The 56,990-nt window shown below is 63.7% G+C and carries 53 protein-coding genes (1 of these 53 running past the window's edge); 21 read left to right on the top strand and 32 right to left on the bottom strand.

What is annotated here, in order from left to right:
• The 5 genes from ACE3UG_RS16990 to tssB all read right to left on the bottom strand — a co-directional run.
• A protein-coding gene (locus ACE3UG_RS16990) for a type VI secretion system Vgr family protein (protein ID WP_374625998.1) crosses the window boundary here: on the bottom strand, window positions 1–1,333 show its 5' portion. Its footprint begins 1,022 nt before the window's first position; 1,333 of the gene's 2,355 nt are visible here — the first part of the coding sequence; its start codon is at window positions 1,331–1,333; its stop codon lies off the left edge, out of view.
• A gap of 156 nt (window positions 1,334–1,489) precedes the next feature.
• A complete protein-coding gene (locus ACE3UG_RS16985) occupies window positions 1,490–2,254 on the bottom strand; it encodes a hypothetical protein (RefSeq protein WP_374625996.1) in 765 nt (254 codons plus the stop codon).
• A gap of 240 nt (window positions 2,255–2,494) precedes the next feature.
• Window positions 2,495–2,932, bottom strand: a complete 438-nt coding sequence (gene yiaA / locus ACE3UG_RS16980; RefSeq protein WP_374626066.1) for an inner membrane protein YiaA — start codon at window positions 2,930–2,932, stop codon at window positions 2,495–2,497.
• Between the two features lie 183 nt (window positions 2,933–3,115).
• Window positions 3,116–4,672, bottom strand: coding sequence for a type VI secretion system contractile sheath large subunit (gene tssC / locus ACE3UG_RS16975; protein WP_374625994.1), 1,557 nt, complete (start codon window positions 4,670–4,672; stop codon window positions 3,116–3,118).
• 75 nt (window positions 4,673–4,747) lie between these two features.
• Entirely contained in the window at window positions 4,748–5,260 is a 513-nt protein-coding gene (gene tssB, locus ACE3UG_RS16970) for a type VI secretion system contractile sheath small subunit (RefSeq protein ID WP_374625992.1), read from the bottom strand.
• Between the two features lie 427 nt (window positions 5,261–5,687).
• On the opposite strand from tssB, the gene tssK reads away from it, so the two are divergent.
• The 6 genes from tssK (at window position 5,688) to tssE (ending at window position 13,412) form a co-directional block, all read left to right on the top strand.
• Window positions 5,688–7,040, top strand: coding sequence for a type VI secretion system baseplate subunit TssK (tssK, locus tag ACE3UG_RS16965; RefSeq protein WP_374625990.1), 1,353 nt, complete (start codon window positions 5,688–5,690; stop codon window positions 7,038–7,040).
• On the top strand, window positions 7,037–7,801 hold the full coding sequence (locus ACE3UG_RS16960) for a DotU family type IV/VI secretion system protein (RefSeq protein WP_374625988.1): 765 nt from the start codon (window positions 7,037–7,039) through the stop codon (window positions 7,799–7,801). The genes tssK and ACE3UG_RS16960 overlap by 4 nt, the downstream gene beginning before the upstream one ends.
• Complete coding sequence (locus ACE3UG_RS16955; RefSeq protein ID WP_374625986.1) at window positions 7,798–9,468, top strand: OmpA family protein; 1,671 nt, start codon at window positions 7,798–7,800, stop codon at window positions 9,466–9,468. The genes ACE3UG_RS16960 and ACE3UG_RS16955 overlap by 4 nt, the downstream gene beginning before the upstream one ends.
• A 151-nt stretch (window positions 9,469–9,619) precedes the next feature.
• The gene (gene tssD / locus ACE3UG_RS16950; protein WP_374625984.1) at window positions 9,620–10,117 is read left to right on the top strand and encodes a type VI secretion system tube protein TssD; all 498 of its coding nucleotides are present in this window, start codon (window positions 9,620–9,622) and stop codon (window positions 10,115–10,117) included.
• Between the two features lie 95 nt (window positions 10,118–10,212).
• A complete protein-coding gene (tssH, locus tag ACE3UG_RS16945) occupies window positions 10,213–12,990 on the top strand; it encodes a type VI secretion system ATPase TssH (protein ID WP_374625982.1) in 2,778 nt (925 codons plus the stop codon).
• Window positions 12,987–13,412 carry a type VI secretion system baseplate subunit TssE gene (gene tssE, locus ACE3UG_RS16940; protein WP_374626064.1) on the top strand — a complete coding sequence of 142 codons (426 nt, stop codon included), beginning with the start codon at window positions 12,987–12,989 and terminating at the stop codon, window positions 13,410–13,412. Before tssH ends, tssE begins: the two co-directional genes overlap by 4 nt.
• A gap of 207 nt (window positions 13,413–13,619) precedes the next feature.
• Here the strand turns inward: tssE and ACE3UG_RS16935 are convergent, their stop codons facing one another.
• The 3 genes from ACE3UG_RS16935 to ACE3UG_RS16925 form a co-directional block, all read right to left on the bottom strand.
• Window positions 13,620–14,144: a glycine zipper 2TM domain-containing protein gene (locus ACE3UG_RS16935; protein WP_374625980.1), complete on the bottom strand. Its 525-nt coding sequence runs from the start codon at window positions 14,142–14,144 to the stop codon at window positions 13,620–13,622.
• Between the two features lie 637 nt (window positions 14,145–14,781).
• Window positions 14,782–15,564, bottom strand: a complete 783-nt coding sequence (locus tag ACE3UG_RS16930; protein WP_374625978.1) for a hypothetical protein — start codon at window positions 15,562–15,564, stop codon at window positions 14,782–14,784.
• 240 nt (window positions 15,565–15,804) lie between these two features.
• Entirely contained in the window at window positions 15,805–16,281 is a 477-nt protein-coding gene (locus ACE3UG_RS16925; RefSeq protein WP_374625976.1) for a CBS domain-containing protein, read from the bottom strand.
• Between the two features lie 585 nt (window positions 16,282–16,866).
• Between ACE3UG_RS16925 and infA the strand changes: the two genes are divergently transcribed.
• Window positions 16,867–17,088: a translation initiation factor IF-1 gene (infA, locus tag ACE3UG_RS16920; RefSeq protein WP_199067015.1), complete on the top strand. Its 222-nt coding sequence runs from the start codon at window positions 16,867–16,869 to the stop codon at window positions 17,086–17,088.
• 263 nt (window positions 17,089–17,351) lie between these two features.
• Here infA and ACE3UG_RS16915 read toward each other — a convergent pair whose 3' ends face one another.
• From ACE3UG_RS16915 to ACE3UG_RS16905, 3 genes are all read right to left on the bottom strand, one after another.
• A complete protein-coding gene (locus ACE3UG_RS16915) occupies window positions 17,352–17,648 on the bottom strand; it encodes an acylphosphatase (protein WP_374625973.1) in 297 nt (98 codons plus the stop codon).
• A gap of 120 nt (window positions 17,649–17,768) precedes the next feature.
• On the bottom strand, window positions 17,769–18,881 hold the full coding sequence (locus ACE3UG_RS16910; RefSeq protein ID WP_374626062.1) for a metallophosphoesterase: 1,113 nt from the start codon (window positions 18,879–18,881) through the stop codon (window positions 17,769–17,771).
• 286 nt (window positions 18,882–19,167) lie between these two features.
• On the bottom strand, window positions 19,168–19,548 hold the full coding sequence (locus ACE3UG_RS16905; protein ID WP_374625971.1) for a nucleotide pyrophosphohydrolase: 381 nt from the start codon (window positions 19,546–19,548) through the stop codon (window positions 19,168–19,170).
• A gap of 170 nt (window positions 19,549–19,718) precedes the next feature.
• Between ACE3UG_RS16905 and ACE3UG_RS16900 the strand changes: the two genes are divergently transcribed.
• From ACE3UG_RS16900 to ACE3UG_RS16885, 4 genes are all read left to right on the top strand, one after another.
• A complete protein-coding gene (locus ACE3UG_RS16900) occupies window positions 19,719–20,066 on the top strand; it encodes a 2Fe-2S iron-sulfur cluster-binding protein (protein WP_374625969.1) in 348 nt (115 codons plus the stop codon).
• A gap of 63 nt (window positions 20,067–20,129) precedes the next feature.
• Window positions 20,130–21,797, top strand: coding sequence for an energy-dependent translational throttle protein EttA (gene ettA, locus ACE3UG_RS16895; RefSeq protein WP_374625966.1), 1,668 nt, complete (start codon window positions 20,130–20,132; stop codon window positions 21,795–21,797).
• A gap of 176 nt (window positions 21,798–21,973) precedes the next feature.
• On the top strand, window positions 21,974–22,759 hold the full coding sequence (locus ACE3UG_RS16890; RefSeq protein ID WP_374626060.1) for a 3-hydroxybutyrate dehydrogenase: 786 nt from the start codon (window positions 21,974–21,976) through the stop codon (window positions 22,757–22,759).
• An 83-nt stretch (window positions 22,760–22,842) separates the two neighbouring features.
• Window positions 22,843–24,024, top strand: coding sequence for a DUF3734 domain-containing protein (locus ACE3UG_RS16885; protein ID WP_374625964.1), 1,182 nt, complete (start codon window positions 22,843–22,845; stop codon window positions 24,022–24,024).
• Between the two features lie 157 nt (window positions 24,025–24,181).
• Here ACE3UG_RS16885 and ACE3UG_RS16880 read toward each other — a convergent pair whose 3' ends face one another.
• The 10 genes from ACE3UG_RS16880 to hemA all read right to left on the bottom strand — a co-directional run bounded on the left by ACE3UG_RS16880 (window position 24,182) and on the right by hemA (window position 34,916).
• Window positions 24,182–25,924 carry a chemotaxis protein CheW gene (locus tag ACE3UG_RS16880; protein ID WP_374625962.1) on the bottom strand — a complete coding sequence of 581 codons (1,743 nt, stop codon included), beginning with the start codon at window positions 25,922–25,924 and terminating at the stop codon, window positions 24,182–24,184.
• Window positions 25,921–26,448 (bottom strand): chemotaxis protein CheD, encoded by a 528-nt coding sequence (locus tag ACE3UG_RS16875; protein WP_374625960.1) that lies wholly within the window; start codon window positions 26,446–26,448, stop codon window positions 25,921–25,923. Before ACE3UG_RS16875 ends, ACE3UG_RS16880 begins: the two co-directional genes overlap by 4 nt.
• On the bottom strand, window positions 26,432–27,274 hold the full coding sequence (locus tag ACE3UG_RS16870; protein ID WP_374625958.1) for a protein-glutamate O-methyltransferase CheR: 843 nt from the start codon (window positions 27,272–27,274) through the stop codon (window positions 26,432–26,434). The genes ACE3UG_RS16875 and ACE3UG_RS16870 overlap by 17 nt, the downstream gene beginning before the upstream one ends.
• Window positions 27,275–27,413: 139 nt before the next feature.
• Window positions 27,414–29,111 (bottom strand): methyl-accepting chemotaxis protein, encoded by a 1,698-nt coding sequence (locus ACE3UG_RS16865; protein ID WP_374625956.1) that lies wholly within the window; start codon window positions 29,109–29,111, stop codon window positions 27,414–27,416.
• 1,025 nt (window positions 29,112–30,136) lie between these two features.
• Entirely contained in the window at window positions 30,137–30,430 is a 294-nt protein-coding gene (locus ACE3UG_RS16860) for a hypothetical protein (RefSeq protein WP_374625954.1), read from the bottom strand.
• Window positions 30,431–30,687: 257 nt separating this feature from the next.
• A complete protein-coding gene (locus ACE3UG_RS16855; RefSeq protein WP_374625952.1) occupies window positions 30,688–31,284 on the bottom strand; it encodes a UbiX family flavin prenyltransferase in 597 nt (198 codons plus the stop codon).
• 10 nt (window positions 31,285–31,294) lie between these two features.
• Entirely contained in the window at window positions 31,295–31,609 is a 315-nt protein-coding gene (gene grxD / locus ACE3UG_RS16850; RefSeq protein ID WP_026132086.1) for a Grx4 family monothiol glutaredoxin, read from the bottom strand.
• A gap of 80 nt (window positions 31,610–31,689) precedes the next feature.
• A complete protein-coding gene (prmC, locus tag ACE3UG_RS16845; RefSeq protein WP_374625949.1) occupies window positions 31,690–32,553 on the bottom strand; it encodes a peptide chain release factor N(5)-glutamine methyltransferase in 864 nt (287 codons plus the stop codon).
• A complete protein-coding gene (gene prfA, locus ACE3UG_RS16840; RefSeq protein ID WP_374625947.1) occupies window positions 32,553–33,635 on the bottom strand; it encodes a peptide chain release factor 1 in 1,083 nt (360 codons plus the stop codon). Before prfA ends, prmC begins: the two co-directional genes overlap by 1 nt.
• Window positions 33,636–34,916: a glutamyl-tRNA reductase gene (gene hemA, locus ACE3UG_RS16835; RefSeq protein ID WP_374625945.1), complete on the bottom strand. Its 1,281-nt coding sequence runs from the start codon at window positions 34,914–34,916 to the stop codon at window positions 33,636–33,638.
• 292 nt (window positions 34,917–35,208) lie between these two features.
• On the opposite strand from hemA, the gene ACE3UG_RS16830 reads away from it, so the two are divergent.
• The 4 genes from ACE3UG_RS16830 to ACE3UG_RS16815 all read left to right on the top strand — a co-directional run bounded on the left by ACE3UG_RS16830 (window position 35,209) and on the right by ACE3UG_RS16815 (window position 38,003).
• A complete protein-coding gene (locus tag ACE3UG_RS16830) occupies window positions 35,209–35,463 on the top strand; it encodes a GlsB/YeaQ/YmgE family stress response membrane protein (protein ID WP_374626058.1) in 255 nt (84 codons plus the stop codon).
• A 22-nt stretch (window positions 35,464–35,485) separates the two neighbouring features.
• Window positions 35,486–35,725 (top strand): GlsB/YeaQ/YmgE family stress response membrane protein, encoded by a 240-nt coding sequence (locus ACE3UG_RS16825; RefSeq protein ID WP_374625943.1) that lies wholly within the window; start codon window positions 35,486–35,488, stop codon window positions 35,723–35,725.
• A 383-nt stretch (window positions 35,726–36,108) separates the two neighbouring features.
• Window positions 36,109–37,608, top strand: a complete 1,500-nt coding sequence (locus tag ACE3UG_RS16820) for an MDR family MFS transporter (RefSeq protein WP_374625941.1) — start codon at window positions 36,109–36,111, stop codon at window positions 37,606–37,608.
• Window positions 37,608–38,003 (top strand): GtrA family protein, encoded by a 396-nt coding sequence (locus ACE3UG_RS16815; protein WP_374625939.1) that lies wholly within the window; start codon window positions 37,608–37,610, stop codon window positions 38,001–38,003. Before ACE3UG_RS16820 ends, ACE3UG_RS16815 begins: the two co-directional genes overlap by 1 nt.
• A gap of 41 nt (window positions 38,004–38,044) precedes the next feature.
• Here ACE3UG_RS16815 and ACE3UG_RS16810 read toward each other — a convergent pair whose 3' ends face one another.
• The 3 genes from ACE3UG_RS16810 to ACE3UG_RS16800 all read right to left on the bottom strand — a co-directional run bounded on the left by ACE3UG_RS16810 (window position 38,045) and on the right by ACE3UG_RS16800 (window position 42,327).
• A complete protein-coding gene (locus tag ACE3UG_RS16810; protein ID WP_374625937.1) occupies window positions 38,045–39,160 on the bottom strand; it encodes a glycosyltransferase family 2 protein in 1,116 nt (371 codons plus the stop codon).
• A 5-nt stretch (window positions 39,161–39,165) separates the two neighbouring features.
• Complete coding sequence (locus tag ACE3UG_RS16805) at window positions 39,166–40,470, bottom strand: glycosyltransferase family 87 protein (RefSeq protein WP_374625934.1); 1,305 nt, start codon at window positions 40,468–40,470, stop codon at window positions 39,166–39,168.
• 390 nt (window positions 40,471–40,860) lie between these two features.
• Window positions 40,861–42,327, bottom strand: coding sequence for an SLC13 family permease (locus ACE3UG_RS16800; protein ID WP_374625932.1), 1,467 nt, complete (start codon window positions 42,325–42,327; stop codon window positions 40,861–40,863).
• Between the two features lie 70 nt (window positions 42,328–42,397).
• Here ACE3UG_RS16800 and ACE3UG_RS16795 point away from each other — a divergent pair, with 70 nt between their 5' ends.
• Complete coding sequence (locus tag ACE3UG_RS16795) at window positions 42,398–43,066, top strand: GntR family transcriptional regulator (RefSeq protein ID WP_374625930.1); 669 nt, start codon at window positions 42,398–42,400, stop codon at window positions 43,064–43,066.
• A gap of 137 nt (window positions 43,067–43,203) precedes the next feature.
• On the opposite strand, the gene ychF is transcribed toward ACE3UG_RS16795, so the two are convergent.
• A complete protein-coding gene (gene ychF / locus ACE3UG_RS16790; protein WP_374625928.1) occupies window positions 43,204–44,298 on the bottom strand; it encodes a redox-regulated ATPase YchF in 1,095 nt (364 codons plus the stop codon).
• A 163-nt stretch (window positions 44,299–44,461) separates the two neighbouring features.
• Window positions 44,462–45,331 carry a neutral zinc metallopeptidase gene (locus ACE3UG_RS16785; protein WP_374625926.1) on the bottom strand — a complete coding sequence of 290 codons (870 nt, stop codon included), beginning with the start codon at window positions 45,329–45,331 and terminating at the stop codon, window positions 44,462–44,464.
• 202 nt (window positions 45,332–45,533) lie between these two features.
• On the opposite strand from ACE3UG_RS16785, the gene ACE3UG_RS16780 reads away from it, so the two are divergent.
• From ACE3UG_RS16780 to ACE3UG_RS16770, 3 genes are all read left to right on the top strand, one after another.
• Complete coding sequence (locus ACE3UG_RS16780) at window positions 45,534–46,733, top strand: UbiH/UbiF family hydroxylase (RefSeq protein ID WP_374625924.1); 1,200 nt, start codon at window positions 45,534–45,536, stop codon at window positions 46,731–46,733.
• 87 nt (window positions 46,734–46,820) lie between these two features.
• Window positions 46,821–47,585, top strand: coding sequence for a DsbC family protein (locus ACE3UG_RS16775; protein ID WP_374625922.1), 765 nt, complete (start codon window positions 46,821–46,823; stop codon window positions 47,583–47,585).
• Between the two features lie 69 nt (window positions 47,586–47,654).
• A complete protein-coding gene (locus ACE3UG_RS16770; protein WP_374626056.1) occupies window positions 47,655–49,451 on the top strand; it encodes a M61 family metallopeptidase in 1,797 nt (598 codons plus the stop codon).
• Window positions 49,452–49,490: 39 nt separating this feature from the next.
• Here ACE3UG_RS16770 and ACE3UG_RS16765 read toward each other — a convergent pair whose 3' ends face one another.
• Entirely contained in the window at window positions 49,491–50,429 is a 939-nt protein-coding gene (locus ACE3UG_RS16765; RefSeq protein WP_374625920.1) for a LysR family transcriptional regulator, read from the bottom strand.
• A gap of 211 nt (window positions 50,430–50,640) precedes the next feature.
• Between ACE3UG_RS16765 and ACE3UG_RS16760 the strand changes: the two genes are divergently transcribed.
• Together ACE3UG_RS16760 and ACE3UG_RS16755 are read left to right on the top strand one after the other, a co-directional pair.
• Window positions 50,641–51,240, top strand: a complete 600-nt coding sequence (locus ACE3UG_RS16760; RefSeq protein WP_374625918.1) for an FMN-dependent NADH-azoreductase — start codon at window positions 50,641–50,643, stop codon at window positions 51,238–51,240.
• A gap of 56 nt (window positions 51,241–51,296) precedes the next feature.
• The gene (locus ACE3UG_RS16755; RefSeq protein ID WP_374625916.1) at window positions 51,297–52,208 is read left to right on the top strand and encodes a pirin family protein; all 912 of its coding nucleotides are present in this window, start codon (window positions 51,297–51,299) and stop codon (window positions 52,206–52,208) included.
• A gap of 153 nt (window positions 52,209–52,361) precedes the next feature.
• On the opposite strand, the gene ACE3UG_RS16750 is transcribed toward ACE3UG_RS16755, so the two are convergent.
• From ACE3UG_RS16750 to ACE3UG_RS16730, 5 genes are all read right to left on the bottom strand, one after another.
• Window positions 52,362–53,330: a uracil-DNA glycosylase gene (locus ACE3UG_RS16750; RefSeq protein WP_374625914.1), complete on the bottom strand. Its 969-nt coding sequence runs from the start codon at window positions 53,328–53,330 to the stop codon at window positions 52,362–52,364.
• 81 nt (window positions 53,331–53,411) lie between these two features.
• On the bottom strand, window positions 53,412–54,107 hold the full coding sequence (locus ACE3UG_RS16745) for a CYTH domain-containing protein (RefSeq protein WP_374625911.1): 696 nt from the start codon (window positions 54,105–54,107) through the stop codon (window positions 53,412–53,414).
• Window positions 54,108–54,261: 154 nt separating this feature from the next.
• A complete protein-coding gene (trpC, locus tag ACE3UG_RS16740; protein ID WP_374625909.1) occupies window positions 54,262–55,074 on the bottom strand; it encodes an indole-3-glycerol phosphate synthase TrpC in 813 nt (270 codons plus the stop codon).
• A gap of 126 nt (window positions 55,075–55,200) precedes the next feature.
• Complete coding sequence (gene trpD, locus ACE3UG_RS16735; RefSeq protein ID WP_374626054.1) at window positions 55,201–56,232, bottom strand: anthranilate phosphoribosyltransferase; 1,032 nt, start codon at window positions 56,230–56,232, stop codon at window positions 55,201–55,203.
• Between the two features lie 55 nt (window positions 56,233–56,287).
• Complete coding sequence (locus tag ACE3UG_RS16730) at window positions 56,288–56,878, bottom strand: aminodeoxychorismate/anthranilate synthase component II (RefSeq protein ID WP_374625907.1); 591 nt, start codon at window positions 56,876–56,878, stop codon at window positions 56,288–56,290.
• Window positions 56,879–56,990 lie beyond the last annotated feature (112 nt).

Below are 56,990 nucleotides of genomic sequence, written 5' to 3'. Positions count from 1 at the left end.
CCCCCCCGACCAATCCGAAGTGAAATCCGGTCTGGCCCGGCCCGGCGAAGGGCTTGGCCAGCCGCATCGGGCAACTCTCAAGCCCCTGCATGCGCTTTTCACGATCCGGATGCAGGTGCACGATGTAGCGCCCTTGCTCATCGAGGTAGGGTTTGCCATAGCGGTCAGGCGCCGCGATGGTGCCCGTGATCGCTCCCTTGGTGTTGGGCCATGAATCCTCGCGCAGCGGCAGACGGTAGATGCGATCCGACGGGATGCCGACGAAGTCGATCTGGTAGCCGTCCCGGCGTGATGCACGACAGGTCACACGCGTAACCAGAATGCCATGCTTGGCATCGGCCAGGTCGCGGTTCGATAGCTTGAGCACCGCACCGGCGGTGAGCCCGTAGACATCGCCGGTACCGGAGTATTGGACCTGTGCTGCTTGAGCGGCTTCGTGCCGCAGTTGTGCCTCCGCCTGGGCCTGATCGTCGGTCAGGTAAGGCGTGCCCCACACGTACGATTCACCGTAAGTCGTGTCGTCGTTGTGACGGACTTTGGAACTGGTCGCAAGATCGGAAGTCAGCCGCTCCGGGCTGTAGGTGCGCACGGTGTGTGTCTGCGGGATGGAGGTTGCTCGCGTCTCCAGCGTCTGGATTGATTCGGCCCCCGAGGTGCTCAGGCTACTTTGCGCATGAAACGGCACGGTCAGGCTGTCGTCGCGCCGATAGTGCCGGAAGTCGTCGCCGAAGCGCACTCGCTCGCAGTGCTTGCCCGTCTCGCACGTGAACCAGATGCCGCTGCGCTCACACAGACGGGTGAGGAACGCCAGGTCGTCCTCCCCCCACTGCATAACGAATTCCCGCTTTCGGTATTCCGCAAACAAGTCCATCTCGACGTCGGCCAGAAGCTGGTCGAAGTCGTTCTCGCCCAGAATCGTGCGAATGATCTCCGGATCCGTCTTGTCCAGGAAGAACCGGCACTTGCGGCCATTTCGCAACAAAGCCAAGCGCGACTCGAGCACCACCTCGTAAGTGGTTTCGTCCTCGCTGCTACCCAACTGGGCGAAATCGGTGACCACCCCCTGGATTCGCTGCGCCGGTACCGGGGTGCTCCAAAGTCTTTGCGGCTTGGGCTCAAAGATGAGCGTTGCCGGCTTGTTCTGGTATTCGGTGCGAGACAGGTCGTCGCGCGGATGCGTGAAGCGAACGACGCACCTCGTCGGCTCCCCGATCGCCTTTGTCCCGGTGAAAGACAACACATCAGCTTGGGACGCGCTGCGTGCCTGCGGAATGTCGAGGCGGTATTGCTGCTGCGCCAGACCGAGTGCATTGGAAATATCGGGGAAAGCCACGTAGTTGTACGATTAATTCAAGTAGGCAAGATGGGGGGGTGTAGCAAAGCATCGGATGATCAACGCCTTACCGGCCACGCGTGTTGAGTTGGCATGAAAGCATGCGTTCTCAATGGACACTGGTGCCGCGGGTGTTGCGGCGCCGGTGCGCTGCCACTAGTGTGCGACAGCCTGCCGCGTATAGGTCCCCGCAAACACTCCGTTGGATTTCAGTTTCGGGGGCTCACTCGTATCCGAGACAACGAGCTGCTTGCGTTCAAATGACGAGAGTGCTGGGCTGTCTACCTTCACCAGAAATAATCGGCGTGGAGGTTCGGCGTTATCGAACCAAAATCTTGGGCTAGCATCGTTCGGCAGCCCGACTCCGATGCGCTTGACTGAAGACATATCCGGCACATGTGCACTGGCCGTGCCATCGATGGTCAGCGTTTGCCGCTGTGTCTGACCATCAGCATATTCAACCCAGACGGGAGCACCAGCAAACGCTCTAGGCATTGCCACCACGACAGTGTTAGCCACCGCACCGGCTTCTGCGTAGGTGAGTGGTACAGGCATCATGCTTTGCGGGGTGTAGCTTCCATCTCTGGAAACTTCTCGGCGCAGTTCCATGTGGGTGTCCTGAGAGGGCGGCGCGGCAATCAACCAGACTGACGGGCCACCCCGCAGCCAGCAGCCGTGCGCATGCTCGTCGTGCGCGCCGTATGACAGAACATACTGGAACTGTCCGTTTGTTCGAAGCACAAGCTCGGAGCCAACTTCCGATGCTCCCGAGAAATAGTATTTCCCCGCCAGCGATGAATCGGGAGGTGGGGAACATTCTGCTGCCCAGCCAAGAGTGTTCGCACTGAGGAAGGAGGCAACGGCAAAAACGACCTTTGGCGCAAGATGTGTAAATTTTCTTATCAAATTTGATTTGTTCATATTTCCACTCAAAGAGCCGTGTCTGGAAAAGGAAAATGATCTCGACAACGTGGGCGACCTTTTAAGGGCGCTTGGTGTCGTTCCTAGAGTCAAACAGTAGGACTGACGCACGCGTGTGCAGATGACGTTTGTCCTCGGACTTGGGCTGTTGCGACACGAGCAACAGCCCAATATCGAATTCGACGGAAGCGTATGAACCACCGTTCAGCGCCAGATTCAGGAAGGGCAACTGTCGCGCTCTCATGCATTGACGGAAACGTCAAGTGCAGCATCCGGTTCCGCGCCGTCGAGATCTCGCGTGTTTTTCTGTACTGCGATGGCAGCAAATGCGCTCAGAGCGAACGACATTCCGTAGAATCCCTTTTCGCTCAGCGTGAATGATGCGTTGAACAAGCCGATACAAAGAAGCACGATGCCCGTCAAAAGGGCCGCCCACGTAACGCCGTAGTAGAGGCCTGTCACTGGCGTTCCCTCAAGTCGGTCGCGAACACTTTTCTGAAGGGAAACTGCCGCGAAAAGAGTCAACACCAGTACGGCAAAGTAGTAGCCCTTTTCATTCAGTTGCATGTCAGCGTTCCAGAGTCCAATCAGGTACGCCATCACACCAACCAGCAGGGCGCACCAGGACGCGGCGATAAAAGCGAAAGAGGGACGGCGAAAGCCTTGTACTTGTGAAATTGATTCAGCTCCTGCGGTTGACGGGCCGCCGCTACCGGCAACCCCCTGTAACGTCAATTTTTTGTTGACGGGCGAGCACGCCGCATGAATGGCGTGTCTGCTGCGTGCGATCAAAAATCTCGTGCCAGAAGAGAGGGCTGTCGCGCTCGAAGCACTGCGGCCCCCTCACAACAGATCGCTTTATCAACCCTTAGCTTTGGGCAACTGCGACACCAGCGACAGTCCGATGTCCATGCCTTCGACCTGGAAGTGGGGCACGATGAAGAGCTTGGTGCGGAAGAAGCCCGGGTTGTCGTCGATGTCCTCGACGATCACCTTCGCTTCACGCAACGGGTGCGAGGCCTGAAGCGCGTCGCTCGGGTCGTTCATCTCGGTGACCAGGCCCTTGATCCAACTATTCATCTCCAACTCGAGCACGCGGCGATCCTTCGTCATGCCGATGTTCTCGCGCTGAATCAGCTTCAGGTAGTGCGCGATACGCGAGAGCAGGAAGATATACGGCAAACGTGCATTGATGCGGCTGTTGGCCGTGGCTTCCTTCGTCTCATAAAGCGCCGGCCGTTGCGTCGAGCTGGCCGAGAAGAAGCACGCAAAGTCGTGGTTCTTGTAGAACGACAACGGAATGAAGCCGAGATTCGCGAACTCGAACTCGCGCGTCTCCGGAATCAGTACCTCCGTCGGAATCTTCGGCTGCACGCCAGTGCCGAGGTCGTACAGATGCACCGGCAAGTCATCGACACGGCCACCCGCCTGCGGTCCGCGAATCTGCACGCACCAGCCGTTGCTCATGAAGCTGCGCACCATGTTTGCCGCGAACGCAAACGATGCGTTGACCCACAGGTACTTGTCGTGGTCCGGCCCCTTGACCGCTTCCTCATAATTGAACGCGCGTACCGGCGTGGTGTCGCGACCATACGGAAGGCGACCCAGCACGCGCGGCATCGTCAAGCCGACATAGCGTGAGTCGTCGGTCTCGCGGAAACTCTTCCACTTGATGTACTCGGCACGATCGAGATAGTTGCCGATATCCTGAATGGCCGCGACCTCTTCCATCGACTGCTTGCCGAAAAACGCCGCGCCAACCGACCCGATGAACGGCATATGCGCCGCCGCCGCAATCTTCGAGATGTTGCGCAAGAGCGCCGCATCCATCGGCGAGTTCTCGAACTCGAAGTCGCTGATGATGGCGCCGATCGGCTCGCCGCCCGGCGTGTCGTATTCCTCGACGTAGGTCTTGCGATACAGCCCGCTCTGGATAAGCTCGGGGGCGTCGTCGAAGTCCTGCTGCAACGCCGCCTTCGAAATATCCAACACCTCGATCTTCACGTTCTTGCGGAAGTCGGTGCGCGAGACCAGCATCTTCAGACCGCGCCAACGGCCCTCCAGTGCCTGGAATTCCTGCGCATGCATCACAGCGTCCAACTGACGGCTGATCTGACGATCGAGTTGGCCAATGTGGAAATCGAGCAGTGACTTGTCCAGACGGTCAACCGCCAGACTCGACTTCGACACCAATTCGAGGAATGCACTCATGCCCCGTGCGATACGCTCGTCAGCCGACGCTTCCGCCAACATGTCGTTGTCGCGAAATGCCTCGATCGGACGAGCCTCGGTCACGGGTTGGAGATTGATCTTGCCGCACAGCGATGCGTACACGCTATCGATTGCCGCCTGCGACGCGTCGTTCGCGTCCAGCACTACGGCCTTTGCCGCACCTTGTTGCGCTTCTTTCGACTTCATTTCGGTTTCCGCTTGTGTTCGTGAAGTGACTTTGAATTGGGGAAAGCAGTGAAGGCTCGACTGAGCCATCTACGCTCAGGCATGACCCTCAAGCTGGGTGGCGGCCGTGGCGATCTGCGCCAACTCGCCACGCAGCTTGTCCGAGAGACGCTTGTCCTTGAGCACCTTCTCGAACTCGCGGCGGAAGCCAGTGTTATCCAGCAGGTTCGATTTGAGATCGCACAGTAGATTGCGCATGGCGAGCAGCGCCTGGAGTTCCGGGATCTGTCGAGCCACCTGCGCCGGCTCGAAATCCTTCATCGAGCGAAACGACAGGCTCACGCTCATATCCGAGTTGTCGTCGGCAAGTGTGTTGGGCGCGGCAAACTTGAGATCCGGAGCGTAGTCGGCCAGCACTGCATCGAAGTTGTTCTTGTCGACGTTGACCTTCTCGCGATCGGCAAGCGGCGCCTGCTCCCGGCCGGCGCTGAAATCGCCCGCAATCAACAGTTTGAGCGGCAACTCAACCTTCTTCTGTGCCCCGCCGGTATGCAGATCAAGGGTGATGGAAACCCTGGATTTAGGAATCTCATGCTGGAAACTGTCCATTCGCTCTCTCTATCTCTTCAAAAAAATATCGATTTCTCGCAGCCCTTTGGAGACCGCAAAGAATGAAAAGGGAGCTTATGTATCACAGCAAACTTGAATTCGTCAAAAATTAGGTGTGCTAGAGGTATTGCTCTAACGAGATTATTTTTCGGAATGATCTCGTTGATTTTGTTTGAAATGCTTGAGGGCTGACATTTACGGAAATTGCATGTATGAAAGAAATCAAACAGATGGCTTCATGCGGAGTCAAATTCGACCGGCATCTTGTTTACACCTAAGGGGGATTTTCGGGGGTGGGAAATAACTAATTTGCTGAGCTTTCGGTTTTTGTGCGTCAACTATTTGATTTGGATATCTATGTAATCGGTGGAGGAGATTTCAAGGTAGTATTCCGCGCCTTGAATGTTCGGCTTTCTGGCAACTTCGTATGCGGATCGAAAAACCTCTGTGGCAGGAAGGACTCATACTCTCCCCGCAGCATTTTCAGCAACAGGAGCAATGGGCTGCCTTCTCCCTGCAACAGGTGGCCTCCGAGGTGCTGGCAGCACCCTGGGGTACCCTCGACGTCGAAGTCGACGAGCAGGCGTTGGAGGCCGGGCGGTTGAAGCTCAGCCAATTGAGGTTGCGCTTTCCCGACGGCACGCCGATCGACACGACGACGGCCGATGCCCTGCCTCCCGCGCGCGACATGACGCAGGGGCTTGCGCCGGATGTGCAATCGATCACGGTGCTCGCGGCCTTGGCACTCCCCGATGCCAACGGCTCGAACTGTCAACTGGGTACCTCGCCCGCCGCCCGCCCGCGGCGCTTCCATCGTGAATACGTCAAGGTCATCGACCAGTTCGGTACGGACTCGGTCGAGATCGCGGCCGAGCGTCACGCGGTGCGATTGCTATTCGATTTCGAACCTCATGCGGACGACACGGTATGTGTCATTGCTCGTCTGTCGCGAGCCGCCGATGGACGGTTCCGCGTCGACCGCGATTTCGTGCCGCCCTGCCTCGCGCTTGCGGGCCACGCCAGGCATATCGAGCGGGTTCAACGTATTGCGGACATCCTGCACGCTAAAAGTCTCGCCCTCGGCGTGCGTCGCAGCGAGCGCATCGATCAGGTGACCGAGTACGGGGTGGCCGACGTGCAGCTCTTCTGGTTGCTGCATTGCATTCACCATGCGTGGCCGACGTTGCGCCACTGTGCGCGCTATCCGCATCGGCCGACCGAATATCTGTACATCACGCTGGCGCAACTGGCGAGCACGCTGATGACCTTCTCGACACAGTCGCAACTCGCCGATATTCCCGAGTACGACCATCAGCGGGCCGATGAGGTGTTCGCCGTGCTCGAGTCCACGATCCGCGACCTGCTCGACGCGATCATTCCCTCTCGCGTCGTGCCGATCGGGCTGGCGCGCAAGTCGGCAACGACCTGGGCGGGCCAGATCGTCGACGAGCGAATTATCGAAGGGGCCGTGGACTGGTACGTGTCGGTCAGTGCGCCGGTACCTGCCACGGAGCTCGCGCAGCAGTTTCCCCGCCTTTGCAAGATCGGTGCACCCGACGACGTCGAGCGCATCGTCAACTCGGCGCTTCCCGGCATTGCCGTGACGGCAGTGCAGCGTGTGCCGTCGGCCATGCCCGTGCGTCTGGACAACCAGTACTTTGCACTGGACAGCGCCAGCGACGCGCTCGCTCGCATGCTGGCCACGCGCGCGTGCCAAATCTACTTGCCGATGTCGCTTGCTGAGGCGTCGGTCGAACTCTACGCGGTCCTTCGCTCATGAATGCAATCGCCACCGATGTTGCCGATTCGGTAACGCTCGACGACGCGGCGCCGTTCGCTCGCGACCCGGCCCCGGCCGCCGGCCCCATTCGCCCGCTCATTCGCGACGCGGCGCTGCTCGTGACGACCATGTCGGCCGGCGGGACCGTCCCGGATGCCGCGTCGTTGCGAGCCCGCTGCGAGGCATTGCTCGACGAGTTCGACGTTGCGCTCGACAAGCAGCGCGTCCAAGGAGAGACCCGGGAAGACGTGCGAATGGCGTTGTGCGCCTTGCTCGACGAGACGGCGCTGCGATATCTGTGCGAAAGGGAACGGGACGGCTGGGAACTCGCGCCACTGCAGATCCAACGATTCGACATTCATGACGCAGGTGAGCGCGTGTTCGTGCGGCTGGATGCGCATCTCAACACGCCGGCTGCGAACGTGGACGTCCTCGAGTTCTACGGTGCGTTGCTGGGGCTGGGTTTCGTGGGCCGGTATGCGTTGTTGGGCGAGGCCAAACGTCGCGAGCTGATGAATGCGCTGAACAGCCGAATCTCGGCGATCCGCCCGCAGGTGTCGCCGCCATTCGTACTCGAACAGACAAGCCGCCGTCTGTCCGACTGGCTCTATCGCCTCTCTCCGTGGATGATCGCCGGACTCGCCTGCGTGGCCGCGGGCGTGGTGTGGGGCGTCTGGAGCACGACGCTCGACGCACAGCTCGCCGACCTCTCGGCGGGCACCCCCGTTGCTGAACCTCTTCCGACGGCGGCGCGCCCGTGAGCACATTACGTCGCGACGAAGGCTTCGCGTATCCCCGCCGAACCATGATTGCGCTGGCCGCGCTCCTGATGCTCGCCGTGCTTTGGCTTGTGAGCCCGATCACCGGCGACGTTGCCGCGCTGCTGAGTATTGTGATTGTGGCGGTTGCAGTCCTCGTCCTATGGCTGGGCGGGCAGTCGAGGTCCGGGGAAGCGGATGACGGCTTTGCTGCCATCCGCGCAGCGGTCGGGGAGATCTCACCCGAGCAGCGCGTGCGCATGTCCTGGATTCTTGTGACCGGCGACGGACTGCACGCGATCTTCGAGCGTACCGTCGGTGGAGGCGTTGCCCGGGTGGAAGGGGGCGCGATCTGGTTGCGCGTTGACAATCCCGGCGATCTGCCGGCATTGGCATCGGCCGCGAAGCAGTGGCGCAACGGACTGCCGCCCGATGGTGTGATGATCGCCGTTTCGCCGAGCCTGCACGCGCACACCGACAGCGTGACGCAGATGTTGCGAGCCATCCGCCAGGCGGTGGCCGACGCCGCAAGACGCATCGATGCCACGTTGCCGGGCTACGTGGCGGTTTACCAGCGGCTCACATGCGGTACACCTGACACCGCACCGAATTGGTTCGGTGCGGCGCACGCGAGCACTCCCGTCGAATCGGCAGCGTTGGCGCGTGTCGTATTGTCTGCGGAGCAGGCCGCTCAGCGTGCGGGCGGTGATGCCGTGTGCGTTGCCCGCGCCGCGGCGTTGGCTTCCCTCGTGCCCTGGACTCACCTGAGCGTGATGGAGTGTCTGAGGGGGACAGATCTGCCGTCGGCGCCGGTGTGCATCAAGGGGCTGGGCTGGATCGATTGCGGCCCGGCGACCGACGTCGAACATGCTTGGGATCGTGCCGTCGCGGAACACACACGTGTGCGCCGGATCAGCGCTCCGGCGTCGGCGCAACCTTGGCCGCTGCCACACCCGTTCGTCGGCGCCATCCATCGACGCCCATGCTTATCGCCTTTGGCGCGCTTGTGCGTGAACGCAGTGACGCTGCTCGCCTGCGCGAGCGCCTTCGCCTTCTGGGGAGCGGGGAAGAACAACGAAATTCTGCTCGGTCGCATAAAGGATCACCTCGCGCGATATGCCGCTGTAGCGCCCGGTCAGGACGCAGCGAAGCGCGCGGCGCTCCAAACCCTCGTGGGTGATCGGGATCAACTGGATCGCGATGCGCGCCTGGGCGTGCCACTGCGGCTCTCGTTCGGCATGTATCGTGGCGCCCACCTGGTTCAGCCGCTGAGTGAGGCCATTGCTTCGTATGTCCCGCCGTCGGCGCCTCCGTCGGTCGTCACGCTCGACAGCATGTCGTTGTTCGATAGCGGTAAGGCAACACTCAAGCCGGGCTCCACCCGACTGATGGTCGATGCAGTGACGATGATCAAGACGCATGCGCGTAAGCGGGTGCTCGTCGCGGGCTACACCGATAACGTGGGTTCGCCGACATTCAATCTGAAACTCTCTACGGCGCGCGCCGAGGCGGTGCGCGACTGGCTGGTCGAGGCGTCTGGGCTACCCGCCACGCAATTCGCGATTCAGGGCTACGGCGATACCCGACCGATCGCCAGCAACGACACCGATGCCGGGCGGGCCAATAACCGCCGCGTCGAGATTACGCTCGTGCCCGACTTCGGGATCTGACTGCGCCACGGGTCCCTGTACTCGGCCTATCCCGTCTATCCCGTCCACCCCCTATATCCCCTATGTCCCCGAAACCACCGGTTTCGGGATTTAACCGCACGCAGGCGCAACCTGCGGGCAACTTGTTGCAGTAGCAATTTAGGAGCAAAGCATGGCAATTCCGGGCTATATGTTTCTGTCTGACGACGCCGGTAAGAAAATCGAAGGTTCGGTGACCGTCAAGGGTCGCGAGGGCAGCGTCGAACTCGTCGCCTACGCGCACAACGTCTATATCCCGACCGATGGCAACACCGGCAAGCTGACCGGCACGCGCGTGCACAAGCCGTACCTGTTGACCAAGGCCAAGGATCGCTCGTCGCCCGAACTCTACAAGGCGCTGACGTCGGGCAAGACCTTGCAGACCGTGACCATCCGAGAATATGAGATCGACGGTGCGGGCAAAGAGGAAGAGTACTTCACGACCGTGATGGAGAACGTCAAGGTGGTCAGCATCAACGCCAAGATGCTGGACATCAAGGTGCCGGACTACGAAAAGCACAATCACCTCGAAGAGGTGGAATTGCGCTACGAAACCATCCAGTGGAAGTACGCCGACGGCAACATCCAGCACAAGGACTCGTGGAACGAGCGCGGTGGCAACGCTGCCTGACGCTTTGCGACCCTAACTGCTTGCCGATACCCGCGTGCCAATGCACCCGGTATCGGCAGAGATCTCCGGCCTCTTGGAATTACCGCCTGCCTGACATGACCTCTCGCGACACCCCCTATCTGTTGCAACACCTCAATTCGCACTGCGCGATGGCCCTCGAGGCCGCCGCAAGTCTTTGCAGGATGCGGCTCGCAGACGAAATTACCGTCGAGCACTGGCTGCTGAAGCTCCTCGAGGCCGGTGATGGCGATATCCCGGCGATCTTGCGTCACTACCGTATCGATCCGGATGACGTGTGGGACGCTTTGATGGCCACCATTGACAAGCTGCCGCGCAACTTGCGAGGCAAGCCCTCGCTATCCCCGCAACTTGCCGCCGTGCTGTCGGATGCTTGGCCGCATGCCCATGCTGGCGACGCCCAGTGGCCAATTCGCTCTGCCAATTTGCTCCAGGCGATCGTCGACGCGCCACATGTGCTGCGAGCACGCGACGCGTGGCCGTTGTTGAGCTTCGGCAGCGCTCAGATCAATCGGCTTCTCACGCGGCTTGGCCCGCGCACCTGCGAGACGCAACCCACGCCCGACGCGTCTGCCACGGACACTGGTGGGCCGTCCGAGCCGATGCACGCGGGGCACACGGGGCACACGACCCGTGCCACGCCTGTCGCGTCGCCGAACGCGGCAACGACGGCTCGCGACACCCGCGACACCCGCGACACCCGCGACACCCGCGAAGCCGGGCCCTCAGCGCAGGCAGACGCACTGTCGCGCTACGCGATCGATCTCACGGACAAGGCGCGAAGCGGGAAGATCGATCCTGTCTTCGGACGGGACCGAGAGATTCAGCAGATGGTGGACGTGTTGGCAAGACGTCGAAAGAACAATCCGATCCTGGTGGGCGAGCCGGGCGTGGGAAAGACAGCGCTGGTCGAAGGCCTTGCACTGCGCGTCGCCCAGGGCGATGTGCCGACCGTCATTCGCAACGTGCGTGTCCTGACGCTCGACCTGGGCCTGCTGCAAGCGGGTGCCGGAGTGAAGGGAGAGTTCGAGCAGCGGCTCAAGACAGTGATCGACGAGGTGCAGGCATCGGCGGTGCCGGTGCTCCTGTTCATTGACGAAGCGCATACGCTGATCGGCGCGGGCAATGCTGCCGGCGGCGCCGACGCCGCCAATCTACTCAAGCCGGCCCTCGCGCGCGGCGAGCTGCGTACCATCGCGGCGACGACGTGGGCTGAGTACAAGGAATTCTTCGCGCGCGACGCGGCGCTCGAGCGCCGCTTCCAGACGATCAAGGTCGACGAGCCCGACGACGACACGGCCTGCCTGATGCTGCGAGGTCTTCAGTCGCGTTACGCCACGTTCCACCAGGTCCATATTCGGGACGAGGCGCTTGTCGCTGCGGTCAAACTGTCACGCCGCTACATTTCGGCGCGTCAGTTGCCGGACAAGGCCATCGATCTGATCGACACGGCCGCGGCGAGGGTACGGATGGCGCTGGAGAGTGCGCCTGCCGAAGTGCAGCGTGCCGCTGCCGCAGTGCGGGCGTTGGAGGTCGAGCAGGCGATGCTCGAAGCCGACGCAGCCAACGGCGTACAAGGGACTGCGCTTCGTGCTCGGGAGGTCGCAGCGGAACTCTCGGTGGCGAAGCAACAAGCGGAATCGCTTCAGGCGCGCTACTTGCGCGAGCAGGCGTTGGCCGCTGCCGTCGGGAAGCATCGCGAAGCGCCGCAGCACGCGCGCGACGATGCAGCGTTGGGGCTTGCCCTTGCAGCGCTTGCCGAGGCGCAGGGCCAATGTCCGTTGGTCTGTGCGGACGTCGACGCGCAGACGATCGCACGTGTCGTATCGGAATGGACGGGGGTGCCGATCGGCGATCTGGTATCCGACGAGTTGCGCAGCCTCTTGTCGCTTGAAACACAGCTTGCGGCGCGTGTCGTGGGTCAAGACGATGCGTTGCGCGCGCTCGCAGAGAGTTTGCGGACCGCCAAAGCGGGTCTGAAATCGGAGCATGCGCCGTTGGGCGTGTTTCTGCTCGCGGGGCCGTCCGGTGTTGGCAAGACCGAGACGGCGCTCGCGTTGGCGGATGTGCTCTTTGGTGGCACGGCAGCGCTCACTACCATCAACATGTCGGAATACCAGGAGGCCCATACGGTTTCCCAGTTGAAGGGGTCGCCGCCGGGGTATGTCGGCTACGGCCGTGGCGGCGTGCTGACCGAGGCCGTGCGGCAGCGGCCGTATTGCGTCGTGTTGCTCGATGAAGTCGAGAAGGCGCATCGCGACGTGCTGGACATGTTTTATCAGGTGTTCGACCGTGGGACGATGCGCGACGGGGAGGGGCGAGAGATCGACTTCCGCAATTGCGTGATTCTGATGACGTCGAATTTGGGGAGTGCGACGATCGATGCGGGGATGCAAGCGCAGCCGGACATCTCGCAGGGCGCGTTGCTCGATGCCATTCGTCCGGAGTTGGTGTCGCACTTCCAGCCCGCGTTGCTTGCGAGATTCCAACCGCTGGTGTATCGGCCGCTCGATACGCATGCGCTGCGCTCGATTGTTGGAATGAAGCTGAAGACGGTTGCCGGTCGCCTCAAGGCGCAGCATCGCGTGGCGTTGACGGTGGACGAGTCGATGATCGCGACGTTGGCGGAGGGATGTCTTAGCCGCGAATCGGGGGCGCGCAGCATCGACGCCTTCATCAATCAGCAGATTCTGCCTGCGGTCTCGCGCGGACTGCTTGCACGACTCGCTTCCGGTGGCGCGCCCATGGGCATTGATCTGTCGTTGTCGGCCGAAGGCCAGCTCGATATTGAATTCGTCGAACGCGAGAGCGAAACGCACGAGGCCGCATGCGGCAACTTGGGGGCAGTGCAATGACGGCGGGGCCATCGCTCTATGACATGTTGCTGGGTCACATCGATGGTGAGCCCATTGCGGCGTACGACGACAAGACGCTGGAGATCCTGAGTGTTCAGCGCAACGTCCATCGCATCTTGAACGCTCGCGCGGGCGCCATGAAACATCTTCCGGGCTACGGGCTCCCGGATCTCGGCACTATCTACCGTGCGCTTCCCGCGTCATCCAGCCGGCTTCAAGCGCAGTTGGAGAAGACGTTGCTCGCGTACGAACCACGCATCAGGGCGGTCGAGGTCGAGACGCTGCAGGATGACGATCCGGGTGTCTTCATGAGCTTCGAGATGACGTGTCATCTCAAGCAAGCGGGACTCGTGCGATTCGGGACTTACTTCGAGCCACGGGGCCGGGTCAGGTTGGTGCGAAGACACCCCGGCTCCCCGTGAGGCGTAACTCACTTCGCCGGAAGCTAGGCCCCTCTATGCCGCCATGCCTGCGCTTTCCCGCTGGGTCACGCGTATCGGAGTGACGACTATGCGGGACTTGCCGCGTTTGTGCGGACACAATACTTACATCAAAAAACACAACGCCCGCCGGTATGACCCCGGCGGGCGTTGTGTTCCAGGACTGCGCGTGACTTTGCCTTCGCGCAATCAGTACGGATAAACCGTATCGTTCGAAATTGCCGCGCGTTGGCCCTGCTGGACGCGCAGTGGCGGCGCTTGTGTCACCGTTGCGACTCGGCCGTCGTCCAGACGTACGGTGATGCGGTACAGCACGTTCGGCTGACCCATGTTGTTCTCGATGCGATTACCCGCGATGGCGCCGATCAAGGCGCCGCCGATGGTGGTGGCCGTGCGTCCGCGCCCGCCGCCCATCGTGTTGCCGAGCAGGCCGCCGGCCGCGCCGCCAAGCACCGTACCCAGAATGTTCGGGCTGTTATTGGCACCGTTCAATTGCTCGATCGACTCGACACGGCCATACAGCGCCCCCGGAATCTGCTGCGGCTGTTGCGGTTGCTGATAGCCCTGCTGGTACCCCGGTTGTTGGTAGCCCGGCTGATAACCCGGTTGTTGATAGCCTTGCTGATACCCATACTGCGGCCCTGGCGCAACGCAACCGGCCAGCATGACGGCGGCCAACGCCGCGCTAATTCCCGTAAGTGCTTTGATGTTCATTTTGGATCGTCCTCGTGAGCGTGAGGTAAATGCGTGATCACCGCAGTGTGCGGTGACGTTGCGCACCATGTGGCACATCTATTGCGACCACGACGCGGAATGTAGGGTTCCGCAGACCTTTATGCTGTAAGAAAAGGTAAGCGTTTGTAATGGCCAACCGCCCGCAATGATGCGGGTGCTATGCAACATGCCCCGTTTCGAAGCGTTTCTCGATGATATTCCCGTTGGGCGAGGCATAGGAACATGCTCTGTAATTCCACACCGGGAAGGCGCAACCCATAACAACGATCGATGCGTCTGCGATTTCATGCGGATGAACGCCCAAAGTGCGTCCTTTGGCGCGGGATTCGCCTCAGTATATCGCTTGAAGCCGATTGGATATGGCAGCATCAAGCGGTAACGTCGCGATCTTCGACGCGAGGTTGGCCATCGTGCGCAAGCCGTGCACGCGAGGCCCGCCGTCAGGGTGCCCGGCCCGATTTCGCGGCCCCCGCCGGACCAAGGCTGCAGGTCCGGGGGCGCACTCGATGGAGTTCGCCTCGCCGCGAAATTCGCCCTCAGGCCGCAGCACCCTTGCGTGACGGCTACCGCCGCACTCCCGCACTGCCGGCGTCGACCCCGACCAACGTCTGACAATTCAGCGCCGCACGGGCGAAAAAATGTGCTCGCGCTTCATAAACGGGTCGATGTCGGCCGCCCGGCTGCGTTGGCGCGAGCACACCCGCTTGCCATTCATCTCGATGCATTCTGTCGTGCCAAGCGGGTTGCCGCCCTCGCGGGAGGCGTTCGGACCGCTCACGGATGCCCGGCCCGACCCAAACTCGCGCTCGAAGGCGCGTCGCGCAACGTTGCCTTCGGCAGGGGGTGTGCCGTTTAGCCTGGCTCGCTGCGATTGATCGGTGATCGCGCGCTCGGCACCCGCGTTCGACGACGCGGCGCTCGACGCCGGTCGTTCGCCTGCCGCACGCGCAACGTCGGCACGCCAGTCAAGGGCCGGCGCTCGCATTGCAGCAGGCGGCAACGCTTGCGGCGGGGCGGACGATGGTGCGAAGGGCGCCGCCGTGCGGTCTGGCGGCACGGGCACCCGTGCGGCAGGCGTTGCCTTGCCTCGCTGGGGCGATTGGGCGGCAGGCGCCCGACGATTCACGGACGCGGGACGCACCGGTTCGGAGACGTGCGCCGGCGCGATCATCGTGACCCGCATGGCCGTGCGTTGCGGAGCGTTGCCGCTTAAGTCGGACGCCGGTCCGAGCATGACGATCCACACCAGCCAATGCGCTGCGAGCACCGCGATCGCGATCCACCCCGCGCCGCTTGGCATGCGTTCGGGAACGGGCCGAGACGACGAAAGTGCACCGATCGACGACGCGTGGCGCGAGAAGCAGGACAGATCGGACGGGCTGGACGACGAAGGCGACACGGGTAAGCGCGGATGCTGTCGAAAACCGGGGGGGAGTTTGCATTCTGGCATAGCCCCCATGGCGGGACCGATCGGCCACGGTGTTTTGGGCGATGTGCCCGAAAAAACGGCGCCTCAAGTGAGACGCCGTGCCCCCTGATTGCACTGCCGGGTGATTGGCGGGATATCGCGGGATGGGAGAGCAGGAGAGCGGGCGAGCCGGTCGGCGCAGCGCGGCAGCGGTGGCCGCTCGCGTCAGGCTTAGCTCGGCCGCGACGGCGCGCGGCCCGTAAGCGCGGCGCTTCCCCCCATGATGTAGTTCTCGAGCTGGTCGATCGTGAACTGCTGTTCCGTGATAATCGCCTTGACCAGATCGCCAATGGAAAGCAGACCGACCAACTCACCGTCTTTCATGACAGGCAGGTGACGAATCCGATGTTCCGTCATCAGCGACATGCATTCCTCGTTGGTTTGCTCGGGGCTCACGTAACGCACGGCCGACGTCATCACATCGCGCACTGGAGTGTTGACGGAGGTGCGCCCCATGAGCGCCACCTTGCGGGCGTAATCGCGCTCGGTAAAGATGCCGACGATCGTACGATCGTCCTCGCTCACCAGCACCGCGCCGATGCGTGCTTCGGCCATCAGGGTCAACGCGTCGAGAACCGAATCGGACGGGCGTACCCTGTACACCGTATCGACCGATTTGGACTTCAGGATCTGGGCGACTGTCTTCATGGTCTTCCTCCAGCGGGCTGCGGATGCTTACAGCATAGTTGAGTGCTCGTCGCGCGTCACGCTCGTGTTGTCCCCGAGTGAATCCGACGGCGGCAGACCGTTGCAGGCGCCGTCGACAGCCGGTATTGGTGCGTTGCGCCACAAATTCTCGGAAAAAGCGCCCGGTTTGGCTCGGAGGCGCCATTTTTTCCCCACGGGCGATGCAGAAAGGCGTATCCTTGCGGGATCGGCGAAAATTCGTCGATCATCGCCTGACGATCGCGAAATGCTTTATCGGCATCGCTGACAGCTATGTCCTGCGGGCCGGATCACTCGCTGTGCCGATGACGTAGACCCCACGGTCTTCGCCCTCCCGACACGCACTGCTCGTCATTGTGGCACTGCCGCAATGTGCCTTGCTCCTTCGAACCATCGCCGCGTTTCGATGCGCCGCCATGCTTTCATGGCCGGTCCATCGGGTAGGCTCCTTTTGGCGTTCGATGTGCACCCCGTCACACTCAGGGTGCGGCGACGGTATTGGCGAACGAACCTAAAGTAACATCGGTGCTGCGCCCTCGCGAGCGGCACCCTCAAGAGGACACGATATTGGCCAAGGAAGAACTGATCGAATTCAGCGGACACGTTTCGGATGTATTGCCGGACAATCGCTTTCGCGTCACGCTCGAAAACGGCGTGCAAGTGATGGCTTATGCTAGCGGCCGCATGCAGAAGAACCGCATCCGCATTCTTGCGGGTGACCGCGTGACGCTGGAAATGTCGCCCTACGACCTGAGTAAGGGCCGCATCAACTACCGTCACAAGAATTAAGTCAGCGACAACGTCTGGCTTTTGCGCGTCAACCGGTGCCCGTCGCGGGCATCGCCATGCATGTCGCGCAATGAGGCGAGGGGCGGCGATCCAACGGTCGCCGCCCCTCGCGTCGCATCTCCCGTCCCACTCTCTCCCGCCCCACTTTCTCCCGCCCAAATTTCTTCCGCGCCACTTTCTCCCGCCATCACGGGTTGACCGTCGCTTGTGAGCGGCCATCCTCCGTGCGCGCCCAACGCATGCTCGTCGCGGTCGTTGTGACGTCAGAGTTGTTCGAAGCGGTCGAAACGCCGACCGGTGTACGCCGCGTCGCTTTCGAATTCCGTCACGCGCGTGCCCGGTGGCCCGTGTCGCATCCATTCGAGCATCTTGTCGACCTGATCCGGCGTGCCTTGCACCATCGCAAGAATGTCTCCCTCGGGGAGTGCCTGCACCCAGCCGCGAACACCGAGCAGGTGTCCCTCGCGCACCGCCGCCTGCCGGTAGCCAACGCCCTGAAGCTTACCGCGCAAGCGCACGGCAACGGTTTCGAGCGAGGAACTGGGCGAGAGTGACTTCATGGCGGCGAGCAGCGGAAAACGAGTCCGGGAATACCAAAGGCGAACCTTCAGGGAAGGCCGATTGTAGCGCCATCGTCTGGCGCATGCCCGCGCCTTGTCACGTGGATGCGCCGCCGCCGCTCAGGTCTTGCCCGATACAAGCCGCAGACGCGTTATCTCCGAGGGCGCTCCAAAGCGCTTGGGCGGCCCCCAGTAGCCGGTGCCCCGACTGACATAGATCGCCAGACGCCCAAGGCGGTGCAGGCCGTGCACGTACGGCTGCTGCAGCGGCACGAAGTACATCCAGGGCCAGAATTGTCCACCGTGCGTGTGTCCCGAGAGCTGCAAGTCGAAGCCTGCTTCGTGCGCCGCTGGCGCGCTGCGCGGTTGATGGGCAAGTAACACACGCGGTACGCCTTCGGGAGCACCCGCCACGGCGGCCATCGGGTCGCTGCCCTTTTGGGGGTCGAAATGATGCGCGGAAAAGTCTGTCACCCCCGCGACGATGAGCGACGCCCCTTCATGTTCAAGCACCACATGTTCGTTCTCGAGCACCGTCAGGCCGATGCGCCGCAATTCGTCGACCCATGCAGGCGCACCCGAGTAGTACTCGTGGTTGCCGGTGCAGACGTATGTGCCGTGGCGCGACGTGAGCCGTGCGAGCGGCGCGATGTGCTCGCGCAAAGCGGGTACCCCGCCGTCGACCAGATCGCCGGTGATGGCGACAAGGTCGGGCGTGAGGTCGTTCGCGGCCTCGACGATGGCCTCGATGTAACGGCGGCGAATCGTCGAACTCACATGAATATCGCTCAACTGCACGATGGTGAACCCGTCGAGTTCGGGGGGCAGGTCGACGATGGGAACGTCGACGTCGACGATGCGTGCAAGCCGTCGCGCGTTGTAGAAGCCGAGCAAGGTGGCCATCGCGGTGAGCGCCAGCACAATGACCGCCGAGCGGATGACGAGTTGTGCGTCGAGCGCGGAGATGAGCATCGCCACGCCGAGCACGACGTCGCGCAGCACCGTGAGCACGAACAGCGTCGAGAAGATGCCGATGGCCGTCATGCCCGCCCACGTCAGGAGGGTCGCCAGCGGCTCGTGCTGGATGGCGCGGCTCATCAGGCCGAGCGGAATGAGGACGGTCGAGGCGGCCAGCCACAGTCCACCCAGGGCCTTCCAGCCGACGGCGACGGGTAGCGGCCCCAGCAGGCGCCAGCCGATATACGCGTGCAGCAGCGCAATGAGGGCGAGCATCAGCCATCGCGGACGCGCAGGCAGCGAGCGCCGCGACGACTTGCCGTGCGAGTGAGCCGCGCCGGGCGATGTCTTGGATGCCTTTGAAGCTTGTGAGGGTTGCGACATGGCGTTGTGTCTGGTCGGAGTTCGAGGGCGGGCCTGGGCGGCGGACACGTCAGCCATATGCCGACATGGCCGACATGGCCGACATGGCCGAAATGGCCGCTATGGGCGCTAAGGCCGCTATGGTCAATGTGGACGCTTCCGCCGCTGCGGACCGTGTCATGGCAAGCAAGGGAGACGGCTACCCTTGGGGTGCCGGGTACTTTTGCGCGTTCACGACGAGCTTCTCAGTCACGGCGCGGTTCAGATCGACGCCCAGGACCGAGGACAGCCGCACGAGATACATGGCGATGTCCGCCAGTTCCTGTTCGACGTGCCGTGCCTCGCTCGTCTGCATGACCGCCTTGGCTTCGGCATCCGTGTGCCACTGAAAAATCTCGACCAGCTCCGCGACCTCGACGCTCAGCGCCATCGCCAGATTCTTCGGCGTGTGGTACCGGTGCCAGTCGCGTGCGTCGGCGAATGCATGCAGGGCAGTCTCCAGCCCGGCAGTATCGAGGAGGCGAGCCTTCATGGCGTCGGCATCGCCTTGCGTAACGCAATCTTTGGGAGCAGCGGACATGGCATGCGGTATTCGAATGTGGCCCGGCATGACCCGAACGTGGCAGGGCGGCCGCAAGCGGGCTCGGGAGACTCGGGAGAGGCGACAAAAAGCCGCAGGAACGGGGTATGGTAGCGCGTTGGCGCAAGATGCGTCGTGCACCATCCCGATCACTTCCGAATCCGCACCCCTTGGACAGCTTCACCCCAGACCCCGCCCCCTCTGCCACCCGCCCGGCGCCGATGTCCTGGCGCGTCACGCTCGTGCCGTCGGGATGGCAGTTCGACGCACCCGTCGACACGCCGATCCTGCTCGCGGCACAGGCCGCCGGGGTCAAGCTGCCGAGCCTGTGCCGCAACGGCACATGCCGTGCCTGTCTCTGCCGGGCAAACACCGGCGGCGGGCCCGCCCCGGTGGCGTACCGGATCGAATGGCCCGGCCTGTCGCGTGAAGAGAAGGCAGACGGCTGGCTGCTGCCGTGCTGCGCCTATGCCCGTGCCGACCTCGTCATCGACGCGCCCGACGCCGTGCTTTGTTAAACTTGCCGCTATCCGACGCTCGTCCCCGAGTCGTCATCACCGTTTCAGGATCAGGAAAGCCGAATGGCACAGTACGTATTCAGCATGAACCGCGTGGGCAAGATCGTGCCGCCCAAGCGTCACATCCTCAAGGACATCTCGCTGTCGTTTTTTCCGGGCGCCAAGATCGGCGTGCTGGGCCTGAACGGTTCGGGCAAATCGACCCTGCTCAGGATCATGGCGGGCGTCGACAAGGAAATCGAGGGCGAAGCGATTCCGATGGCGAACCTGAACATCGGATACCTCCCGCAGGAGCCGCAGCTCGATCCGGAGCAGACGGTGCGTGAAGCTGTCGAAGGTGGCATGGGGGAAGTGTTCGAGGCGCGCACGAAGCTCGACGAAATCTACGCTGCGTACGCCGAGCCGGACGCCGATTTCGACGCGCTCGCCGCCGAGCAAGCCAAGTACGAAGCGATTCTCGCCGCGAGCGACGGCAACAACATCGAGCAGACGCTCGAAGTGGCGGCCGACGCGCTGCGCTTGCCGGCGTGGGACGCCAAGATCGGCGTGCTCTCGGGCGGGGAAAAGCGCCGCGTGGCGCTGGCGCGCCTGTTGCTCTCGAAGCCGGACATGTTGCTGCTCGACGAGCCCACCAACCACCTGGATGCCGAATCGGTCGACTGGCTCGAACAGTTCCTGACGCGCTTCCCTGGGACGGTCGTGGCCGTCACCCACGATCGCTACTTCCTCGATAACGCCGCCGAGTGGATTCTCGAACTCGACCGGGGGCACGGCATTCCATGGAAGGGCAATTACAGTTCCTGGCTCGACCAGAAGGAACAACGCCTGAAGCAGGAAGAGGCGACCGAGTCGGCCCGTCAGAAGGCGCTCCACAAGGAGCTGGAGTGGGTACGTCAGAATCCGAAGGGCCGTCAGGCGAAGTCGAAGGCGCGCCTCGCCCGGTTTGACGAACTGAACAGCCAGGAATACCAGCAGCGCAACGAAACCCAGGAAATCTTCATCCCGGTGGGCGAGCGTCTGGGTAACGAAGTCATCGAGTTCAAACATGTGTCGAAGGCGTTCGGCGACCGCCTGCTGATCGACGATCTGAGTTTCACGGTGCCGCCCGGCGCCATTGTCGGCATCATCGGCCCGAACGGCGCCGGTAAATCGACGTTCTTCAAGATGCTCACGGGCCGCGAGCAGCCGGACAGCGGCGAGATCAAGGTCGGTCCGACGGTCAAGATGGCATACGTCGACCAGAGCCGCGACGCGCTCGACGGCAAGAAAACCGTGTTCGAAGAGATTTCGGGCGGGGCGGACATGCTCACGGTGGGCAAATACCAAACGCCGTCGCGCGCCTACATCGGTCGCTTCAACTTCAAGGGCTCGGACCAGCAGAAGCAGGTGGGTTCGCTCTCGGGCGGTGAGCGCGGGCGTCTGCACATGGCCAAGACGCTGATTTCCGGCGGCAACGTGTTGCTGCTCGATGAACCCTCGAACGATCTGGACGTCGAAACCCTGCGTGCACTCGAGGACGCGCTGCTCGAGTTCGCCGGTTGTGTGATGGTGATCTCCCACGACCGTTGGTTCCTCGATCGTATCGCCACGCATATTCTGGCCTTCGAAGGCGACTCGCACGTCGAGTTCTTCCCGGGCAACTATCAGGAGTACGAGGCGGACAAGAAGAAACGCCTGGGCGAGGAGGCCGCAAAGCCGAAGCGAATCCGCTACAAGCCGATCGCGCGGTAATGCAGGAAAAGGCGCCGCAGGGCGCCTTTTCTGTTTGAACGACGGTCCGGCAAGTTCGTTGCGATGGTCGCGATGTGCCGGCCCCGAGCAACCCGTGTTCGACGTGCCATGCCGGCGCCACGCGCGCCGCATGACGCGCCATTTAACGAATCAGGAGTGTGCAAATGAGCCAGTCAGTGAATCAGTTGAACGGGAAAGTCGCCGTGGTGACCGGTGCCGCCAGCGGCATCGGCCGCGAAATCGCGTTCACACTCGCGCGCGCCGGTGCGGCGGTGGCGATTGCCGATCTGAACCAGCAGGGTGCCGACGCCGTGGCGCAAGAGATCGAGGCGGCCGGCGGTCGCGCGATCGGCGTGGCGATGGACGTGACGAGCGAGGACGCCGTGAACAGCGGCATCGATAAGGTGGCGGAGACCTTCGGGTCGATCGACATTCTGGTCTCGAACGCGGGGATCCAGATCGTCAATCCCATCGAGAACTATTCGTTTGCCGACTGGAAGAAGATGCAGGCCATTCACGTGGACGGTGCCTTCCTCACGACCAAGGCAGCACTCAAGCACATGTACAAGGATGACCGGGGCGGCATCGTCATCTACATGGGCTCGGTGCATTCGCATGAGGCGTCGCCGCTGAAGTCGGCCTATGTGGCGGCCAAGCATGCACTGTTGGGGCTCGCACGCGTGCTTGCCAAGGAAGGCGCGAAGCACAACGTGCGCTCGCACGTCATCTGTCCGGGCTTCGTGCGCACACCGCTCGTCGACAAGCAGATTCCGGAGCAGGCGAAGGAACTGGGCATTTCGGAAGACGAGGTCATCAAGAAGGTCATGCTCGGCGGCACGGTCGATGGCATATTCACCACGGTCGACGACGTCGCGCAAACCGCGCTCTTTCTCGCCACGTTCCCGACGGCTGCGTTCACCGGCCAGTCGTTCGTGGTCAGTCACGGCTGGTTCATGCAGTAACGCGTCATCCGTTCGTTTGCGCCGGCCGCGTCATGTGCCGGCGCCGTTCCCAGTCAGTATCAGAAAGCTTCAGGAGAACGGTCATGACGGCCAATCCGCCGAATGTCCCCAAACGCGCCATCGATCTCCCACCCTACGAGACCGTCGCACTCGTCTTGCAGGGCGGGGGGGCGCTCGGGGCGTATCAGGCGGGCGTCTATGCCGGTTTGTTCGAAGCCGGCATCGCGCCGAACTGGATCGCCGGTATTTCCATCGGCGCGCTCAACACGGCGATCATCGCGGGCAATCCGCCCGAGCGTCGCGTGGCGCAGCTCGAAGCGTTCTGGCGCACGATCTGCGAGCCTGCCGTGTTTCCGCCGCTGCCCGCACCGTTTGAAGCGGCCATCCTCAATGGCCCCGAATCTGGACGCATCGCCTACAGTGCGTGGCAGGCATGGCGGGCCATGGTCGAGGGTCAGAAGGGCTTCTTCACGCCGCGCTGGCCTCAGCCGCTGCCGACCGCAATGGGCGATCCGGCGCACGCAAGCTTCTATGACACGTCGGCGCTGCGCGGCACGTTGGAGCGTTTCGTCGATTTCGACCGCATCAATTCGCGCGAAATCCGGGTGTCGGTTGGCGCCGTCAACGTGCACACGGGCAACTTCGTCTACTTCGACAACACGCGCGAGGTGTTGCGCGCCGAGCACTTCATGGCGTCGGGGGCACTGCCGCCGGGGTTTCCTGCCGTAGAGATCGACGGTCAGTATTTCTGGGATGGCGGTCTCGTATCGAATACGCCGCTCTCGGAAGTGCTGGGCACGTCGCCGCGGCGCGATACGCTCGCGTTTCAGGTCGATCTGTGGAGTGCGCGCGGCCCGCTGCCCGACAATCTGAACGATGTTGCGGACCGGCAGAAGGACATTCAGTTTTCAAGTCGTACGCGTCTCGTGACGGACAACCTTCAGCGCGCACAGCATTATCGCCGTGTATTGCGCGAAGTCCTCGAGCATGTGCCGGCGGACGTGCGCGCGCACGATCCGTGGTGCCACGCGGCGCAGGAAATCGCGTGCTGCAAACGCTACAACGTCATCCAGCTCATCTACCGCGACAAGGAGTACGAGGGGCACTACAAGGACTATCAGTTCGGCCTCGCCAGCATGCTCGATCACTGGGCGAGCGGTCTCGACGACGTGCGCCGCACGCTCGAGTATCCCGACTGGCTGGCCATGCCGCAAGACGCCTCGGGCTTCGTCACGCACGATATTCATCGCCACGAAGTCGTCTGACATTTTTCCCTCGGTCCCCAAGCGTCTCAAGACCGTATCACGACCCTTCCGCCGCCTTTGCACTACCCCTGCGGCGTGCCCCCCGACACGCCGCAGGGCCCTGCAGCCGGCGCGCGCGACGCGCCAGCCCTCCGATGAACCGTTCTTTCCCGGGCGCTCACTGCGTCGACTGCGCGAGCGCGGTCTCGAGCCGCAGTTTGAGCGGTTGCAGATCGAGCAGCATGGCGGTGCGGGCGGTGCCGTCGGCGGCGGGCAGCTCGACGGCCTCGCGCATGTCGTTGCGCATCTCGTGCGTGGCGCGGCCAAGCAACATGGCGGGCACCGGAAGCTTGTCGGCTTCGTCGAGCGTGACAATGTTCTCGATGGCGTCGACGAGCAGCCCGAGCTTGTCTTTGCCGTGTTCGATGACGAGAATCTTGCGCGCCTGCGCGTCGTCCTGCGGCGGCATCCCGTACAGCGTGCGCAAGTCGACGATGGTGACCAGCTCGCGTCGCAGATTGAGCATGCCGCGTACGAACGTCGGCGCACCCGGCGCGGGCATGATGTCCGGCGAGTCGTGAATGATCTCGCGCAACTGGTCGAGACGCACCGCCAGCATGTGCTGCAGACGGAACGACACGTAAGCGTGGCGCGTGCCGCGCGACGATGATGCGCCTGCGCCGCGCCAAGCCGAATCGCCCGACGTCGTACGCTGTGCGCCGTCCGCTTCCCGATACAGCGCCCGGTGCCCTCGCGTGAGTTCGATCACCTGCGAATGCGTGAAGAGTTCGTCGGCGTTGAGCAACACGATATCGTCGTTTTGCTCGCGGCTGATGCAGCCTGAGAAGAGCTGCGCATGCGAGGCGCTGAAGGACGGCATGGCGAGCAACTCATCGGCGAAGTACGTCACGATGCTCTCCACGGTGTCCACCAACAGACCGAAATGCACGTCTTCCTGCTTGACGATCAGAATCCGTCGCGGGTCCGACGCCGTGCCCGCGACGTCGGCGTCGGGGCGGCTGGCATGCAAGCCGAGGAAGTGCGCGAAGTCGACCACCGGCACGACGGTGCCGCGAAGATTGAGCATGCCGACGCAAAACACGCTGGCGAGCGCCGAGTTCTGCATTTCGGGAATGCGGATGATTTCGCGGATCGCGCTCATCGGCAGCGCAAGGCGAGCGTGCTCGACCGTGAACGATACACACTGCAACCGTTGACGCTGCTGGCGGCGCTGTGGTGCGGTGAGCGCCTGGCGCGCGAGCAAATGCGGCATGTTCTCGATGCGAACGAGTGCGCTGGGCGCGAGGATCTGCAGAATGCGATCGCCATCGTCAAGTTTGATTGCACCGCAGACCACCTGCGGTGCTGTATGCGACGGGTCGTATTCGAACCCCGTGCGCTGCGACGCGCGCACGCGCAGGATTTCGCTGGTGGCATCGAACAGTAGTCCCACGCGCACGCCCTCGACGTCGACGATGGCAATCTTCTCGGTCACGGGCGCCGGTCCGGCCGACGCTTCCGGTGCAATCGCCAGCAGCGGTTTCAGATCGACGATGGGGATAAGCGTGCCGCGCAGATTGAACAGGCCGAGCAGATAAGGGGGCGAGAGCGGCACAGGGGTGACGCGCGCCGGATAGTTCACCACCTCCTGCAGTGCTGCGATGGGCAGCGCGAACTCCACCTCTCCCAGGTGAAATGAGCCGAAGACTTCGATATCGTCCGGGCGAGTGACACGCGGTGCCGGTGCGGGTGCCTGCGCCGGTGCCTGTGCCGGCACCGAAGCGACGCTCGTGGCACCGTTGCCTTCATCGTGCCGATAGTGTCGATAGCCTTGATAAGGCGATACCGTCGGCGGCAGCACGCCGGAGCCTGCGACGGCGTCGCGATTCGGAAGCGGAAATCCTGGTGTTCGCGCGTTCATGATTCTCGCCCCACGAGTCGAAGATCGGGGCGGCGCGGTACCGCGATGCCCCCGTTGGCACCGATCGCGCGCACATGGAAGGCGTGATGGGCGCAATCGATGGTCAGTTGCCGTCCGACTTCGCCGCCGACCTCGACGTGCACGATCGGGATACCGGTCTCGGCAATCAGTGCCTGCGCTATCTTGGCATTCGCTACGCCGATGAGTCCGTGCCGTGCTGGCGGTTGGTGCGGCATCATATTGCCGCCGCCCGCGATCACGGCCTCGATTTCACCGCGGCGCGCACCATCGGCCTTCATCAGCGCGAGCAGCGAGGGCACGGCTTGTGTCACGTACTTCGCCCCGATGGCGAAGGTCGGCGTCGGCGCCTCGGGCAACAGGCAGTGTGCGAGGCCGTAAAGCCCCCGCGCCCGCCACATCAAACCGATGCCGACACACGAACCGAGAGTGGCGCGCAGCACGTCTTCGCCACGCCCGATGCGCACCTCGCCCATCAACACCTGAATGTCATGCGACGGCCCCATTCGACGCCCCCTGATTCCGGTAAATGAGCGGTTGCTCGAACTGATAGCCCGTCGAGAGCCGAGTCAGCGATTCCGATTCGCCGACGATCAGCACGCCGTCGGGCGTCAGCGTCTGGCGCACGTTCTCGAGCACGCGTTCCTGATCGCCCGATTCGAAGTAGATCAGCACGTTGCGCAGCATGACGAGATCGAACGACTCACGGCGGGCCATGCGTTGATAGAGGTTGTGCTCCGCGAACGTGACGTGCGCACGCAATTCCGGCGCAACCGCAAAGCCGTCGGCGTTCGGCCGGAAATACTTCGCAAGCATGGCCGGTCGTTGCTGCTTGAGACCTTCGATACTGCGTCCGCTGTAGGTGCCGGCCATCGCCACGGCCAGCACCTGGCTGGAAATGTCGGTCGCGTGGATCTGGTACTGGAAGCCGGGATTTCGCGAACGGAATTCCTCGCAGATCATCGCCGCGGAGTAGGACTCTTCGCCGGAGGATGCCGCCGCCGACCACATCCGGAAGGTTCGGCCGGGGTTGGCGGCGTGCCAGCGCGGCAGGAAGTGCTGGGCGAGGTAATCCCAGACACGCGGCGTGCGAAAGAACGTGGTCTCGTTCGTCGTGACCAGATTCACGAAGTTGCGCACTTCGTCCGGGGTGCTCTCGAGCAGCGCAAGGTAGTCGCGATAGCTGTGCAGCGAGAGCGTGCGCAGGCGAGGGCGCAGTCGGCCCTGCAACATCGTCCACTTCTTCTCGTTCATCGAGATGCCGGTGTGCCGGTGCACAGCGCGCAGAAGCGCCTGCTGGGTGCCGTTGTCGGCGTCGGCTTCGATTTCCATATCGGGCCCTCGTGGTGGACGTGTGATCCGGCTTCGCGCGAGTGGCGCGAACCGGCCGATGCCTACGGATGCCTACGGATGCCTACGGATACCGGCCAACGCCGTGGGTCTGCGTCCGCAGTCTGCGCCGCAGGCGCGCTTACACCTTGAATCGCGATACCGTGCGGTCGAGGTCTTGCGCACCCTGGTTGAGCCCGGTGGTTGCCTGCGCGATGGTCTCGCAGGCGCCTGCGGACTTCTCCGTCTCTTCCGCGACGTGCTGGATCGCGAGGCTCACTTCGCGGGCGGCGACGAGTTGCTCTTCGGCGGCGCACGAAATTTCGGAGATCGCCTGCGTCGTCCGCGACACCCCGCCGACGATCTTCTCGAACGCTTCACCGGCCTGCCGAGACACCTCGCTGCCTTGCGCTACGCGCTTGGTCGATTCGTTGATCAGCTTGGAGATCTCCTTGGTCGCTTGCGACGAGCGTTCGGCCAACTTGCGCACTTCGTCGGCCACGACCGAGAAGCCCAGACCATGTTCTCCGGCGCGGGCCGCTTCGATGGCCGCGTTGAATGCAAGCAGGTTGGTTTGACCGGCGATCTCGCCGATCACCTTGACGATCTCGCTGATGTCTTCCGACGACTTGTCGATCAGCTCCATGGCCTCGACGGAGCGCGCAATCGCGCGTGCTCCGGTTTCGGCTTCCTGTTGGGTGGATTTGGCGAGCTGATCGGCGCCCTTGGTGTTGTCCGCAATCGAGTTGATCGACGCCGTCAGTTCCTCGATGGACGCGTTCATTTCTTCCACCGTCGCGCCGAGCGCCTGTGCGCCCGTGGCCACGGTATTGGCGCGCTCGGCGATATCGCGCGACGCGCCGGAGAACTCGCCTGCCGATTTGACGACCTTGCCGATCACCCCGCGCAGGTCGTCCATCATGTGCCGAATGCCGTCGGCCAACTGATCGATGGGGTCGCTGCCCGCGACAGCGATTTCCCCCGTGAGGTCGCCCGCTGCGGCGCGATTGACCGTGTCGAGCAGCAATGCCACCTTACGCTGGTCATCTTCGGCGCGGCGTTTCACGCTCGCTTCCAGCTCGACCTGCTGTGTGATGTCGGTGGCGAACTTCACGACCTTGTACGGGCGGCCGTTCGCGTCGAGGATCGGGTTGTATGTGGCCTGAATCCAGATTTCCCTTGAGCCGCGTCCGATGCGCTTGTAGCGGCCCGCATCGAACTCGCCGCGGTTGAGCTTTGCCCAGAAGTCGTGATACGACTGCGACGCCGCGTAGTCCGCTTCGCAGAACATACGATGGTGCTTGCCGCGAATTTCGTCGAGCGTGTAGCCGAGCGCCTTCAGGAAGTTGTCGTTGGCGTTGATGACCGTACCGTCGAGATTGAACTCGATGACCGCCTGGGCAAGGTCCATGGCGCGTACCTTGCCTTCGAATTCGGCCTGACGTCCGCGATCGGCAGTGATATCGGTGGCGAACTTGATGACCTTGTAAGGCGCGCCGTTGACGTCCAACACCGGGTTGTACGATGCGCGAATCCACACCTCGCGGCCGCCTTTGCCGATGCGCTTGTACTCGCCGGCGTCGAACTCGCCCCGGCCCAGCTTGGCCCAGAACTCGCGGTATGCGTCCGACGCCGAGTAATCGGGCTCGCAGAACATACGATGATGCTGCCCCTCGATTTCGTCGAGCCGGTATCCGATGGTCTGCAGAAAATTCTCGTTTGCGTGCAGGATGCGGCCCTGCAAATCGAATTCGATCACCGCCTGCACGCGATTGAGCGCCGCGTTGACGGCTTGTAGTTCCTGCTGTTCCATCTGGAATTCAGGCGTGGCGATTTCCATGACTCTCTCCCCTGATACGCTTGCCCCGGCGCGTGTCGTGCGGCCGTCACGAAAGGGATGCTGCACTCACCCGTCGTTGGCGCGCAGTCCTCTATAGACGCGATTACGACTGTGCAAAAGTCAACTTGAGATCAGTGCCAACCCGAATAGTTTTTTGCGCAACAGCGTAAAACATCTCGAAAGCCCCGACCAATAAGGCTTTAAAGATAACGGAATCGCAAATTTCGTTGGAACGGGTATAGCGTCAACACATTTCAAACGCACAAATGAAATAAAGGATCAGGGTGCGCCTGCGCGAACGCCGTGAAGGAGAGGACGCGATTCGGTACCGGAATTCCCGAGTCATGCGAATCGGTGGGGCGGGGAAAAAGACCCCCTCCCGCGTCTGAAACGGGAGGAGGGTTTGACTCAAAGTCGCACTCTTCGGGGCAATTGAAAGGGCGACGCGCATCTCCATGCAAGCCTTGTGCCAGCCGGATGGGCGTTGGAGACCCACGTCGCCATTGACGCGGAGCGCGCCCGAGCGGGGCGTGTTACGGAGAGATGCCCGGGGTGTTACGTAACAAAGTGCGACACATTCCTCGTTTGGCAACCTTCGCTTACACCGCTTACAGACGCGTGATGGGTTTCCGGCAAGCGCGGCGATATAAAGAAGGCGAGCGGATTCACGTTCCCCATTGTCAGGAGTTAGATCATGAAGTTAGTCGTCGCTGCGTTGCTCACCGTCACGCTTGCCGGGTGCGTTGTCGTCCCGGCGCGCCCATATTACGGTGGGTATTACGGACATCGATGCTGTTATCGCTATTGATGCGTGAAGCCTGTTCGCACATGAGGCAACACGGTTGCAACGTAGCGTCGGGGGCGGATATGAGCAGTCGCCCGCGAGCCACGGGTGATTGAATTGCGACACGTCAGTCCCGCCTGTTCCGCCCGTTCCGCCCGTTTGCATGCGTGAAGAAAAACAGAAGCCCCGCAGGTTCGACCTTGCGGGGCTTCGTCAATCGTCGTCACGCAGCGGACGGCGCTCAGCGCCGTTCATGATCGCGCGGTGCGAGAAAGCTCGCGGGGCGGCGGCCACGCCGGGCCGATGTCGCGAAGTACGATGGGCGCCGCAAATCCTGAGTGTCGTTCGGGGCGCGCCAGTAAGGGGTACGCGCAGTGCCGAGCAGGTCTCCCGGGCGATGCGGTGACAGCGGTGGCATCGACGCCGGCCAGACGATCTGGTGCCAGCGAGCGCCCACAGGCACGACCAGCACCAACATAACAAAAGCGAGCGTCACCACGGCATAGACGACAACAGGCGAGAGGGTGGTCTCCATCACAAACTCCGGTCGCGAACCTGTCCCCCCAACGGGGAGGGCGGCTGAACACGCAAAGTGCGGCGTCTTCACTATAGTCCATGCGGCGCTTGCTGGCACTTCGGTGCGGTTGCGCCCCGTGCGAGGCGGTGCGGCACAGACGCCGTTTCCTTGATACCGTCGACGGGGCGGGTGCACGGCAGCCGCACGCGCGGTCGCCGCATCGGCCAAGCGCCAAATCGCCACCTCGCCACCTCGACACCTGCCACCTCGCCGAGTTAAGCCTCGGTGCCCTTGCCGAGGCCGTCCCAACTGGTGGAGACGGGCGGTGCGAGCGCGAACAGGTCGATCACGCGTGCGACGGTGTCGTCGACCATTGCATCGAGCGATGCCGGATGGTTGTAAAACGCGGGGAGTGGCGGGTAGACGATGCCGCCCATTTCGGTGACGGCCGTCATATTGCGAAGATGCGCAAGGTTGAAGGGCGTTTCACGCACCATCAGCACGAGGCGGCGGCGCTCTTTGAGCGTGACGTCGGCAGCGCGCGCGATCAGGTTGTCCGCAAGTCCATGGGCGACGCTCGCGAGCGTCTTCATCGAGCAGGGGGCAACGACCATGCCCGCCGTGGCGAACGAGCCGCTGGCAATGTTGGCGCCGATCTCGCGCACGCTATGGTAACGATCGGCCAGCGCCTGCACGTCGGCGCGCTCCATCCCGAGTTCGTGACGTAAGGTCAGCCAGCCCGCACTCGACACCAGCAGATGGGTCTCGACGCCGCCCATGGCCCGCAGCCGTTCAAGCAGACGCACGCCATAGACGGCGCCGGTCGCACCCGTGATGGCGACGACCAGACGTGCAGGCAGCGGGGCTGTCATCAGTGAGGCATTACGCGAGGTCGGCGAGGACCTGCTTGAGTTCGCCGCTTTGGTACATCTCCATCATGATGTCCGAGCCGCCGACGAATTCGCCGTTGATATAGAGCTGGGGAATGGTCGGCCAGTTGGCGAATTCCTTCACGCCCTGGCGGATCTCTTCGTCTTGCAGCACGTCCACCGTGAACAGGTTGTCGACGCCACACGCTTTCAGGATCTGCACGGCGCGGCCCGAGAAGCCGCACATCGGAAATTGCGCGTTGCCCTTCATGAAGAGCACGACGGGGTGTTCGGTAACGATTTGCTGGATACGTTGCTGGGTAGTCATGGTGGAAAGCTCGTGGGGATGCCGGAAAGTCGGCGTATCCGGCATTTTAGCGGTTTTCCGCCGCGTCCGTGGGCACGCGCTCAGACGCGCCGCCCTCCCGTGACGCGCTCGATGCCTGCCAGATCCCGCTCGGAGAACACGTCGGCGAAGCCCGCGGCCAGACAGAGCGCACGAACGTCGGCGCTCTGGTGGTAGCCGTGCTCGCACAGCAGCCAGCCGTCGGGCGGCAGGCGCGACGTTGCACCGGCCACGATCGTGCGCAGGGCGGCAAGACCATCCGCGTGATCGGTCAAGGCATCGACAGGCTCGAAGCGCAAATCGCCCTGCGAGAGATGTTCGTCGCCCGACACAATGTAAGGCGGATTCGAGACGATGAGGTCGAACGGTGCAATGTTCGTTTGCAACGCCGCATACCAGTCGCTGGCGACGAACGTGACGGCGGCATCGAGCCCGAGCCCGCGCGCGTTCTTCTGGGCGACGCCGAGCGCCTTGGCCGATCGGTCGAGCGCCACGACGTGAGCATCGGGGCGGCAATGAGCGATGGCCAACGCAATCGCGCCGCTGCCTGTTCCCAGGTCGAGCACGCGTGGCGCGGGGCGGCCCGCCAGACGCGCAAGCGCCAGTTCCACGACCAGTTCGGTCTCCGGCCGGGGGATCAACACCGACGGGTCGACGGTCAGGGTCAAACCGAAAAACTCGCGCGTGCCGGTCAGATAGGCGATGGGTTCGCCCGCGACGCGACGCGCATGCAGCGCGCGGTAGATGGCCACCGTCTCGGGGGCCAGCGGCTCGCGATCGCGGGTGATCAGTTGCGTGCGGGTCCAGCCGAGCACATGCGAGAGCAGAATGCGCGACTCCATCGGCGGCAGCCCCGGCTCACGCAGAAGCGACGCCACGGTGGCAGCTGTGTCCAGGCGCAGACCGTCGCGCGCGCCCTGCGGCATCAGGCGGCCTCGCCCAGCGACGCGAGTTGTTCGGCCTGATGTTCGGTGACGAGGGCGTTGATCATGTCGTCGAGATCGCCGTCCATGATGTACTCGAGCTTGTAGAGCGTGAGGTTGATGCGGTGATCCGTCATCCGCCCCTGCGGGAAGTTGTACGTGCGAATGCGTTCCGAGCGGTCGCCCGAGCCGATCAGGCTCTTGCGCGTGGCGGCTTCCTTGGCTTGCTGGGCGCGCAGTTGAGCGTCCTTGATGCGGGCGGCCAGCACCTTGAGCGCTTTGTCCTTGTTGCGATGCTGGGAGCGGTCGTCCTGACATTCGACGACGATGCCCGTGGGCAAGTGCGTAATGCGCACGGCCGAATCCGTCTTGTTGACGTGCTGCCCCCCGGCGCCCGACGCGCGGAACGTGTCGATGCGGATGTCGGCCGGGTTGATGTCGACGTCGGCGACGTCGTCGGCTTCCGGCATCACGGCCACCGTGCAGGCAGACGTGTGAATACGGCCCTGCGTCTCCGTCGCGGGCACACGCTGCACGCGATGACCGCCCGATTCGAACTTCAGGCGCGAGTAGGCGCCCTGGCCGATCAGACGAACGATGACTTCCTTGTAGCCGCCGAGATCCGATTCGCTGGCGGACATGATCTCGACCTGCCAGCGCTGACGTTCTGCGTAACGCGTGTACATGCGCAACAGATCGCCGGCGAACAGAGCCGATTCGTCGCCGCCGGTGCCCGCGCGGATTTCCAGAAAGATGTTGCGCTCGTCGTTGGGATCGCGCGGCAGCAGCATGCGTTGCAGCGTGGTCTCCGTGTCTTCCATGCGCGTGCGCGCTTGCGCGGATTCGTCTTCCGCGAATGCACGCATCTCGGGATCGAGCGCCATCTCCTGCGCGGCTGCGACATCGTTGTGCGCCTGGCGGTAGTGCTGGTATTGCGCGACGACGGGCGCCAGCTCGGCGTGTTCGCGCGTGAGCTTGCGGTAGTTGTCCAGATCGCGCGTGACGTCGCCCTGACTCAATAGGTCATCAAGCTCGACCAGACGTTGCGTCAACTGGTCGAGCTTGGCTTGCATGCTCGCTTTCATCTATTTGTCGGCGGATCCCGAGGTGCGGAACAGTTCGGGAATGAGGTGAAGGATTTGCTCGCGCGAATCGCCACGCGCAGCATTCAGCGCGTGTGTCGGGCCGTGCAGGAATTTCTTGGTGAGGGATTGTGACAGCGCGTCGAGTACGGCGGCCGGATCGTCGCCGCGCGCGAGCATGCGCTGGGCACGCTCGAGTTCAGCCAGACGCATGGCCTCGGCCGTGCTGTGGATATCGCGGATGACCGGCACCACGCTTCGTGCGTCGAGCCATTGCATGAAGTTCTGCACGCGCGTCTCGATGATCGCCTCGGCCTGCGCGACCGCTGCCTGACGCAGGGCATTGCCTTCTCGCACGACCGCACCAAGATCGTCGACGGTGTACAGGAAGACGTCGGTCAGCCTGCCGACTTCGGGCTCGATGTCGCGCGGTACTGCCAGATCGACCATGAACATCGGCTTGTGCTTGCGGGCCTTGATGGCCCGCTCGACCGCCCCCAGGCCGATCAGCGGCAGCGTGCTGGCCGTGCACGACACGACGATGTCGAACTCATGCAGGCGCTGAGGCAACTCCGACAGACGGATGGCCGTGCCGCCGAGGCGCTCGGCAAGCCGCTCGCCGCGCTCGGCAGTCCGGTTGGCGATGTACAGGGCTTTCGGATTCTGCGCGGCGAAGTGCGTCGCACACAGGTCGATCATCTCGCCCGCGCCGATGAACAACACCTTTTGTGTACTGATGCTCTCGAAAATGCGCTGGGCGAGTCGCACTGCGGCCGCCGCCATCGAGACCGAATGCGCGCCGATCTCGGTCTGGCCGCGCACTTCCTTGGCGACGGCAAACGTGCGCTGGAAAAGCTGGTTCAGATAGGTGCCCAGCGCGCCAGCCTCGGCGGCGGTGCGCACGGCATCTTTCAACTGGCCGAGGATCTGTGTTTCGCCGAGCACCATCGAGTCCAACCCGCTCGCCACGCGAAAGGCGTGACGCACGGCGTCGGACTGGGGCAGTGCGTAAAGGTGGGGGGCGAGATCGCTGGCGGGAATGTTGTGAAACTCGGCCAGCCAGTGCACCGCGCGCTCGCGGGCGGTGGCGTCGTCGGTGGCGCAGTAGATTTCGGTGCGGTTGCACGTCGACAGGATGGCCGCCTCGGGGGCGCTCGACCTGCCGGTCCACAAGCTCTTGAGGCCCGCCAGCGCCGGCTCGATCCGCTCGAACGGAAACGCCACCCGTTCGCGCAACGAGACGGGCGCCGTGTGGTGATTCAGGCCGAGAGCGAGCAGTTGCATGATGTGGGGGATCTGATAGCCCGTAATTATAGCGCGTGGACGCGATGCCCGTTTCGCGGGCGTTGCGCGCCCCGAGCACCGGGATCGCGCACCCCATCATCGCGCAGCCGTGCGGTTTTGACAAATGGGCATCGCTTATACCCGGAATAGCGCCGGCCGCCACCGCGACGTTGCCCGGCTTGGCGCGGCAAATCGCTCGGTCGGCATGGCGGCCGGGCGCGATGACCTGGTCGCCGATTCGGGCGATTTAGCGGCTATACTGCCCTCGGGTTCCCGTCTTTGGAGACACGCAATGGGCATTATCGGCACTATCGTCGTCGGTCTGATCGTCGGCCTCATCGCACGGGCCTTGCATCCCGGCCGGGAAAGCATGGGCGTCATCATGACCATTCTGCTCGGCATTGCCGGCGCGCTGCTTGCCAAATATGTCGGACAGTTTCTCCACTTCTACACCGAAGGCCAGTCGGCTGGCTGGATCGCATCCATCCTCGGTGCCATTGTGCTGCTGGTGATCTACGGTGCGATCAAGCGCAGCCGCGCTGCCTGACGCAGCGGCAGGAGGACCGGACATGAACATTCTTGTGTTGCTGCTCGTGGGGCTGGTCGCGGGCTGGCTCGCCGGGCTTGTGGTCGGCGGCGGCTACGGCATCATTGGCGACATGGTCGTGGGCGTGATTGGCGCGTTCGTCGGCGGCTGGCTGTTTCGCCATATGGGCGTTGCCGTGGGGTACGGCACGCTCGGGCGCATCATTACGGCCACGGTCGGCGCTATCGTGTTGCTCGCCCTGTTGCGCCTGGTGCGACGATAGGCCGCAACGGCGGACCCGAAATCGGGACGTTCGATGTCGCGTCAAGGCAACACGGCGCGCAATGTCTGCCGCACGGCGGTCATTTGGCGTGCGGAACCTGCCAAAACCCGCATCCGCGCAGGGTTTTACCGGGCGTAGCGCCCCACCGCACAAGGGATGGCGGCGATTGACCCCGCAGGCGAGACGTGTGCCATACGCGTTTTCCCCCATTCGGCTATCCTTGTCGCCATTGCCTGGCCCAAGTCGCCTTGACGACGCGTGCGGCCGTTGCCGCCACGTTCGATCCCCGTCTTCCGCCGTCCGGCGTGGCCGTCGCGCCTGAGAGCGGTGCGGCGCCGCTTCCCGGAAGTTGCTGCGCCCGATTCCCCTCTTCAAAAGATCACATGTCTGCGACACGCAATTCGATGCGGCCATTCATCGTGGCATCCGTCATGGCAGCGACCTCCATGGTTGCCATCGAGGCCACCATCATCTCGACGGCCATGCCGCAGATCGTCGCCCAGCTTGGCGGCCTGAATCTGTATAGCTGGGTGTTCTCGGCCTTCTTGCTCGCGCAGACGGCCATGACCGTGGTGTTCGGCAAATTGGCCGATCTTTATGGCCGCAAGCCCGTCATTCTCGTCGGTATCGCAGTCTTCCTGGTTGCCTCGCTCGGCGGCGGGCTGGCATGGTCGATGCCGGCGATGATCGTCTTCCGCTTGTTGCAGGGCGTGGGGGCGGCGTGCATCCAGCCGGTCAGTCTGACCATCATTGCCGACTACTACCCGATCAGCGAGCGCGGCAAGGTGCAAGGGTATCTGGCGAGCGTGTGGGCCATCTCGGCCGTGCTCGGGCCGATGCTTGGCGGCATCATCATTCGCGATTTGTCGTGGGCATGGATCTTCTGGATCAACATTCCCATCGGTCTTTTGGCTGCTGCGGGCTTCGTTGCCTATCTACATGAGGAGTCGCCGCGTCAGCGCCCGAGCATCGACGTACTTGGCGCCGTGCTCTTCGCGATTGCCGTGGCGGCGCTGATGGTCGCCCTCACCGATGCGAATGCGTTCTCCGATACGCACGTCTGGGGTGGCGGGCTGGTGTGCGTTCTCGCGTCGCTGCTGTTTGTCTGGCAGGAACGCCGCGCCGAGGACCCGATGATCTCGTTCGCGCTTTGGAGCCGTCGCCCGATTGCGGCGGCGAATGCGGCGACGCTGCTCTCAGGCATGGTGCTCATGGGGCTGACGACCTTCCTGCCGATGTATGCCCAGGGCGTGCTGCGTCAGACGCCAGTGGTGGCGGGCATGGCGCTCACGATGATCATGGTCGGCTGGCCGATCGGTGCGACGCTCGCGGCCAAGACGTTCACGCGCTTCGGCCTGCGTCGCATTCTCGTGGGCGGCAGCCTGCTGATGCCGGTGGGCGGCGTCGTCTTTGCGCTGCTGGGGCCGAACAGTTCACCGTTGCTCGCCGGGTTTGGGTCGTTGCTGATGGGCTTCTCGATGGGCACGGGCAGTGTGAGCGCGCTCGTGCTGATTCAGGAACTGGTCGATCCGTCGCAACGCGGCACTGCCACGGCATCGAACATCTTTTCGCGGAATCTGGGCAGTACGCTCGGCGCGACGCTCTTCGGTGCAGTGCTCAACTTCGGGCTGACGCATTCGAGCGGGCTGGGTCTTGTCACCTCGGATCAGTTGCGACACGTGCTGGAAGACCGGGGCGTGTCGACGGTGGCCGAACAGGCGATTCGGGCGGTGTTGCAACATTCGCTGCACCTCACGTTTTTGTCGATCCTGGCGATTTCGATCGGTGTCATGCTGCTGTTCCTGCTGGTGCCGACCAGCGCTGTCGATCGGTCGCGCGACACGAAGCGTGACAAGCCGGAATTCGTACCGGGCGGACACTGATGCGCGCATCGCCGTCTGCCAGCGCCCTAGTGGCGTCGCTCATGCGCTTCGGTGTTGCCGGGGCGGTCTCGACGGCCGTGCACGTGATCGTGGCAGTCACGCTCATCGAAATGTTCGGCGCGGGGTCGGTCCTGGCGAATGCGGTTGCGTTCTGCACGGCCACGCCGTGTTCCTATTTGCTCAATACGCTGTGGAGTTTTTCCGCGCGGGTGCATCGCACGAGTTTCGCGCGCTTCGTACCGGTGTCGATCTTTGGGCTGCTGCTTACGACCTTCGTTGCGCGCACGGTAGAGCACCTTGGCGGGAGTCACTGGGTGGGTATCGCCGCCGTGGTGCTGATCGTGCCGCCGGTGACGTTCGTTTTGCATCGCTATTGGACGTATCGAGACGCGTAATGCCTGCCGCTTCCCGTCGTCTCCCGCGCGCTCCGGCAGCGTCATCGCACGAGGAAACGACGCGTGCGTGAGGTGAGCGGCCGGCCGCCGTCTGTGCGTGTGCGCAGGGTCTTGCGCGCGAACGGAAGCCGGTCGCCGGCCATCTGCACAGCGACACGCGAGGGTAGATGGCTCACCTTGACGCTCGACTGGTAGCGGCGCCGCACGAGATACAGCGGACGTCCTTTCGATTCGTAGTAGATCCGGCCGACGTATTCGCCGATCACGCCAATCCCGACAAGCTGGATGCCGCCGAGAAACAGAATGCCGACGAGCAGCGAGGCGTAGCCCGGCACGTCGACGCCATGAATGATGGTGCGTAGCGCGATATAGCTGCCGTAGGCGAGCGAGACGAGTGCGAGCGACACGCCGATATATGTCCAGCAACGCAGTGGCACGGTGCTGAAGCTGGTAATGCCTTCGAGCGCGAAATTCCATAGCCGCCAGCCGGAGAACTTCGATTCGCCTGCGCTGCGCGGATCGCGCACGTATTCCACGACTTCCGTAGGAAACCCGACCCACGCGAACAGCCCCTTCATGAAGCGGCGGCGTTCGGGCAGGCGCTTGAGGGCCGTGACGACGCGCCGGTCGATCAGACGGAAGTCGCCGACGTTCTCGGGCAGTCTCACTTCCGAGAGGCGATTGTGAACCCGATAGTAGAGACCTGCCGCGACGCGTTTGGCGACGCTGTCGCTCGCGCGGTTCGTGCGTTTGGCGAGCACGACATCGGCGCCGTTGCGCCAGCGCTCGATCATCACGGGGATGAGGGCGGGCGGGTCCTGGAGATCGGCGTCGATGGGGATGACGGCGTCGCCTTGCGCCTCGTCGATGCCCGCGCTCAGTGCCGCTTCTTTGCCGAAATTGCGGGTGAAGTCGATCACGCGGATGCGCGCGTCGACGCGGCGTAAAGCGAGCAGCGCGCTTAGCGTGTCGTCGGTGCTGCCGTCGTTCACACAGACGATCTCGAAGCGAATCCCGGAGACGGACTCGAGAACCGGCGTCACGGCGCGGTAGAACTTGTCGAGCGCCGGGGCCTCGTTGTGGCATGGCACGACCAGCGACACGAGCGGTGTGCGCGGCGGGGACGGCGAACGGCGTGTATCGGGGGCGCGGGGCATGGCGATTACCTCGTGAACGCGGGCGCCGTGACGCGCGCGTGGCGATGGGCGATGGACGCGTCGGTGGCGTGCGGAGGCTCGGCGTCATCGGGCACGTGCGCGAGACGGCGACGGCGGCGCCACAGCATGGCAAGCGTTGCCAGCGTGATGAACGGCATGAACTGAAAGCCGATGTTCGTCACGCCGAACAGGCCGAACGTTGGAGTAAGCCACAGCACGACGAGCCATTCGCGTTCTGCGCGAAGCCATCCGCGTGCGATGCCGTCGCGCACATACCAGGCGATCAAGAGCGAGAAGATCGCGAGGTCGTAGTCATAGAGATAGGGACTCACGAGCGCGGTCGCGCAGACGAGCGTTGCTGCCCGCAAGGCGAATGCGGCGGGACGCCGCCAGAAGTCGATCGTCACGGCCACGGCGCACAGCGCGACCACGGCGTGGACGATCGCCGCCACCGCGACGCTCGCGCCCAGCATGCGGGCCGTGATGAAGAACGTGGGTACGCGGGCGATCTGCGCCGTGCCGTTGACGAGGCTTTGCTGGGCGAACTGCGTCGCGTGCAGGAAGGTCGGATAGATGCCGGGACCGAAGACCGCAGCGGCCAGCGCCGTGGTGCCGACAACCGTGGCAACGCACGCGGCCAGCGCGCGCCACTCGCGGGCGCAGACAAACGCGAGCGGGAAGAGCACGGCGATGTGAGGCTTGACGAAGAGCAATCCGGTGAGCACACCGGCCCAAGTCGGACGCTTGCGCAGCATGAGCAGCGAGAAGCCCGCGAGGGCGGTGGTGTAGAGCGCGATTTGCCCGGCAATGATCACAAGCAGGACGCCGGGGAAGCTCACGGTCGGCAGTCGGGCGTCGCGCCATGGCGCGGTGCGTCGCAGGACTGCGTAGTACAGGCCGAAGCCGACGCAGGCATACGCCACGTAGGCGTATGAGAAAGGCAGTAGTGCGACGGGCGCGAGCAGGATCATCATCACGGGCGGGTACAGCCATGGCATGACGCCGCCCATCTTCTGCGCCCACGGCTGTTCGGCGATTTGAACGCGTGACATCAGATCGACGTTATAGGCGTCGAGCGGATGCCCGTGCAACACGAAGTGCGACGCCCCCCAGAACGGCAGGAAGTCCAGGCCGATGGGGCCGATCTTCGGATTGGCGACGACAAAGTGCTGATACCCCCAGGTGACCATCACGGCGAGCGCGAGGACCATCGCGGCGCCGCTATAGAGGCGGATGCGTGCGCGGTCGTCGGACCAGTGGCGGCGCTTGCCCGGTGCGGCGTCAACGACGGCCGACGGCTTCGATGTCATGCACGGACCTCCCCTTGGCTGCATGAAAACGGCGGTGCTCGACTAAGGCGACAGCATGGGATGACGCGCGGTCATTCTTTGGGTGTCTTGCCTGACGGTCGATTGTCGCGGCACGCGCGCGGCAATCTCAAGCCGGGCATTCCCGATAGGCGACGGCCCCGCGTGCGCGAATGTTGCGCTGCGCTGCACATCGCTTCGAACTTCGAGATATCGCTTGTCGTGACAGACATGCGTCCATATTAGTCGAGACGGTCTCCGTCAAGATCATAACGAGTCATATCGGAGCACGTCCGATCATCGACCTCCGACTGTGGCAAACCGGCGTTTGAAGGGGAAATTCGACGCATGATGCTGGCCGATGGGGGGGGCGGTGTCGCGGCGTGATCGCTGTCAGTGGAGACGCAGCAGGCCGATGAGGTGCCACCAGAGTGCGGTCATCGGAACGACAGTCACCAGCGCGACGAGGGCGGTGGCGAGACAGTAGCGGGTCGCGTCGCGGATGCCGATGCCGGCCAGTGCCATCGCCAGAACGAGGGGCGGCGCCTGATAGGGCAGCAAAAGGGTGGAGAGGCCGACCGTTTGCGTCAGCAAGACCGCTTTCACCGGGAGCGGTGCGCCGAGGGCGAGCGCGGGCACGAGCGGTGTGTAGAGCGCGGGGGCGGCGTTCGAGGTGACGAGGAAGGTGAGCGTCATCGACAGTGCGACGAGTACCAGATAGGCCGATGGCGCCGACATCTGTGCCAGATCGAGGTGGGAGAGCGCGGGGCGAAGCGCCACGGCGAGTCCGGCGTGGTCGACGGCGGCCGTCAATCCGACGATGGCGGCGACGAACCACAGCGGGGCGAGTTTGACGTGTTTGAGGAATGCATCCGGGTTCACCAATCGCAACGGTCCGAGACACAACAGGGCCACGCCGAGTCCGACCCAACCGGCGGCGATGTGATGCCACGGTTCCGTGAGCCAAAGGCCAAGCATCAAGGAGAGCGCCACGAGCAGGCGCCATTCTTGTGGATGCATCGGCGTGCGGGCGGCGGGGTTGGCCGTGTTCGCAACGGCGAGGGGCGTCAGCCGGTCGGGGAATAGCCGCATTGCGACGACGACCAGCACGATGCCGCGCACGACAGCGAGCGCGGGCACGAGCGCGATGGCGTATTCGCCGTAGCCGAGCCGCAGGCCGAGAACGGTCTCGGCAGTGCCGGCCATTACCAGATTGGGGAGGTTGGCGGGAAGAATGGCGGTCGACAACTCGCAACTGGCCAGGGCAGTGGCGAGCAAGAGTCCGGTGCGGCCGGGACGACCCTGTGCCAATCCGACCCGTTCGCAGAAGCTCAGGACGATGGGGGTGAGGATGGCAATCCGGCCGAGTGTCGAAGGCATGACAATACCGAGGGCGAAGGCGATTGCGACGAAGCCGGTGAGGGCGATACCGTAGGCGTGGCCGCAATGATCGGCCAGCCGCGATGCAACGCGCTCGCCGAGGCCCGTAACGCCGAGTGCCGTGCCGATGACGGCACCGCTGAAGACGAGCCAGAACGCGCTCGACGTGAAGCCCGAGAACACGACATTCGCCCCGAGCGACGTGCAGGTCGCGAGCAGGAACATCAGCAGGAGCGATACGAGGAAGTCCGGCAGCCAACCGGTTGCCCAATAGCTCAGGCAAAGCAGCACGATAATGGCGACGGCGAGTGTGTTGCCGCGCAGTCCCGTCGCATACAAGGCGAGTCCGGCGGCAGCGCCGAGGCCTGCGAGCAGCGCATGACGCCAAAGGTGGCGGGGGGCGAAGGCGTCGGCGGCCGGTGCGGTTGCGGTTGCAACCGTCGCGGAGGCGGACGATGAGGGGCTGGCCGTGGCGGACATGGACGTCACCTGTCATTAAATAATATATAATTGTTGTGAATTATATATAGTTAACCGAGAAGGAAGGTCAATGCGCCAGGATTCGGGTACGGGTACGGGGTCGGGTACGGCGACGGAGCGAACGTATGAGGTATTACGGGAGCAGATCGGACGTGGCGAGTTGAAGCCGGGCGAGGCGTTGCGGCAGGACCATTTGGCGGCGGCGCTGGGGGTGAGTCATGTGCCGGTGCGTGAGGCGTTGACGATGTTGGCGTCGGATGGGCTGGCGGTGAGTCGGGTCAATCGTGGCACGGTGGTGGCGGCGCTCACGGAAGACGACGCGCTTGAGCTGGCGGATTTTCGCGCGTTGCTGGAGGGGCGTCTGATGGCGCTGGCGATGCCGAATCTATCGCGTGCGGATCTGGCGCGGGCGTGGGCGGCACTGGAGGCGTTGGAGGCCGCGACCGACCTCGCGGACATCGTGATGCGCAACGCGGCGTTTCACACGATGCTGTACGCGAAGGCGGAGCGCCCGTACTTCGAGCGCGCCGTGGCGACGGCACGCTTGAACCTTGGGCGCTATCTGTTCCTGACATGGCGCAAGGCGGACAACGCGCAACGCTCGCATGAGGAGCACCGCGCGTTGCTGCGTTTGTGCGAGGCGGGCGACGACGCGGGCGCCGTCGCGCTGGTACAAGCCCACAATCGGGCGACGGGGGAGCAGATCGCAACGATCATTCGCGAGGCGCGGGCGGGGTGAGTGCCGGGCTTGCCCTATCTGACCGGCGGCTCCCCGTTCGAAACCACCCTTCGGCGTTGTGTTGCGGAACCGTGTGTTGACGTGGATCGCCCGCAACCTGCTACTTTGACCGATGAGTCACCGGCCGCGCAATCGCGTCAGACGTTGAACAGGAAGTTCATCACGTCGCCGTCGTGCACGACGTATTCCTTGCCTTCGGCGCGCATCTTGCCGGCTTCCTTCGCGCCTTGTTCGCCCTTGTACTGGATGAAGTCGTCGAAGGCGATGGTCTGTGCGCGGATGAAGCCGCGTTCGAAGTCGGTGTGGATCACGCCAGCCGCCTGCGGCGCCGTGTCGCCCACGTGGATCGTCCAGGCGCGCACTTCCTTCACCCCGGCGGTGAAGTACGTCTGCAGACCCAGCAGCTTGAAGCCCGCGCGGATCACGCGATCCAGCCCCGGCTCGTCCATCCCCATGTCGGCCAGGAATTCCGCCTTGTCGGCATCTTCCATATCGGCAATCTCCGCCTCGATGGCCGCACACACCGCCACCACCGGCGCTTGCTCGCCTTCCGCGTACTTGCGCACCGCTTCCAGATGCGGATTGTTCTCGAAGCCGTCGTCTTTCACGTTGGCGACATACATCGTCGGCTTGGCCGTGATCAGACAGAACGGTTTGATCAGCGCCAACTCGTCGTCCGACAGATTGATCGAGCGCACCGGACGCGCCTCGTTGAGTACCGGCACCACCTTCTCGAGCACCGCCACGAGCTTGGCCGCTTCCTTGTCGTTGCCCGACTTGGCCGCCTTCGTATAGCGTTGCAATGCCTTCTCGACCGTGCTCAGATCGGCCAGCGCCAATTCGGTGTTGATGACTTCGATATCCGAAATCGGATTCACCTTGCCCGCCACGTGGATGACGTTTTCATCCTCGAAGCAGCGCACAACATGCGTGATGGCGTCCGTTTCGCGGATGTTGGCGAGGAACTGGTTGCCCAACCCTTCACCCTTCGACGCGCCTGCCACCAGACCGGCGATGTCCACGAATTCGACCGTCGCCGGCAAGATGCGCTCGGGCTTGACGATCTCGGCCAGCTTGCCCAGACGCGGGTCCGGCACTTCCACCACGCCGACGTTCGGCTCGATGGTGCAGAACGGATAGTTCTCGGCGGCGATGCCCGCTTTGGTCAGTGCGTTGAAAAGGGTCGATTTGCCGACGTTGGGCAAGCCGACAATGCCGCATTTGAGGCTCATGCTAAATCCTGTCTAATCCGATAGATGCGCCGTTGCATTCGCCGGTCGTTGCGGTCGGTGATTGCGTCGCGAAAAGTCCGCTATTGTACCCGTTCCGCCGCCAACAACGCCCTCGATCCCCGCAACCCCCGCAACCCCCGCAGCCTCCGCTTCGGCGAGGAACTCAACTCAGTTGCTTCGCCGAGAACGTGTCGCACTTGCGCATATCGCCGTATTGCAGCCCCTGACGCAGCCAATACACGCGCTGGGCGCTCGTGCCGTGCGTGAACGACTCCGGCACCACGCGGCCCTGTGCCTGCTGCTGCAACCGGTCGTCGCCAATGGCGGCCGCCGCCTTGAGCCCCTGCTCGATGTCGCCCGGTTCCAGCAACTGCTCATTCGCCTTCGCGGCATTGTTGGCCCAGACCCCCGCGAAGCAGTCGGCCTGCAACTCCAGGCGCACCGACAGCGCATTGGCCTGCGCTTCGCTCGCGCGTCGCCGCACTTCGTCGAATTTCTCGGAAATACCCAGCAAATTCTGGATGTGATGGCCCACTTCATGAGCGATCACGTACGCCTGCGCAAAGTCGCCCCCGGCGCCGAAGCGCTGACGCAGTTCGTCGTAGAACGCCAGATCGATGTACACCTTGCTGTCGCCCGGACAGTAGAACGGCCCCATCGCCGTTTGCCCGGTGCCGCACGCCGTGGGCGTCGCCCCCGAGAACAGCACAAGTCTCGGCGGCACATACTGACGGTTCAGTTGCTGCGGGAACACGCTTGCCCAGGTGCGCTCGATGTTGCCGAGTACCTTGCGCGTGAAGACCGTCTTCGGGTCGTTGGCGGGCGTGGCGTTGGGCGCGGACTGCGGCTGCGACTGCGTCTGCCCCTGAAGCATCTGCGAGCCCTGAATAATGACGCGCGGGTCGATCCCGAAGAAATACGAGGCGGCCAGCGCCACCACAATCGTGCCGATACCGATCGTGGCGCGGCCTCCGAATCCGCCTCCCCGGCGATCTTCGACGTTCTGACTTTCGGATTCGTTGTCGAGGCGCATGGGCGGTCTCCTTGTCTGATAAGCGATATGCGCGGAAGATATGCGCGGAAGTATAGCGCCCGGTCGTGACACGCGACGCTGGGCCGCAGCCAATCCCCGGGCGGCTCGACCTCCGAAGCGCGGCAGGCGTGCGACAATACGCCATCTCGTTTTCTGAACCAGCCGGCTCGCGCGATTCAGGCGCTGGCGCTGCATTTGCCGCATGTCTCTAACGCAAACCTCCAGCCAAACGCACGATGTCATCGTCGTCGGTGGCGGTCTGGTCGGGAAGGCCGCCGCCTTGCTGCTCTCGCAGGCGCGTCTGTCCGTCGCACTGCTCGCCCAGCCGGCCCCCGCCGCGCCGCCGTCGTCCAACGGGCGCGGCGACCCTTGGGATGCCCGCATTTACTCGCTCTCGTCGAGCTCCCAGGCGCTCTTCGAGCGCATGCGCGTATGGCAAGCCGTCGACCCCGCGCGCGTGAATCCCGTCTACGACATGGAAGTCTTCGGCGACGAACGCGGCAGCCTCCATTTCTCGGCGTATCAGGCCGCTGTGCCGCAGCTCGCCTGGATCGCCGAATCGTCCAATCTCGAACGCGCGCTCGACGCCGCCCTGCGATTCTCCCCGCAAGTGCAATGGCTCGACGCCCGCGCCGATGCGCTCGAAGTCGATGCCGACGCCGCCCTGGTGCGCCTGTCCGATGGCAAGACCCTGCGCGCTTCGCTCGTGGTCGGCGCCGACGGCGCGCACTCCTGGGTGCGCCGTACCGCAGGGCTCGACGGCTCGGTGCGTCCCTACGAACAACTCGGCGTGGTATGCAATTTCCGCGCCGAACGCCCGCATCGCGATACCGCGTTCCAATGGTTTCGCGACGGCGAGATCGTCGCGCTGTTACCGTTGCCGGACCAGCACGTCTCGCTGGTCTGGTCGGCCGCCGACGAACATGCCAGGCGGTTGCTTGCGCTCGATCCCAAAGCGCTTGCCGAGCGCGTCGACAGCTTCGCGAACGGTGAACTTGGACGTCTCACGCCGGTCTCAGCGCACGCCCAGGGCTTCCCACTCGTGCTCGCGCGGGCCAAACGCCTGATCGCGCCGCGCGTGGCGCTGGTCGGCGACGCAGCGCACGTCGTGCATCCGCTCGCCGGCCAGGGCATGAACCTGGGCTTGCGCGACGTGGCGGCGCTCGGCGACGCGCTCGCCGGACGCGAGTCGTTCCGCGATTGTGGCGACATCGCCGTCCTGCGTCGCTACGAGCGCGCCCGCAAGGAAGATATCGGCAGTATGGCGTTCACGACCGATGGCCTGCACAAGCTGTTCTCAGCGAGCAGTCCACTCGCCAAGTTCGTCCGCAACGCTGGGCTCGACAGCGTGAACCTGCTGCCGTTCGTCAAGAAATTCCTGATCGGCCGCGCCCTGGGCTAACCCTTCGGGCGTTCGTTCCGGCAAATTCCGGCCGATGCTGGAATGCCCGGACGCGCCTCTCGCTCGACACACTTCTGGAGATACTCGATGTTGCAACGTTATCGCGCCGCGGCGCTCGCAGCGCTCGGTCTGGCGGCGGTTTGCGCCGCGACTTTCATCGTGCCCGCCGTCGCACAGAACAAGCCCAGCGCCGCGCTCGACCGCGTGAAGGCCGCCGTGCAGAAAACCCTCGGCGCCGAGGCCCCCGTCCAATCGGTGGCGCGCACCCCCATCCCTGGGCTCTATGAAGTGGCCGTCGGCGGCGACATCATCTACTCGGACGAGAAGGCGCAGTACGTGATTGTCGGAGGTAACCTCGTCGACACGAAGACGCGCCAGAGCCTGACCGAAGCGCGTCAGTCGGAGTTGAACAAGGTCGATTTCGCGAAGCTGCCGCTTGACCACGCCATCAAATACGTGAAGGGCAACGGCAGCCGCAAGGTCGCTGTGTTCTCCGATCCGAACTGCCCGTACTGCAAGCGCTTCGAGCAGATGCTCAAGACGTCGAGTATCGATAACCTCACCGTGTACACCTTCCTGTATCCGGTGCTCGGCCCCGACTCGGATGCGAAGTCGAAGGCGATCTGGTGCGCCCCCAATCCGGTCACCGCGTGGCATGACTGGATGCTCGACAAGAAGGCGCCGCCGACCCCCGCTGCCAAGTGCGACGACAACGCCGTGCTGCAAAACGTGGCGCTGGGCCGTCAGTACAACGTGACCGGCACGCCGACGATCATTCTGTCCGACGGCCGCCGTTTGCCGGGCGCCGTGCCGGCCGAAGCATTGGAGAAGGCGCTCGCCACGATCAAGTAACTGGCCGCCCGCCAGCGCCCGACCGCCCCGACAACAAGAAGCCGCCACGTCATGAAAGCCACGTCTGCTGTGCCCGCCATCCGGTATGCGATCGTTCCGAAGTCGCCTGCCGCCCATCTGTTCGAAGTGAGCGTCACGGTCTCGAATCCTGCCCCCGACGGCCAGCGTTTCACGCTGCCCGCGTGGATTCCGGGCAGCTACATGGTGCGCGAGTTCGCTCGCAACATCGTGACGATCGGCGCTACCTGCCGGGGCCGAAAGATCGCGCTCGACAAGCTCGACAAACATACGTGGCAGGCGGCACCGTGCAAGGGCACGCTGATCGTGACCTATGAGGTGTACGCGTGGGACCTGTCGGTGCGCGCCGCACATCTCGACGACACGCACGGCTTCTTCAATGGCACGAGCGTGTTCCTGCGCGTCGAAGGCCAGGACCATGCACCGTGCGAGGTCGAGGTATTGCGTCCGCGCGGTGCGGCGTTCAAGGCGTGGCGGGTTGCGACGGCGCTCGCACCGGCCGACGGCACGGCGGCGCTCGACTTCGGGCGCTACCTGGCCGTCGACTATGACGAACTGATCGACTCGCCGGTCGAGATGGGGACATTCGTTCATGCCACGTTCAAGGCGTGTGGCGTGACGCACGAAGTCGCCATTACGGGGCCGGTGCCGAATCTCGATCTGGACCGCCTGGTGCGCGACATGAAGAAGATCTGCGAAGCGCAGATCCGCTTGTTCGAGCCGGGCGCGAGTTCGCGATCGCGCGTGCCGATGGCGCGCTACGTGTTCCTGCTCATGACCGTCGGTGACGGGTATGGCGGGCTCGAACATCGCGCCTCCACGGCCCTGCTCGCCAGCCGCAACGATCTGCCGGTGCAGGGACAGGCGCGCATGAGCGACGCGTATCGCAGCTTCCTCGGTCTGGTGAGCCACGAGTACTTCCATACGTGGAACGTCAAGCGCATCAAGCCAGCGGTGTTCGCGCCGTATGCGCTCGATCGGGAAGCTTATACACGCCTGCTGTGGCTGTTCGAAGGCTTCACGTCGTACTACGACGATCTGATGCTGGTGCGCAGTGGCGTGATCGCGCCTGCGGCGTATTACGACCTCGTTGCCAAGACGGTGGCGAATGTGTTGCGCGGCAACGGCCGGTTCAAGCAGACCGTGGCCGAGAGTTCGTTCGATGCCTGGACGAAGTACTACCGTCAAGACGAAAACGCGCCGAACGCCATCGTCAGCTACTACACGAAGGGATCGCTCGTCGCGCTCGCGCTCGATCTGACGATTCGTTCGCACACGCGCGGCCAGAAGTCGCTCGACGACATCATGCGTGCGCTGTGGCAACGCTACGGTCGCGACTTCTATCGCGGCTCGCCCGTGGGCATCGACGAGAATGCCGTTCAGCCGCTCTTCGAAGCGGTCTCGGGACTCGACCTGTCGGCGTTTTTCGCCATGGCGATCAACGGCACGCGCGATCTGCCGATCGAAGCGTTGCTGGAGCGCGTTGGCCTCACTCTGGCGCCGGTGCCGGCGGAGGACGCTCGTCCGTCGCTTGGCGTGAAGACGGCAAAGCGCGGCGACGATCTCTCGCTCACACAGGTGCTCGACGGCGGGGCCGCGCAGGCGGCGGGCCTGTCGGCGGGCGATGTCCTGGTCGCCATCGACAGCCTGCGCGTGACGCCGGGCAATCTCGACAAGCTGCTCGAGCGCTACCGTCCTGGCGATAAGGTGAAGATTCACGCTTTTCGCCGAGACGAACTGCGCGAGGCTGCGCTCACGCTCGACGCGCCGGAGATCTCGAAGTACCGCATCGCCGAGACGCGCGATCGCGCCGCCGCACAGCGTCGCGAAAAGTGGCTGTCGGCCTGAGCGCGTTGGGGTCTCGCGCGCCGCTTGCGTGCGCGAGGCTCATTCTTGCGCCGGACCCGGTACGCTCGGGTCCCGGTTCTCCTCCGGACACGACCTGGCGACCGCGAGCATATGCTCGATGAAGACCTGCGTCTTGCGCGGCAGGAAGCGTCGCGATGGCGTGACCAGATGCACCGGGCTTTCCGGTAGCGACCACGCCGGCAGCACCTTGACGAGTCGACCGGTGCGCAACGCGTCCTCGGCCAGTACGTCGGTGAGCGCTGCGATGCCGCTGCCGGCAAGCGCCATCTCCTTGACCATTCCCATGCTGTTGACCTGAATCGCACCGTGCATGGTGATGTCTGCACGCTGGCGTCCCTTATGGAGCGTGTCCGAGTTGAACAGACGCCGCGCCCCTTGCAGAATCACGAAACGATGGCCCGCCAGCTCATCGGGCGTGGCAGGCAGCCCCGTCGCACTTAGATACAGCGGGCTCGCGTACAGGCTGCGTGTGAGCTTGAGCATCGGCCGCGCGACGAGCGTCGAATCGGAGAGTTGTCCTGCCCGAATGGCGACGTCGATACGCTCGCCGATCAGGTCGACCTGTCGCGAACTCAGATCGATATCCACCGTGATCTCGGGATAGGCGGCACAGAACGTGGCGAGCGGTACTGCCAGCCATTGCGCGGCAAAGTCGCCGGGTGCCGTGATGCGCAGACGTCCGCGCGGTTTGCTCGATAACTGCGAGGCGAAGTCGCGCGTCTCTTCCACTTCTTCGAGAATGGGCAGGCAACGTTCGTAATACGCCTCGCCCACCTCGGTCAGTTCAAGCCGCCGCGTGGTCTTGTGCAGCAGCTTTGTGCCCAGACGCATCTCCAGGCGCGACAGGCGTCGACTCACCGTGGCCTTGGGCAGACCGAGCCGCTCCCCCGCCCGGGTGATGCTGCCCGAGCGCACGACCTCCGCGAAAATGAGCATGTCATTCAAATCGTCAATCATCGCGAGCGCTCCTCGGTGACGCGGTCAGCCGGCAAGGGGAAGGAATCCTGTGCATTGTTCCAAAATAGGAACAAACAATTCGATTTTACCGGCTTGTTTCATTTTTGGGGATAACTAGAATTCACTTCAAGCCGACGCGCAATTCGCGGTACTCCCGAGAGGGGGCCAGCGCGCACGGATTCTCGAACCCCCAGGCTCAGGAGCCAGTGACATGACCACGATTCTGCAAATCAATTCCGCCGCCCGCTCGCAAGGCGCCAACTCGACCACGCTCGCTAACGAGTCCGTGGCGCAACTGGCCGCGAAGCACCCGGGTGCCAAGGTCGTTGTGCGTGACCTGCTGGCCGATGGTGTGCCGCATCTGGACGAAGCGGTGATCGGCGCGTTCTTCACGCCGGAAGAGCAACGCTCGGCCGAACAAAAGGCCATCATCGCTCGCAGCGACGCGTTGATTGCCGAGATCCAGGCGGCCGATTATGTCGTGTTCGGCGTGCCGTTGTATAACTTCCAGGTGCCGACGCAACTCAAGTCGTACTTCGACTGGATCGCCCGCGCCCGCGTGACGTTCCGTTATCGCGAAGACGGCAGCGTGGAAGGCTTGATCCAGGGCAAGAAGGTGATCGTGGCCTTCGCGCGCGGTGGTAACTACAAGGACACGCCGGCTGACAGCCAGACTCCGTACATCAAGACGATTCTCGGCTTCCTCGGCATGACGGACGTGACCTTCATCTTCGCGGAAGGCCTGGCCCGCGGTCCTGAATCGGCGGCAGCCGGCTTCAAGAACGCTCGCGAAGCCATCGCGGCGCTCTAAGCCTGACGGCCGACGCTGTCATCGTCTCGGTTCGCCTGCCCGCGCAGGGGTTCCCCATGGCCAATCCGACGCCGCTGCATCCGCGTCAGACGAAGCGCTCGGCTGGCGACGCCGCCGGGCGCGACGGCCCGTGCGCGCTCCCCCGCGTGCTTCCCGTCTCCCGGCCCGGCCGTTGTGCGGCCGCTGCGGGGGCGGGGGTTTTCGATCAGGTCGCCGAAACCGATCCGTTTCTGTCGATCGACATCTTCCGCCGTCACGGCGCGTGCATACCGCCGCATCCGCATGCGGGGTGCGTGGTGGCGACCTATCTGTTTCCCGAGTCGACGACCGCGTTGCGCTGCCGCCACGCGCATGGCGGCGACGCGGTGCTACGCCCCGGCGATCTGCTCTGGCTGGAGGCGAACTGCGGCACCGTACATGCCGACGTTCCCGAGAGCGCACGCGGCACGGTGCGTGGCGTGCGGATGATCGTGAATCGCGCGGGCCATCATGCGCGCGGCGCTCCTGCGCAAAGCGTGATCCGCGCCGATGCCATGGCGCATTGGCGCGACGGTGCGGTCGATCTGACGTTGATTTGTGGGCAGTGGGGCGAGCATCGCGCGGCGCGTGCCGACGCTGAGCGCACGACGCTGCTTCGGTTCGACTGGCGTGAGGACGATCTGCGCGCCTTGACCATTCCGTGCGACGGCCGTCGTTGGCTCGCGTTGATCGCGCAGGGCGAGGCGGCGCTCGCCGGTCATGCCCTGCGTGCGGAAGGCGGCGGGGCGCAAGCGGTGCTGTTGCCGCCCGGCGATTGGCAACTGGCCGGGCGCGCCGGTGCGCGCTTGGTGCTTGCAGGCGGCGAGCCACTCGACGCGCCCGTGGTCTATCGTGGCAACTTCGCGGCGCGTGACGAGAGCGAACTTGTCGCGCTCACGCGCCTCTATCAGCAGGGCTCGATGGGCACGCTGCCGCCCGTCACCGAATAGCGCCTGTATTCGCGAACCCCTTTGCGCAGGCTCGCGGCCCCAATCGTCCGACGGATGTCACCGTGCGACGGTGAGGCGGTGAGGCGGTGAGGCGGTGAGGCGTGGTCAGTGGTCAGTGGAGCAGGCGCAGGGCAGGCCATCGCTGTCACCGGCTTACGCCGGGACTTGCCAGTCGATGGGCGTCTGACCGTGCTGCGCGAGGAAGGCATTGGCCGCGCTGAAGTGCCCGCAGCCGAGGAAGCCGCGATGGGCCGAGAGCGGTGAGGGGTGCGGGGCTTCGAGCAACAGATGCCCGTGACCCTCAAGCAGCGGCGCTTTGGCCTGCGCATGGCTGCCCCACAGCAGGAACACCCGAGGCCGTTGCTGCGCAGCCAGGCCCGCGAGCAACGTGTCGGTACAGGCTTGCCATCCCCCCTTTTTGAACGGCTTCGCGTGACTTGCCGCGTGACCCGCTTCCACTGTCAGCGTCGTGTTGAGCAACAACACCCCCTGTTTCGCCCACGCGTCGAGGTTGCCATGCAGCGGCGCGGCAATCCCGAGATCCCGCTCGATTTCCTTGTAGATATTGCGCAGCGAAGGCGGTATGCGCACGCCACGCTGCACGGAAAACGCCAGGCCGTGCGCCTGCGCGATGCCGTGATCGTCGCCGTGATAGGGGTCTTGTCCGAGGATGACGACCTTCACGTCGTTGGGTGAGGTCATGCGAAGCGCGTGGAAGATGTCCGCCGGATAGACGGTCTTGCCTGCGGCGACCTCGGCATCGACGAAACGACATAGCGGTGCGTATGCCTCGCTCTGAACGAACGCAGCGAGCAGCGTTTGCCAGTCGCCGGGCAACGCGTCGAACTGATCTTCGACGCGCCCTTTGAGCGGGCCTGCGACATGGGCGTCGTCCACGAGGGGTTTGGGGGCGGCAGCGAGTGGTGTCGATGCGGGCGTCAACGATGCGTCCGACTTCGGCGGGCGTCCGCGTCGGCGTTGCGGCGTCTCTGGCACGGCGACGGGTGGCTGCGGCAGCACGGTCGTGTCGTGCGCGTTGCCGCTCGGCGCCGGTTCGTCGAACAGTGAACCTTGCCGTTCATCATTTATCGACGGGGATGCGCCGCGTGAGCGTGATGTCATGCGAAAAGTCTATCGAATGGGTTGGCGATGGAAAGGGCCGTGGCGTCCGGCATCGGGGCATCTGGCATCGAAGCAAAGCGATCAGTGACCCAGCACCTTTTGCCGCAGACGATAGCCGCGCTGCGCCTTGCTCACGTTGTCGCTGTGCAGCTCGGGCAGCACGTCGCGCAGGTTCCGCGCGAGGGCGTGGAGCATACGCTCGCCCTGGCTTTCGCGGTCGTCGTCCGGCGCGTCGAGCAGTTCCAGTTCGACTTCGACGAGTGGTTCCGTGTGACGTTTTCCGTCGGCCTCGACGGCCACTTCGCCACGGTCGAAAGCGATCTCCACTGCCGTGCCGTCACCCGCGATGTAGCGCCACAGGCGTCGCACGAAATTCGTTTCGAACTGTGCGACGACATTCGCGCCTTGTGCGCGCAACAAATCGGCGGTGGCAGGTACATCGCACGCGGCGATCAATTGGGGAAGCTCGAGCGCTTCGCCGTGTACGGGCAGTTCCCATTCGTGGCGCACATGCAGTCCGTCGCGTGCTTCGCCGACCGACTTGAGCGTTTGCAGCCATTGTCCGGCGTGGCCGTCGCGGGCCACGAAGCGGAGTCGCAGCGCAGCCTTGGCGTTTGCGAGGGCGAGGGCGGGCGTATCGAAATAGCGATTGACGAGGTGGCGCTCGCCGCGCGCTTCGGCACCGGGCAAGCGATCGAGGTGAGCCACCAGCGCGTCGGCGCGTGCGGTGGACAGGTCGCCGGGGAGGGCAAGTTTGAGTTCGCGTTCGATGGCCATGGGGCCGCTCCTGTATGGGGGACGCCGAGGACGCCGGGGATACCTGGGATGCCGGGCGCCGCAACGCCGTGCAGGAACGACGCGTCTTGTCAGACATCGGGCGGTGTCCCGGGCGGGACGCCGCCCGATCGCTCGTGTGACGCGGGTTAGCGCGTCAGCGAGGCATGTCGAACAGTGTGGCGAGCGCATCGCCCGGCTCGGGCGCGCGCATGAAGGCTTCGCCGACGAGAAAGGCATTGACGTTGGCCGCGCGCATGCGGGCCACGTCGTCACGCGACAGGATACCCGACTCCGTGACGACCAGACGATCGTCCGGAATGTGCTTGAGCAGGCCCAGCGTGGTGTCGAGCGACACTTCGAAGGTGTGCAGGTTGCGATTGTTGATGCCCAGCAGCGGCGTGCTCAGTTCGAGTCCCGCGTCCAGTTCGTGGCCGTTGTGCACTTCAACGAGTACCGCCATGCCCAACTCGTGGGCTTGCGCTTCCAGCTCGCGCATATGCGCCAGTTCCAATGCGGCGGCGATCAGCAGAATGCAATCGGCGCCCATCTCGCGCGCCTCGTAGACCTGATAGGCGTCGATCATGAAGTCCTTGCGCAGCACCGGCAGATCGCAGGCGGCACGCGCCGCCTTCAGATACTCGGGGGCGCCCTGGAAGAACTGTACGTCGGTCAGCACCGACAGACAGGCGGCGCCGCCTTGCTGATACGACTCGGCGATTAGCGGGGGGGCGAAGTTCTCGCGAATCACGCCCTTCGAGGGGCTGGCTTTCTTGATCTCGGCGATCACGCCGGACAGACCGCTGCCGATCTTCGTGCGCAATGCGCCCACGAAGTCGCGCGTGCCCAATGCGCTGTCGCCGACGGTGGCTTCGGCGTCGCGGCGCAGGCTCGCGAGGTCACGGACGCGCTTCGCAGCGGCGACTTCTTCGGCCTTCACGGCCAGGATCTTGTCGAGAACGGTAGACATATCGATGGGTGACTAGGGACCTACGGAGAGTGATGGACGTCGCCGGAGCCGACGTCCATGGGGTCGTGATCGGGCGCGGCGTAACGTTGAGCCTTGGCTTAGCCTTGGTTGTGCCTTGGCTGGACGTCAAGCCTTGAATCGCTGCGTGAACGTCACGAACTCGTCGAGCTTCGCGCGTGCCGCGCCGCTGGCAATCGATTCGCGTGCCATCGTGATGCCGTCGCCGATCGAGGCGGCTCGGTTGGCGGCATAGAGCGCGGTGCCGGCGTTGAGCGTGACGATCTCGCGCGCGGTGCCAGGCTTGTCGTCGAGTGCGTCGATCAGCATGGTCTTCGATTCGTCGGCGCTGCCGACCTTCAGGCTGCGATTGCTCACCATCTGCAGGCCGAAGTCTTCCGGATGGATCTCGTACTCGGTGACCTTGCCGTCCTTGAGCTCGCCCACCACGGTGGCGGCGCCGAGCGACACTTCGTCCATGCCGTCCTTGCCGTAGACCACGAGGACGTGTTCGGCGCCCAGACGCTGCATCACGCGGACCTGAATGCCGACCAGATCGGGGTGAAACACCCCCATCAACTGGTTCGGTGCGCCGGCGGGATTCGTGAGCGGCCCGAGAATATTGAAGATCGTGCGTACGCCCATTTCCTTGCGGACGGCGGCGACGTTCTTCATCGCAGGATGATGGTTCGGCGCGAACATGAAGCCGATGCCGACTTCGCGCAGGCACACGGCGACCTGTTCGGGCGAGAGCATGATGTTGACGCCCAGTGCCTCGAGCACGTCGGCACTGCCCGACTTCGAACTCACGCCCCGATTGCCATGCTTGGCGACCTTCGCGCCGGCGCCTGCCGCCACGAACATCGATGCGGTGGAAATATTGAACGTATGCGAAACGTCGCCGCCCGTGCCCACGATGTCGACGAAATGCTCGTCGGCCGGTGCGTCGACGTGGTTGGCGAATTCGCGCATGACCTGGGCCGCCGCGGCGATTTCACCGATGGTCTCCTTCTTCACGCGCAGGCCGGTGATGATGGCCGCCGACATGACCGGAGAAATCTCGCCCTTCATGATGAGGCGCATCAGATGCAGCATCTCGTCGTGGAAGATCTCGCGGTGTTCGATGGTGCGCTGCAGGGCTTCTTGCGGGGTAATCATGATGTGTTCTGTCCTCTGTCGTGTCGCCCGGTGGCGTGGCTTGTTCGGTTCGGGCGGCTCAGGCGGCCTGGGCCACGCGCGGCGCGGCTTGCAGGAAGTTGCGCAGCACGGCGTGGCCGTGCTCCGACAGAATCGATTCCGGGTGGAACTGCACGCCTTCGACGTTGAGCGTCTTGTGACGCACGCCCATGATCTCGCCGTCGTCCGTCCATGCGGTGATTTCGAGGCAATCGGGCAGTGAAGCGCGCTCGATGGCCAGCGAGTGATAACGCGTGACGGTAAAGCGCTTGGGCAGATTCGCGAACACGCCCTGTTGCGTGGTCTCGATCTCGCTCACCTTGCCGTGCATGATTTGCTGAGCGCGCACGACGTTGCCGCCGAAGGCTTCGCCAATGGCCTGGTGGCCGAGGCAGACGCCGAGTATCGGAATTTCGCCGGAGAAGCGCTTGAGGACGTCGAGTGTGATGCCCGCATTGGCCGGACAGCTCGGGCCGGGCGAGAGGCAGATGCGCTCAGGCGCGAGCGCGGCGATGGCGTCGAGCGTGATTTCGTCGTTGCGAAAGACCCGCACGTCTTCGCCCAATTCACCGAAATACTGGACGATGTTGTAGGTAAACGAGTCGTAGTTGTCGATCATCAGGAGTCTCATGATTCTAAGTCCTTGATTTCATTAATGTTTTCCATTACACACAACCTCCATTACCCACTTTATTACACACATCGACAGTTGATTGCGATGGACGAAGCGCGAGCATGTGCTG

Source organism: Pandoraea sp., assembly GCF_041919235.1.
Classification (GTDB): Bacteria; Pseudomonadota; Gammaproteobacteria; order Burkholderiales; family Burkholderiaceae; genus Pandoraea.
Note: the sequence above shows the minus strand (reverse complement) of the source record. Positions and strands in the feature narration are given on the sequence as shown.

Bases quoted from the DNA above. Each gene is read 5' to 3' on its own strand.
- tssH (WP_374625982.1), top strand. From the start codon at position 10,213: ATGACCTCTCGCGACACCCCCTATCTGTTGCAACACCTCAATTCGCAC.
- ACE3UG_RS16745 (WP_374625911.1), bottom strand. From the start codon at position 54,107: ATGGCCATCGAACGCGAACTCAAACTTGCCCTCCCCGGCGACCTGTCC.
- ACE3UG_RS16820 (WP_374625941.1), top strand. From the start codon at position 36,109: ATGTCTGCGACACGCAATTCGATGCGGCCATTCATCGTGGCATCCGTC.
- ACE3UG_RS16785 (WP_374625926.1), bottom strand. From the start codon at position 45,331: ATGCGCCTCGACAACGAATCCGAAAGTCAGAACGTCGAAGATCGCCGG.
- grxD (WP_026132086.1), bottom strand. From the start codon at position 31,609: ATGACTACCCAGCAACGTATCCAGCAAATCGTTACCGAACACCCCGTC.
- ACE3UG_RS16855 (WP_374625952.1), bottom strand. From the start codon at position 31,284: ATGACAGCCCCGCTGCCTGCACGTCTGGTCGTCGCCATCACGGGTGCG.
- tssK (WP_374625990.1), top strand. From the start codon at position 5,688: ATGCGGATCGAAAAACCTCTGTGGCAGGAAGGACTCATACTCTCCCCG.
- ACE3UG_RS16780 (WP_374625924.1), top strand. From the start codon at position 45,534: ATGTCTCTAACGCAAACCTCCAGCCAAACGCACGATGTCATCGTCGTC.
- ACE3UG_RS16815 (WP_374625939.1), top strand. From the start codon at position 37,608: ATGCGCGCATCGCCGTCTGCCAGCGCCCTAGTGGCGTCGCTCATGCGC.
- ACE3UG_RS16865 (WP_374625956.1), bottom strand. From the start codon at position 29,111: ATGGAAATCGCCACGCCTGAATTCCAGATGGAACAGCAGGAACTACAA.
- tssB (WP_374625992.1), bottom strand. From the start codon at position 5,260: ATGGACAGTTTCCAGCATGAGATTCCTAAATCCAGGGTTTCCATCACC.
- ACE3UG_RS16755 (WP_374625916.1), top strand. From the start codon at position 51,297: ATGGCCAATCCGACGCCGCTGCATCCGCGTCAGACGAAGCGCTCGGCT.
- ACE3UG_RS16750 (WP_374625914.1), bottom strand. From the start codon at position 53,330: ATGACATCACGCTCACGCGGCGCATCCCCGTCGATAAATGATGAACGG.
- hemA (WP_374625945.1), bottom strand. From the start codon at position 34,916: ATGCAACTGCTCGCTCTCGGCCTGAATCACCACACGGCGCCCGTCTCG.
- ACE3UG_RS16875 (WP_374625960.1), bottom strand. From the start codon at position 26,448: ATGGGGCCGTCGCATGACATTCAGGTGTTGATGGGCGAGGTGCGCATC.
- prfA (WP_374625947.1), bottom strand. From the start codon at position 33,635: ATGAAAGCGAGCATGCAAGCCAAGCTCGACCAGTTGACGCAACGTCTG.
- ettA (WP_374625966.1), top strand. From the start codon at position 20,130: ATGGCACAGTACGTATTCAGCATGAACCGCGTGGGCAAGATCGTGCCG.
- ACE3UG_RS16800 (WP_374625932.1), bottom strand. From the start codon at position 42,327: ATGTCCGCCACGGCCAGCCCCTCATCGTCCGCCTCCGCGACGGTTGCA.
- ACE3UG_RS16760 (WP_374625918.1), top strand. From the start codon at position 50,641: ATGACCACGATTCTGCAAATCAATTCCGCCGCCCGCTCGCAAGGCGCC.
- tssC (WP_374625994.1), bottom strand. From the start codon at position 4,672: ATGAAGTCGAAAGAAGCGCAACAAGGTGCGGCAAAGGCCGTAGTGCTG.
- ACE3UG_RS16935 (WP_374625980.1), bottom strand. From the start codon at position 14,144: ATGAACATCAAAGCACTTACGGGAATTAGCGCGGCGTTGGCCGCCGTC.
- ACE3UG_RS16960 (WP_374625988.1), top strand. From the start codon at position 7,037: ATGAATGCAATCGCCACCGATGTTGCCGATTCGGTAACGCTCGACGAC.
- ACE3UG_RS16825 (WP_374625943.1), top strand. From the start codon at position 35,486: ATGAACATTCTTGTGTTGCTGCTCGTGGGGCTGGTCGCGGGCTGGCTC.
- ACE3UG_RS16860 (WP_374625954.1), bottom strand. From the start codon at position 30,430: ATGGAGACCACCCTCTCGCCTGTTGTCGTCTATGCCGTGGTGACGCTC.
- trpC (WP_374625909.1), bottom strand. From the start codon at position 55,074: ATGTCTACCGTTCTCGACAAGATCCTGGCCGTGAAGGCCGAAGAAGTC.
- ACE3UG_RS16765 (WP_374625920.1), bottom strand. From the start codon at position 50,429: ATGATTGACGATTTGAATGACATGCTCATTTTCGCGGAGGTCGTGCGC.
- ychF (WP_374625928.1), bottom strand. From the start codon at position 44,298: ATGAGCCTCAAATGCGGCATTGTCGGCTTGCCCAACGTCGGCAAATCG.
- tssD (WP_374625984.1), top strand. From the start codon at position 9,620: ATGGCAATTCCGGGCTATATGTTTCTGTCTGACGACGCCGGTAAGAAA.
- ACE3UG_RS16905 (WP_374625971.1), bottom strand. From the start codon at position 19,548: ATGTCCGCTGCTCCCAAAGATTGCGTTACGCAAGGCGATGCCGACGCC.
- ACE3UG_RS16925 (WP_374625976.1), bottom strand. From the start codon at position 16,281: ATGAAGACAGTCGCCCAGATCCTGAAGTCCAAATCGGTCGATACGGTG.
- ACE3UG_RS16880 (WP_374625962.1), bottom strand. From the start codon at position 25,924: ATGAACGCGCGAACACCAGGATTTCCGCTTCCGAATCGCGACGCCGTC.
- prmC (WP_374625949.1), bottom strand. From the start codon at position 32,553: ATGCCGCAGGGCGCGCGCGACGGTCTGCGCCTGGACACAGCTGCCACC.
- ACE3UG_RS16805 (WP_374625934.1), bottom strand. From the start codon at position 40,470: ATGACATCGAAGCCGTCGGCCGTCGTTGACGCCGCACCGGGCAAGCGC.
- ACE3UG_RS16870 (WP_374625958.1), bottom strand. From the start codon at position 27,274: ATGGAAATCGAAGCCGACGCCGACAACGGCACCCAGCAGGCGCTTCTG.
- ACE3UG_RS16775 (WP_374625922.1), top strand. From the start codon at position 46,821: ATGTTGCAACGTTATCGCGCCGCGGCGCTCGCAGCGCTCGGTCTGGCG.
- ACE3UG_RS16910 (WP_374626062.1), bottom strand. From the start codon at position 18,881: ATGCTCGCCCTCATTGCGCTGCTGCACGCGTATATCGGCTGGCGCCTG.
- ACE3UG_RS16730 (WP_374625907.1), bottom strand. From the start codon at position 56,878: ATGAGACTCCTGATGATCGACAACTACGACTCGTTTACCTACAACATC.
- ACE3UG_RS16985 (WP_374625996.1), bottom strand. From the start codon at position 2,254: ATGAACAAATCAAATTTGATAAGAAAATTTACACATCTTGCGCCAAAG.
- ACE3UG_RS16885 (WP_374625964.1), top strand. From the start codon at position 22,843: ATGACGGCCAATCCGCCGAATGTCCCCAAACGCGCCATCGATCTCCCA.
- tssE (WP_374626064.1), top strand. From the start codon at position 12,987: ATGACGGCGGGGCCATCGCTCTATGACATGTTGCTGGGTCACATCGAT.
- ACE3UG_RS16810 (WP_374625937.1), bottom strand. From the start codon at position 39,160: ATGCCCCGCGCCCCCGATACACGCCGTTCGCCGTCCCCGCCGCGCACA.
- ACE3UG_RS16830 (WP_374626058.1), top strand. From the start codon at position 35,209: ATGGGCATTATCGGCACTATCGTCGTCGGTCTGATCGTCGGCCTCATC.
- ACE3UG_RS16915 (WP_374625973.1), bottom strand. From the start codon at position 17,648: ATGAAGTCACTCTCGCCCAGTTCCTCGCTCGAAACCGTTGCCGTGCGC.
- ACE3UG_RS16795 (WP_374625930.1), top strand. From the start codon at position 42,398: ATGCGCCAGGATTCGGGTACGGGTACGGGGTCGGGTACGGCGACGGAG.